The organism is Streptomyces corallincola (assembly GCF_019104725.1).
Lineage (GTDB): Bacteria > Actinomycetota > Actinomycetes > Streptomycetales > Streptomycetaceae > Streptomyces > Streptomyces corallincola.
Map to the genome: position 1 here is coordinate 284,394 of NZ_JAHRXF010000002.1, position 44,244 is coordinate 328,637.

The following is a 44,244-nucleotide window of genomic DNA, read 5'->3' on the forward strand; positions in this document are numbered from 1 at the left end:
CCGCTCGCGGACGACCCCTGGTACCTGAGCGCCAGTTCGCTGACGCTGAAGGGCGCCGACTACAAGGGGATCGTGGAGGTGCGCACCGCCAACGGCACCGTGAAGAAGGTGCTGAAGTACGTCATCTCCGACGGCACCGACATCGGTGACCTGCACCAGACGGTCATCGACAAGCAGGCCGGCAAGACGTACCACGTCCAGGCAGGCAAGGGCACGACCTCCACCATCACCGGCGGTCAGACGGTGATGTACACGGAGAAGATCTCCGGCAACCTGCTCGGCCTGCTGCCCGTGACGTTCAGTCCGGACAGCCCGCCGCCGCTCAACCTGCCGTTGATCTACTTCACCAACGCCAAGGTGACGCAGGCCGCGCAGTTCGGCGGCAACCTGCACATCCCCGGCATGCGGCAGTACATCACCGACTGACCCGCGCCGACGGGCCGCAAGGCCCCACCCCGAAGCCACTTCGGAGCCGCGAAACACCGAGGGCGCCCCCTTCTGGAAGGGGGCGCCCTCGGCGCCGTTCAGGCCGCGGTGCCGCTCAGACGTCGCCGCCGAGCTGGTGCACCCGGACCATGTTGGTGGTGCCGGGGACACCGGGGGGCGAACCGGCGGTGATCACCAGGGTGTCGCCGGGGGTGAAGCGGCCGAGCTTGGCCACCTCGGCGTCCACCATGTCCACCATCTCGTCGGTGGTGTTGACGAACGGCACCACGTGCGACTCCACGCCCCAGCTCAGGCTGAGCTGGTTGCGGGTGCCCTCGTCCGTGGTGAACGCGATGACCGGCTGGGCCGCGCGGTAGCGGGACAGCCGACGGGCGGTGTCACCGGACTTGGTGAAGGCGACCAGGCCGCGCCCGCCGAGGAAGTCGGCGATCTCGCAGGCCGCGCGGGCGACCGAACCGCCCTGGGTGCGCGGCTTCTTGCCCGGCACCAGCGGCTGGAGGCCCTTGGAGAGCAGCTCCTCCTCGGCCGCCACGACGATCTTCGACATCGTCTTGACCGTCTCGACCGGGTAGGCGCCGACCGAGGACTCCGCCGACAGCATGACCGCGTCGGCGCCGTCCAGGATGGCGTTGGCGACGTCGGACGCCTCGGCGCGGGTCGGGCGGGAGTTGGTGATCATCGACTCCATCATCTGGGTCGCCACGATCACCGGCTTGGCGTTGCGGCGGCACAGCTCGATGAGGCGCTTCTGCACCATCGGGACGCGCTCCAGCGGGTACTCGACGGCGAGGTCGCCGCGGGCGACCATCACACCGTCGAACGCCATGACGACGTCCTCCATGTTCTCGACGGCCTGCGGCTTCTCCACCTTGGCGATGACGGGGACCCGGCGGCCCTCCTCGTCCATCACCTTGTGCACGTCGTGGATGTCCCGGGCGTCCCGGACGAAGGACAGCGCGACCATGTCGCAGCCCATGCGGAGCGCGAAGCGCAGGTCCTCGACGTCCTTGTCGGACAGCGCGGGCACGTTCACCGCGGCGCCGGGCAGGTTGATGCCCTTGTGGTCGGAGACCACACCGCCCTCGATGACGATGGTCTTCACGCGCGGACCTTCGACGTCCACGACCTTCAGCTCGACGTTGCCGTCGTTGATCAGGATCTGGTCGCCGCGCGACACGTCCGCGGGCAGGCCCTTGTACGTGGTGCCGCAGATCTGCTTGTCACCGGCCACGTCCTCGGCGGTGATGACGAACTCGTCGCCGCGCTCCAGCTCCACCGGGCCCTCGGCGAAGGTCTCCAGGCGGATCTTGGGGCCCTGGAGGTCGGCCAGGACGCCGACGGCGCGGCCGGTCTCCTTGGCGGCGGCCCGGACGCGGTCGTACCGCCCCTGGTGCTCGGCGTGCGAGCCGTGGCTGAAGTTGAAACGGGCCACGTTCATGCCGGCCTCGATCATCGAGACGAGCTTTTCGTGGGTATCGACCGCGGGGCCGAGCGTGCAGACGATTTTTGAACGGCGCATGGGGCGATCCTATCGGTTTGTTTCGCTGCGGAATATTCCGGCTGGTGGAAGATACAAATGGGCGGACAGCCGCTCAGTCGTGTTACTCGCGTGTATTGCCGCGGAGTTCGCCGGAGCCCGCCGGAGTCGGCCGGAGCCCCTTCTCACTTTCCCGCCAGCGCGTACGTCTGGGTGGCGATCTCCAGCTCCTCGTCGGTCGGCACCACGGCCACCGCGACGCGGGCGGAGTCCGGGGAGATCAGCCGGCCGCCGTCACCGGGCGCCGCGTTGCGCACCGGGTCCACCGCGAGGCCCAGGGTCTCCAGGTCCGCGAGCGCCGCCTCCCGCACCACCGCCGCGTTCTCCCCGACACCGGCCGTGAACACCACCGCGTCCACCCGGCCGAGCACGGCGCAATAAGCGCCGATGTACTTCCTCAGCCGGTGAATGTAAATGTCGAACGCGAGGGCCGCCTCGGCGTCGCCCGCGTCGATACGACGACGGATCTCCCGCATGTCATTGTCCCCGCACAGCCCGAACAGACCGCTCCTCTTGTTGAGGAGAGTGTCGATCTCGTCGGTGGACATTCCGCCGACGCGCCGCAAATGAAAGATGACGGCCGGGTCCAGGTCCCCGGACCGGGTGCCCATCACCAGCCCCTCCAGCGGCGTCAGTCCCATCGAGGTGTCCACGCACCGCCCGCCCCGCACCGCCGACGCAGAGGCCCCGTTCCCCAGGTGCAGCACGATGACGTTCACGTCCGCCGGGTCCCGGCCCAGCAGCCGCGCCGTCTCCCGCGCCACGTAGGCGTGCGAGGTGCCGTGGAAGCCGTAGCGGCGGATGCGGTACCGGTCGGCGATCCTCGGGTCGATCGCGTACCGTGCCGCCGCCTCCGGCATCGTCGTGTGGAACGCGGTGTCGAACACCGCGACCTGCGGCAGGTCCGGGCGCAGCGCGCGGGCGGTGCGGATGCCGGTCAGGTTGGCCGGGTTGTGCAGCGGGGCGACCGGGATCAGCCGCTCGATCTCGGTGAGCACCTCGTCGTCGATGACGGTCGGCTCGGTGAAGAACATCCCGCCGTGCACCACCCGGTGCCCGATGGCGGCCAGTTCGGGGGAGTCCAGGCCGAGACCGTCGCGGGCCAGCTCCTCCGCGACCGCCTTCAGCGCGGCCCCGTGGTCCGCGATCGGCCCGCCGCGCTCCCGGCTCGCGCCGGTCGCGGGCACGGTGTGCTTCAGCCGCGAGGTCCGCTCGCCGATCCGCTCCACCAGGCCGGACGCCAGCCGGGTCCGCTCCCGCATGTCCAGGAGCTGGTACTTCACCGACGAGGAGCCGGAGTTGAGGACGAGGACACGGGTCGGGGAGGTCACTGCTGGGACGCCTTCTCACTGGAGTGCTCGGACGGGACGGGGGCCGGACCGGGGGACGGGTCCTGGGCCTGGATGGCGGTGATCGCCACGGTGTTCACGATGTCCTGCACCAGCGCGCCCCGCGACAGGTCGTTCACCGGCTTGCGCAGCCCCTGGAGCACCGGCCCGACCGCGATCGCCCCCGCCGACCGCTGCACCGCCTTGTACGTGTTGTTGCCGGTGTTCAGGTCGGGGAAGACCAGCACGCTCGCCTGGCCCGCGACCTCCGAGCCGGGCAGCTTGGTCGCCGCCACCGACGGCTCCACCGCCGCGTCGTACTGGATCGGCCCCTCGATCTTCAGGTCCGGGCGGCGCGAGCGCGCCAGTTCCGTCGCCGCCCGCACCTTGTCCACGTCCGCGCCCGACCCGGAGGTCCCGGTGGAGTACGACAGCATGGCGATCCGGGGTTCCACCCCGAACCGGGCCGCCGTGCCCGCCGCCTGCACGGCGATGTCCGCCAGCGCCTCCGCGTCCGGGTCCGGGTTGACCGCGCAGTCGCCGTAGACCAGCACCTTGTCGGCCAGGCACATGAAGAACACCGAGGAGACGATCGAGGTGTCCGGGCGGGTCTTGATGATCTCGAAGGCCGGGCGGATCGTCGCGGCCGTGGAGTGCACCGAGCCCGACACCATGCCGTCCGCCAGGCCCTCCTGGACCATCAGCGTGCCGAAGTAGTTCACGTCGGCGACCACGTCGTGCGCCAGCTCCACCGTCACGCCCCGGTGCGCGCGCAGCTCCGCGTACTTCTGCGCGAACAGGTCCCGCAACTCGCTGGTGGCCGGGTCGATCAGCTGGCTGTCGCCGAGGTCGATGCCCAGGTCGGCGGCCTTCTTGCGGATCTGCTCCACCGGGCCCAGCAGCGTCAGGTCGCACACCCCGCGCCGCAGCAGCACCTCCGCCGCGTGCAGCACCCGCTCCTCGGTGCCCTCGGGCAGCACCACCCGGCGCCGCTCCGCGCGGGCCTGCTCCAGCAGCTTGTGCTCGAACATCATCGGCGTGATCCGGCCGCTGCTCGGCGCCGAGACCCGCTCGGCCAGCTCCGCGGTGTCCACGTGCCGCTCGAACAGGCCGAGCGCGGTCTCCGCCTTGCGCGGGGTGGCCGCGCTCAGCTTGCCCTCCAGCGAGAACAGCTGCTCGGCCGTGGGGAAACTCGTCCCCGACACCGACAGCACCGGGGTGCCGGGTGCCAGCCGGGTCGCCAGTGCCATCACCTCGTGGCTCGGCACCTCGTCCAGGGTGAGCAGTATCCCCGCGATCGGCGGGGTACCGGCGCTGTGCGCGGCCAGCGCGCCCACCACCAGGTCCGCGCGGTCGCCGGGGGTCACCACCAGGCAGCCGGGGGTCAGCGCGGTCAGGAAGTTCGGCAGCATCGCCCCGCCGAACACGAAGCCGAGCGCGTCCCGCGCCAGCCCCGAGTCGTCCCCGAGCAGCACCCGGCCGCCGAGCGCCTGCGCGATCTGCGCGACGGTCGGCGCGGACAGCGCGGGCTCGTCCGGCACCACGTACACCGGTACCGGCAGCCGCCCGGCCGCCCGCTCCGCGATCCCGTCCCGGTCCTCGCGGGCCACCCGGTTGGCGACCATCGCCAGGACGTCGCAGCCGCGCCCGGCGTACGCCCGGTGCGCGTTGCGGGTCTCGTCCAGCACCGATTCCGCGCTCTGCCCCCGGCCGCCGACCACCGGGATCACCGAGGCGCCGAACTCGTTGGCGAGCCGGGCGTTCAGCGACAGCTCGTCCGGGAGCTGGGTCGCGGCGAAGTCGGTGCCGAGGACCAGGACCACGTCGAAGGCGCGGGCCACCTGGTGGAAGCGGTCCACCAGCACCGACACCAGCTCGTCGGTGCCCTGCTCGGCCTGGAGCGCGGACGCCTCCGCGTAGTCCATGCCGTAGACGGTCGCGGAGTCCTGGGAGAGCCGGTAGCGGGCCCGCAGCAGCTCGAACAGCCGGTCCGGGCCGTCGTGCACCAGCGGGCGGAACACCCCGACCCGATCGACCTGCCGGGTCAGGAGTTCCATGACCCCCAGCTCCACGACCTGACGGCCGTCGCCGCGGTCGATCCCGGTCACGTACACGCTGCGCGTCACAGGGGCGCTCCGTCTCCGCGGGGCGCGGGGCCCCTCAGTCCTGGTTCCTCGGTGTTCTCCGTGCGGTCACCCCGTGGCCGGAAAAAAGCCCCCCGAGGCGAGCACAACCCCCTTGACAATACCCCTGTCGAAGGATAGGGATTCCCGCCGCTTTTGGGGGTGCGGACGGCCGGGACCCGGCCGCTCGTCGGCTCCCCGGCGGGCGTGAAAGAATCGTGGCGGCTCACCGGCACCCACAGCGAGCAGGAGACACAGCAGGATGCGCATCGGAGTTCTCACCGCAGGCGGCGACTGCCCCGGCCTGAACGCCGTGATCCGGTCGGTCGTGCACCGCGCCGTGGCCCACCACGGCGACGAGGTCATCGGTTTCCAGGACGGCTACCGAGGGCTGCTCGACGGCCAGTACCGCACGCTCGACCTGGACGCCGTCGGCGGCATCCTCGCCTCGGGCGGCACCATCCTCGGCTCCTCCCGGCTGGAGCGCGACCGGCTCCGCTCCGCCTGCGAGCGGGCCGGTGACATGGTCGGCGAGTTCGGCATCGACGCGCTGATCCCGATCGGCGGCGAGGGCACGCTCACAGCGGCCCGGATGCTCTCCGACGCGGGCCTTCCGGTCGTCGGCGTCCCGAAGACCATCGACAACGACATCTCCTCCACCGACCGCACCTTCGGCTTCGACACCGCCGTCGGCGTGGCCACCGAGGCGATGGACCGCCTGAAGACCACCGCCGAGTCCCACCAGCGGGTCATGGTCGTCGAGGTCATGGGGCGGCACGCGGGCTGGATCGCCCTGGAGTCCGGCATGGCCGCCGGTGCCCACGGCATCTGCCTGCCCGAGCGCCCCTTCGACCCGGCCGACCTCGTCACGATGGTCGAGGAGCGGTTCGCGCGCGGCAAGAAGTTCGCCGTGATCTGCGTCGCCGAGGGCGCCCACCCGCTCGACGGCACCATGAACTACGGCAAGGGCGACATCGACCAGTACGGCCACGAGCGCTTCCAGGGCATCGGCACCGCGCTCGCCTACGAGCTGGAGCGCCGCCTCGGCAAGGAGGCCAAGCCGGTCATCCTCGGCCACGTCCAGCGCGGCGGCGTCCCCACCGCGTACGACCGCGTCCTCGCCACCCGGTTCGGCTGGCACGCGGTGGAGGCCGCCCACCGGGGCGACTTCGGCCGGATGACCGCCCTGCGCGGCACCGACATCGTGATGGTCCCGCTCGCGGAGGCCGTCACCGAGCTGAAGCGGGTCCCGGTGGACCGGATGGACGAGGCGGAGTCGGTCTTCTGAGTCCCGTTCCGGGCTGAGGAGCGCGGAGGGTTCCGCGAAGGGGCCGTGCCGGTGGGCGCGGCCCCCTTCGTCGTACGGCGCCTGTGGCCGTGGGGCGGTACGGCGCTCAGCCCTTCACCGCGCCCCCCAGCGCGAACCCCCCGCCCAGGCGCCGGGAGACCAGGACGTACAGCAGGATCACCGGCGTCGAGTACAGCACGGAGAACGCGGCGAGCTGTCCGTAGGCGACGGCGCCCCGGTTGCCGAAGAAGTCGTTGATGCTGACCGAGGCGGGCATGCGGTCGGGGCTGAGCAGCAGCATGAAGGGGACGAAGAAGTTGCCCCACATCATCACGAACGAGAACACCGTGACGACCGCGACACCGGGCCCCATCAGCGGCAGCACGATCCGCATCAGCGACTGCGCCGCCGACGCCCCGTCGGTCCAGGCCGCCTCCTCCAGCTCCCTCGGCACCCCGTCCATGAAGTTCTTCATCAGCCAGATGGCGAAGGGGAGTTGAGAGGCGGCGAAGAACAGGATCGTGCCCTCGAAGGTGTCGATCAGATTGACCCGGACGAACAGCGCGTACACCGGGACCATGATCGCGGTGATCGGCAGGCTGGTGGCGAAGAGGATCGCCAGCAGGAACGGCCGGTTGAACCGGGACCGGAACCTGGACAGCGGATACGCGGCGAGCGCGGCGCACACCACGGTCAGCGCGGTCGCCCCGCCGCACAGGATCAGGCTGTTGAGCAGCGGGGTGTAGGTGATGTCCGGGGTGAGCACGGCCCGGAAGTTGGCCGTGGTCAGCCCGTCCGGCACCCGCACCCGCAGCCCGGCACGCGGGTCCACGGAGGACAGCAGCACCCAGGCGAGGGGGAGGACGAAGGCGAGGGCCACGACGAGCAGACCGGCGTCGGCGGCGAGTCGGCGGGCGGGACGGCTGCGGGCCATGACGCTCACACCTCCGTGCGCAGCAGGCGCAGATAGACGACGGAGAACAGCGACCCCACCACCAGCAGGAGCAGCGCCACGGCCGTGCCGTAGCCGATCATGCTGTTCTGGAACGCCTGTTCGTACATGAACAGCGGGAGCGTCTGGCTCCGGCCGCCCGGACCGCCACGGGTCATCACCCAGATCAGCCCGAACACCGAGAGCGTCTGAAGGGTGTTGAGCATCAGGTTCGTCCCGATGGACCGCCGGATCATCGGCAGCGTCACATGCCACATACGGCGCCAGCCGCCCGCGCCGTCCACCTCGGCGGCCTCGGTGATCTCGCCGGGTATCCCGTCCAGCGCGGCCGAGTAGACCAGCATCGAGAACGCGGTGCCGCGCCACACGTTGGCGAACGACACGGCCAGGATCGGCAGCGTGAACAGCCAGTTCTCACGCGGGAGATGGAGCCAGTCGAGGATCGCGTTCAGGGTGCCCTCGCGCCGGAAGAACGCGTACAGCAGGAAACCGGCGACCACTTCGGGCAGCACCCACGCGGTCACCACGATCCCGCCGGTTACCGTGCGCACCGGCTTCGACGCCCGTTTCATCAGCGCGGCCAGCGCCAGCCCCAGCGTGTTCTGCCCGACCAGCGAGGACAGCACCGTGAACACCAGGGTCAGCCATACGGCGTTGAGGAACGCGTCGTCCCGGAACGCCCTGGTGAAGTTGGCGAACCCGACGAACGAGGAGTGCGCCTGACCGGTCAACTGGAGGTCGGTGAAGGCGATGAACACGCAGTAGGCGATCGGCCCGGCGAGGAAGAGGAGCAGCAGGACGACGGCCGGGGAGAGGGGCAGCACCCGGATCAGGGGCAGGGACCGGGCCCTCGTACGGCGCGCCGCGCGCTCCGCGCCGGGTGGGCCGCCGGGGGCCGGGACCGCCGTCTCCGGCCCCGACTCCCGCTGCCACAGGGTCACTTGGAGGTCACCTTGCCGTCGGTGACGTCCTTCAGCGTCGCGTCGTACCCGCTCGCCGCCTTCTCCACCGACGCGTCACCCGTGGTCACGCCCTCCATCGCCTCCTGGATCGCCGTGGACACCTTCGGGTACGCCGGGTAGGCGGGCCGGTAGTGCGTGCTGGAGACCAGGCCGGTGAAGAACTCGATGCCGGGCTGCGCGGTCGCGTACGCGGGGTCCTTCGCCACGTCCTTCCTTACGGAGATACCGGAGTTGGCGATGTACCACTTGCGGGCGTTGGCCTCGGTCTGCATCACCTTGATGAAGTCGAACGCCAGGTCCGGGTGGGCCGCCTTCGACGGCACCGACCAGGCCCAGCCGCCCGACATGCTGACCTTGCCCGGCGCCTGCCCGGTCCGCGTCGGCATGTACGCGAGCCCCAACTGCTCGGACTAGTCCGGCCAGGCGTGCCCGGTGCCCGGCAGCCACACCTGGGGCAGCCAGGAGCCGTCCAGGTTGATGCCCAGCTTGCCCTCGGGCATCAGCTCGCCATTGACGTTGGTGGCGTAGTTCGGGTCGAGGGCGTCGGACACGTCGGGCCCGAGCCTGTCGCGGTAGACGGTCTCCACGAAGGACAGCGCGTCCTTGAACCCCTGCCCGGCAGTGATCCACTTCTTCGACGCGCTGTCGTACAACGGGTCCGCGCCGCCGTCACCCGTGCCGTACAGCAGCATCTCGAAGCCCTGCATGGTGGCGCGTTCACCGGCCGGTTTGCCGGTGTAGACGTTCAGCGGGGTGACTCCGGGGACCTTCTCCTTGATGGTGCGGGCGGCTCGGAGCACCTCGTCCCAGGTCTTCGGCTGCCAGTCCTGCGGCAGGCCCGCCTTCCTGAACACCCGCCGGTCGAACCAGAGTCCACGGGTGTCGGTGCCGTCCGGCACGCCGTACGTCTTCCCGTCCTCGCCCTTGGTGGACGACTTCGAGGTGTCGATGAACTGCTCCCAGTCCGGCCACTTGGCGAGGTAGGCGTCCAGCGGCTTCAAGTACCCGCTGGTGATGTCGGAGTTGATGAGGAAGGTGTCCTCGTAGACCAGGTCGGGCGCGGTGCGCGGGGAGCGCAGCATCTGCTGGACCTTGGTGTAGTACTCCGAGTCCGGCGCCTTGACGGGCACGAACTCCACCTTCTTGCCGGGGTACTTCTTCTCGAACTCCTTCTTGATGTCCGCGAGGTAGGTGTCCATCACCTTCACGGAGTTGTCCGTGGACTGCTTGTAGGACACCTTCAGGGTGTTGGGGTCACTGCCCGCTCCGGCGCCGCACGCGGTGAGCGCGGAAGCGGCGAGGACTGCGGCGAACAGGGGCGTGAGGGCGGCGGTGGGACGCACGGGCATGACCTCCTGCGGGCACACGTCGTCGTGGCTGTGCGGGGAGATGGCTGCCCGGTGAACGTAGGAGGAGTTGTCATGTCAGGTCAATGTGTCGGGCGGGAATTGGGACAGGGGGTGGGGGAGAGGGGGCCGGGGTGAGGAGTCGTACGGGCGCGCGGTGAGGGCCCGCACGCGGGCTCAGCGCCCCGCGTCCCCCGGCACCCAGCGGTACACCAGCTCCGGCCGCCCGACCTGCCCGTACAGCGGGCTGCGGACGGCGCGGCCCGCCTCCACGAGGTGTTCCAGATAGCGCCGGGCGGTGATGCGCGAGATGCCGACCGTCTCGCCGACCCCGGCCGCCGTCAGCCCCTCCGCCGCCCCGCGCAGCGCGGTCGTCACCCGCTCCAGCGTCGGCCCGCTCAGTCCCTTGGGCAGCGCCGCCGGTGCCGGGGCGCGCAGCGCGGCGAGCGCCCGGTCCACCTCGTCCTGCCCGCTCGCCTCGCCCGCCGCCGCGTGGAACTCGGCGTACCGCACCAGCCGGTCCCGCAGCGTGGCGAACGTGAACGGCTTCAGCACGTACTGCACGACGCCCAGCGAGACGCCCTCGCGCACCACGGCCAGGTCCCGTGCCGACGTCACCGCTATCACGTCCGCCTGGTGCCCGGCCGCCCGCAGCGAGCGCGCCAGCTGGAGTCCGTGCACGTCCGGCAGGTGCAGGTCCAGCAGCAACAGGTCCACCGGGGTGCGGTCCAGGACGCGGCGGGCCTCGGCCCCGGTGTGCGCCTTCCCGGCCGCGACGAAGCCGGGGACCCGGCCGACGTACAGCACATGCGCGTCGGCGGCCACGGGGTCGTCCTCGACGACCAGGACGCGGATGGGGCGGGGCGCGGGGTCGGTCATGGGGTGCTTCCACCAGGGGGATCGGCGGGGGCGCCGGGGGAGAGGGGCAGGGCGGGCCTCCGTACCGCACGGGGCCGGGTGCCGGGGTCCGTGGCGGGCGCCGGGCCGTCGGCGCGGTCCCGCAGGGGCAGGCGGACCTCGAAGACGGCGCCGCCGTCCGCGCCCTCCGTGACGGTGAGGGCGCCGTCGAGCCGGTGGACGGTCTGCCGGACCAGGGCGAGACCGAGGCCGCGCCCGCCCGGCCCGGACGGCTTGGTGGAGTAGCCGCGCCGGAAGACGAGGTCGGCGTGGGCCGGATCGACGCCCGGCCCGGTGTCCGCGACCCGCAGCACCAGCTCGTCCGGGGAGGCGTACGCCGTGACCGTCACCCGGCACCCGGCGCTGCCCTGCGCCGCGTCCACCGCGTTGTCGATGAGGTTGCCCAGCACGGTGACGAGGTCCCGGGCGGGGAGTCCCGGAGGCAGCAGCCCGTCGTCCAGGCGGCTGTCCGGCGAGACCACGAGTTCCACGCCCCGCTCGTTGGCCTGGGCGGTCTTGCCGAGCAGCAGCGCGGCCAGCACGGGCTCGCCCACCGCCGCCACCACCTGATCGGTGAGGGTCTGGGCCAGCTCCAGTTCGGCGGTGGCGAAGCCGACCGCCTCCTCCGCGCGGCCCAGCTCGATCAGCGACACCACGGTGTGCAGCCGGTTCGCCGCCTCGTGCGCCTGCGAGCGCAGCGCCTGCGTGAACCCGCGCTCGGAGTCCAGCTCGCCGGTCAGCGACTGCAACTCGGTGACATCGCGGAGCGTGACCACCGTGCCGCGCCGCTCCCCGCCGGACACCGGCGAGGTGTTGACCACCAGCACCCGCGCGGCGGTGAGGTGCACCTCGTCCACCCGGGGCTCGTCGGAGAGCAGCGCACCGGTCAGCGGCGGGGGAAGGCCCAGGTCGGCGACCGTACGGCCGAGGACGTCCGCGTCGGCGGCCACGCCGAGCAGTTCCCGGCCGCCGTCGTTGATCAGCGCCACCCGGTGCCGCCCGTCCAGCATCAGCAGCCCCTCGCGCACCGCGTGCAGCGCCGCCTGGTGGTAGTCGTGCATCCGGCTCAGCTCGGCGGCGTTCATCCCGTGCGTGTGCCGTCGCAGCCGCGCGTTGACCACGTACGTACCGACCGCGCCGAGCAGCAGCGCGCCGCCCGCGACGGCGAGCAGCCCGAACACCTGGTCGCGGACCCGCGCGCTGATCGCCTCCACCCGGATACCGGCGCTGACCAGCCCGATCACCCGGCCGCCGTCCTGCACGGGCGTCACCGCGCGCACGGAGGGACCGAGCGTGCCGGTGTACGTCTCGGTGAAGGTGTGCCCCTGCCGGGCGGGCCCGGTCCGGCCCAGGAAGTGCCCGCCGATCTGCCGGGGGTCGGGGTGGGTCCAGCGGATGCCGGACGGGCTCATGATCGTCACGAAGTCCACATCGGTGTCCCGCATGACCTGGAGCGCGTACGGCTGGAGCGCGGCGGTCGGGTCCGGCGTACGGATGCCGGAGCGCACGGACGGGGAGTCCGCGACGGAGCGGGCGACGGCGGTGGCGTGCCGGGCCGCGGACTCCTCGGCCTGCCGGGTGTCGGAGAGGTACGTGAACAGGGCGTACCCGGCGACGACCACCGCTATCAGCACCGCCTGCATGGCGAAAAGCTGACCCGCGAGGCTGCGGGGGCGGGGGAGCACGGGCACACGCATGGCAGCAGTGTGCCTCTCCGGCCCCGCCCGCACTAATCGCTGCGCCGCCCCGCACCACGTGCGGGAAGCCCTCCTGAACCAATCGATCAGGGACCACGTGAACTAAATGAACGGAAGAGTGACGCCCGTCACTCGCCGGGAGATAGTCAGCTCATCCCCAGCACTTTCCGGACGTGAGCCGCACGCCGGTGATGCCGACGACGACGTCAAGGAGGGCAGCCGTGGCCAGCACATCCCCGACGGCACCTGCCGCACCCGCGCGCAAGCGGGACCGTACGCACTACCTGTACATCGCCGTGATCGTGGCGGTCGGGCTCGGCATCGCCGTGGGGCTGATCTGGCCCGACGCGGCGGTGGAGCTGAAGCCGCTGGGCACCGGCTTCGTGAACCTGATCAAGATGATGATCTCGCCCATCATCTTCTGCACGATCGTGCTGGGCATCGGCTCGGTCCGCAAGGCCGCCAAGGTCGGCGCGGTCGGCGGTATCGCGCTCGGCTACTTCCTGGTGATGTCCCTGGTCGCCCTGGCCATCGGCCTGGTCGTCGGCAACATCCTGCACCCCGGTGACGGCCTGCACATCACCAACGCCCTCCGCCAGACCGGTCACGCCCAGGTCTCCGCCGACGCGCTGCCCCCGGTGGACTTCGTCCTGTCGATCATCCCGACGACGTTCCTGTCCGCCTTCACCGAGGGCCAGGTCCTCCAGACGCTGCTGGTCGCGCTGCTGACCGGCTTCGCGCTCCAGGCGATGGGCCCGGTCGGACAGCCCGTGCTGCGCGGTGTCGAGCACCTCCAGCGGCTGGTCTTCCGCATCCTGGCGATGGTCATGTGGGTCGCGCCCATCGGCGCCTTCGGCGCGATCGCGGCGGTCGTGGGCTCCTCCGGTGTGGAGGCGCTCAAGAGCCTCGCGGTCCTGATGTTCGGCTTCTACGTCACCTGCGTGCTGTTCGTCGTCGTCGTCCTCGGCACGATCCTGCGCCTGGTGGCCGGGGTGAACGTCTTCGCCCTGCTGAAGTACCTGGCCCGCGAGTTCCTGCTGATCCTCTCCACGTCGTCCTCCGAGTCGGCGCTGCCCCGCCTCATCGCCAAGATGGAGCACCTCGGCGTCAGCAAGCCGGTCGTCGGCATCACCGTGCCGACCGGCTACTCGTTCAACCTCGACGGCACGATGATCTACATGACGATGGCGTCCCTCTTCGTCGCGGACGCCCTCGGCACTCCGATGTCCGTCGGCGAGCAGATCCCGCTCCTGCTCTTCCTGCTCCTCGCCTCCAAGGGCGCGGCGGGCGTCAGCGGCGCGGGTCTCGCCACCCTCGCGGGCGGCCTCCAGTCCCACAAGCCCGCCCTCGTGGACGGCGTCGGCCTCATCGTCGGCATCGACCGCTTCATGAGCGAGGCCCGCGCCCTCACCAACTTCGCGGGCAACGCCATCGCCACCGTCCTCATCGGCACCTGGACCAAGGAGATCGACCAGGACCGGGTGCGGAGGGTCCTCGCGGGAGAGATCCCGTTCGACGAGACGACCCTGCTGGACGAGGACGAGGCGGGCACGGCGGACGTGCCGCCGCCCGGACAGGGGGACGGGGAGAAGGAGTTGGCGAAGGCGTAGGGCTCCCGCCCCGGCGGGGAGCGCGAACTCCGCTTTCGTGCGGGGGACTTCGCTCCCGCCCTCGGTGCGGGCCCTCCCCCCTCCGGCCCCGCACAACCCCAGGCCCCGTACCACCCGGCCCCGCATCACCAGGGCCCCGCAACGCCCGGCCCCGGACCACTGGTCCGGGGCCGTTCGCGTGCGCGCGGTGAAGAGCCCGTTTGCGGAGCCGTGGACCGTCGCGCGCGGTGGAGAGCCCGTTTGCGGAGCCGTGGACCGTGGGTAGCCTGACCGCCTTCCGGCCGTCCGGCCCGCCAACCCTCCGGGCCCTCCAGCCCTCCGGACTCCCGGCTCAACTCCCCGCGACGGAGGACTCGTTGTGGCCAGCCGCCTACCGTTCTCCGTACTTGTCCTCGAAACTGACGGACAAGTGGCGAAAGAGGCGACGTGATCTTCTTCGTGACGGCGGGGGTGAGTGCCATCCTGCTGAGCGCGCTGGGCTTCGATCCCGACCGCGCGGCCTACTGGCGTCGATGGCTGGGTGTCCCCGGATATCTGCTGCGGCGCTCCCTGCTGGCGCTGCCCCCGCTGGCGATGGCGCTCGTGCTGTGCCATTTCCTCCAGGCGCCGCCGGACCGCATGGCCGAGGCGCTGCACGGCGGGGGGATCGGACTGTTCGTCGCCGCGCTGCTGAAGGCCGACCCCGGATTCCGCAGCATCCCGAAGCTGCGCGCCAACGTCGGCAACGCCGCGAACGCCGCCGACCCCCGGCAGGCGGCGTCCGCCCTGACCTGGATCCACGGTGTCGCCTGCCACCGGTTCGACGTGGCGGCCCAGCGCAAGATCACCGCCCACCTCGGCCGGCTCAAGGAGCTCGGCCCAGGATCGGCGGAACTGGTCTCCACCGCCGAGGAGATCGCCGCCCTGCTGACCCGCGAGGCCGCCGACGCCACCCCCAGGTCCCGCCCCGCGCTCCAGGAACGCCTGGAGCGGATACACCGGCAGATCAGCGTGCTGGAAGACTCGATGGCCAGCGGCCCGCAGCTCCGCCGTACCGCGTACGAGCTGGCGGAGAGCCTCAACCAGGAGATGATCACGCGCCGTTGGAGCAGGGAGTCCGCCCAGCCGCGCCAGGAAGGGAAAGAACAGCCGCGCCCGGAGGGGAAACAGTGACCGAGACCAGCACCGGGCCCACCCGGTTCACCACCGACTGCGTCACCATCGCCCGCATCCTGCGCGAGGGGGACAGCGAACCCCTCGACGCCACCGCCGAGACCGCCCTCGCGGACGCGCTGCGCAACGTCACCCGCGACCTGCCCCGGCTGCTCAGCCGCAGATCCGCGCTCGACGGCGACGACGCCCCCGACCTCGTCCAGGAGGTGCTGGCCCGGTTCGTGGCCGCCGCCACCAAGGGGCTCGTCGATCCGGACCGGTCACCGGCCGGGTATCTGCTGCGCATCGCGATGAATCTGGTCGCCGACAGCGCGCGGTCCGCACCGCGTCCAGTGCCCTTGGCGGACCTCGGGACGGCGCTCGACTCGGGCATCGTCGCCCCGGCCGCCGCCGGACCGGGGCCGGACGCCGTCACCCGGCTCATCGACTCCCTCGGCTCGCGGGACGCCGTACGCGACGCGCTGGCCCGCGCCTCCCGGACCGGGGACCACCTGGTGGTGGAGGTGGTCTCCGCCTGGCTGGACCTCGCGGCGGAGACCGGCACCGAACCGGCCAGCCGGGCGGTCGCCGAACGGGCGGGCGTCAGCAAGTCCAGCGTGGCCAACGTACTGAGGCGATTCGCCGAACAGGTGCGGCAGCCGTGACGCGTGGGGCGCGTCCCGGCGGAATTCAGGTGGCCACCCGAGCCGTCCCGTACGTACTTGTCAGCGACGCCCGTCATGAGGGCGCCGACCTGAATCATGGAGCAAGAGGGGTACCAATGGAACGGTACGAGAACCGGCACGTGGAGGAAGGTGAGACCGTCGAGGCAGGGGGGGACATGGGAGGACTGGCCCGTGCCGTGCCCCGGCGGCTGCTCGGGTTCCTCGCCGGGCTGGCGGCCTTGACGCCGGAGGGCCAGGAGATCGCGCTGGGCACGCTGGGTCCCGGCTCCCGGCTGGTGCTGGAGGCGCTGCGGCTGGTGGAGCCCGGCGAGCGGGGCGGACTGACCGGTCCGGGCCGTGAGCTGTCGGAGTCGCTCGCGCGCGGCATCGGGTCCGGGGGGGACCCGGCGCCGGTCGTGCCGCTGGCACCGAGGCTGCGCCGGATCGCCCGCGTCACGGCGGTCTCCGACTTCGGCACGGCCGCCGCCTCGACGGCGGAACGCCACCGGACGGTCGTGGCGGACGTGGAGCACGGTGAGCGCGAGCCGCGCCGCCGCGCCGTCTACGCGCTCTCCCCGCAGTGGGACCTGCCCTTCCCGCCGGAAGCGGTGACGGTCGAGGTCGTCCGCACACCGGAAGGGTTCAGAGTGTCGCAGCGCTCCGGAGCCGAGACCGTCGTGGTGGCCGAGACGATGGAGCCGCTGCCGTACGGCCACGCCCGTCCGCTGCTGCTCGCCAACCCGCAGGACCGGCCGCCGTCGGACCTGCTGCCCGACCTGCTGCGGCTCAGTGACGAGTCCGATGGCTGACGCCCCGCCGCCCGGGGGGCGCGGCTCGCGGCGCTGGTATCTGGTGCTCGCCGTCCAGGCCGAACTGCTGGCGCTGACCGACCTGTTGCACGAGCTGACCCGTACGGCGCCGGAGAAGGAGGCGGACGGGGACGAAGCCAGGGCGGAACAGCACCGGAAGTGGGACCAGGAACTCGAACCGCTGGTGAGCGCCATGAAGGGGGTCGAGGACGCGGTGGCCCGCCTCGCCGAGTCCGGCGGCCGGACCGGGCCGGGCTGGCTGGACGGGGTCCCGGACTGGCTCGGCACCGGGCCGGGGCGCGCCGCGCACGGCCCGCGCGCGGGACTCCGGCTGCTGGAGGACCAGTTGGCCTCCGGTGCTCCGAAGTGGCTTTACTGGCAAGGCGCGTTGGAGTGGCGGGTGGACGATCTCCGCGCCTTGTGGGAGTCGTCCGAGTCGGCTGCGGCGGCCTCGGCTGCGGCTGCGGTTGCGACGGGGGCAGGGCCGGAGGCAGGTCCGGGTCCGGCTTCGGGGTCTGATCCGGGTTCCGCTTCCGCTTCGGTGGCGCTCCCGGTCGGCGCGACGGTCCCCGGCCCCCGGCCGCCCGCCGACGCCGCTCCCACCACTGACTCCGCCCTCGCCACTGCGCCTGCCACCGCCCCCGTCCAGGGGGCGCCCGGTGCCGACGTGGTCTTCCCAGTGGTCGATGCCGTGACGGGCAGCGGATTTCTGGTCGAACTGCGGCTGCGCCCGGAGGGACAGGCCGACGCCTCCGAGGAGGGGGCCGAGGAACAGCGGCTCAACCCGACGTTCCGGAAGGGACTGCGGGCCGGGCGCGACGCGGCCCTGGAACTGGCGCGCAAGGTGGGGGTGGACGCCTCGGTGCTGGAGGAGTGGCGGCACGTCACCCCGCGCGTGCGCGGTGTCCCGGAGCGCTACAAGCTGGAGGACCTGTCGGCGGGGGTCGGCACGGCCGTCGCCGTACTCGGCCACCTGCTGGCGCTGCCGGTGCCGGAGTGTCTGGTGTCCGGCGCGATCAAGAGCAGCGGCATCGTCACCGACCTGCCGTCGCCGGAGCAGTACGCCGTCAAGGAGACCGCGGCCCGCGACCACGGGCTGAGCCTGCTGCCGCTGTCGTCCGGGGAGGAACTGGAGGACGTCTGCCGTCGGCTGTGGCCGCGCGAGTGGGGCCAGGTGCTGGCGGCGACCGCACGGGCGGCGCTGGCCGTGCTGGGCCATGAGGCACGCGTCATCGACCGGGTCGAGACCGACGTCACCGCCGACGGGCGCCGGTTCGCCCTCATCCCGAGCACCACCGTGGACGACATCCGCCAGCGGCTGGACGCGGGAGCGTCCGCCATCGTGGTCGGCGGGCCGCGCTCGTCCACCCGTACGACGTCGGTACGGCGCGCGGCGCTGAAGTGGCAGGCGGATCACGGCACGCCGGTGGTCGAGCTGCGGCCGGACGCAGGACGGTTGCCCGACGAAGCGGAGCTGCGCCACGCCATCACCCTGGCCCGCAACGCCACCGGCGTCCCGTCCGGGGAACCCGCGCTCGTCGTCCTGGAGGACCTGCTCGCCCACCAGGACGCCACCGACCTGGAGACGGTCCTGCCGAGCGCGGCGGCGGCTACCTCCTCCACGGTCATCGCGGTCTGTCTCTACAGCGGCGGTTCCATCTGGCGCTCCAACGCGATGGCGACCGTCCCGGTGTCCGTCAAGCACGAGACGGTACGGGCGTTCTGCAAGGACTTCGTCGAGCTGAACGGACTGGCCGGACCGGACGACGTCAGGGTCGAGGTGATCCGCCGGGCCGCGGCCCAGGACTTCTGGCTCCTGGTCAACGATCTGATGGGCCTCCGCCCGGCGGGCGCCGGGGACACCGCGGGATCCGGGCTCGCCCTGGCCGCCACGGCCACCCTGCCCCGCCCGGTCACCGCCGTACCCGAGGCGGCGGCGAATCCGGCGGTCACGGCGGCTGCCCGGAAGGCGCGGGAACGGGACGAGGCGCGGGAGGCGCGGGAGCGGGACGAGGCGCGGGAGCAGGAGGCGGCGCGGCAGGCCGAGACGGTCCGGCGGGCGTTCGTGCGCCGAGTCCGGGCCGGGGTCACGGGGAAGGAACTCGCCCTGGTCAAGGCGGTCGCCGCCGCCAGCCTGCTGCGGATCGGCGTGCCCGAGGAGGTGCTCACCGGTATCCAGCCCGCCGTCCTGCGGCGGGTGGGCGCGTCGCGCGACTCGGCCAAGCGCTGGTACATCAAGGCGACCTCGGTCTGTCTGGCGCTGCTCGCGACGGAGGAACCCGTCACCGACGACCCCCGCCTGGAGGCGCGCAGGGCGGCCGACGCGCAGTACGAGGCGCTGGCACCGCTGCTGCGGGACGCGGCGGACGGTCCGTCACCGAAGACGGTGTCGTTCGCGACGGCGCTGGTGTCGGCGGCCGACAGTGTGGGCCACGACCTGCGCAACCGGCTGCTCCTCCTGGTCACCCCGATGCTGACCGCCCTCGGTGCCGAGGCACCGCCCGGACTGCTCGCGCACGCGGTGCTGGCCGACATGGAGCACGACGAGCAGATCGGGCTGTTGAAGAAGCTGCTCCGCGCGATCGGGGCGGGCGGCTGGGGCGTCATGTCGGGGCGTCAGGCCACCACGTGCCTGTCGGCGATCCGCAAGCGCCGGGAGCTGGCCGTCCAGCGCTTCCCCACGCTCTACAGCGACGTACTCGAACGGATCGGCCGCGACATGGGGCCGGTGCTGGCCCGCACCGACCCGGCGCAGGGGGTGCTGCTGGTCCACGTCCTGGGCTCGTACTGGGAAGGCGTCACCGCGGCGCAGGTCGCCCCGCTCGCGCTGAAGGCCACCTCCCGGTGCGATCCGTCGGTGATCGAGCACTACCACGCGACGAACGATCTGGTGGACGCGCTGCTCAAGTACGGCGGCGGCCGGCGGGCGGACCTGCTGAAGGACTTCGCCCGCGCGCCCGGCGTCCGGCGTCTGCTGGAGGCCGACCACCGGGAGGCCGGCCTGATCCTCGCGCAGGCCGCGCTCACGCTGGTGCTGGACCCGTGGCGCGAGCACCCGGCGGAGCCGTACGAGCGGACGGCCGCCCGGTTCTCCGCCGCCCTGCCGCACTCGTCGCTGTACAGCGTGACCCGAGGGCTGGCGCTGCTGGGCCGGGTCGGGGTGTGGGACGGCCGGCAGATCGTCCGCGCCTCGACGATCGTCGCGTGGCTCAAGAACGCGGTGCTGCGGATCGACGCGCCGCGGGTCACCCCGTGGCAGACCGCGCAGCTCGTCCAGGAGCTGGGCCGGATCGACTCGCCGACGTGTATCCGGGCGCTCTACGGCCCGGACGGCGTGACGCCCGACCCGGCGGTGCTGGAGATGCTCGTGGACCGCATCCTGGCGATGGGCGATCTCAAGGGCGTCGGTCACGTGGTCACCGCGCTCACCCCCATCGACCGGTTCTGGGGGCCGGGCGACCGGGGGATCTGCGCGGAACTCTGCACCCGGCTGGGGGTGTTCATCGACGAGGCGCTGGAGAAGGAGGACCGCGGCAGCGTCGTGCTCAGGCTGATGTCGGCGCTGGTGGGCGCGGACGTCCCCGCCCCCGCGCTGACGCCCCTGCTGGAACGCTGCGTGGAGCGGGTCGCGGTGGACGCGGAGGCCAACGAAAAGGACCACGCGCCGCGCCTCGCCCTGCTGCTGGGCAGGCATCCGGTGGTGGGCCAGGAGTTCATGGAGCGGCTCGCGCCCCTGATCGACGACTACCTCCTGCTGCGGCGGGCCACCCGAGCCGGTTCGGCGGAGACCAGGTCGCTCTATCTGGACCTGACCCGGCTGCTGGGCCGCAACCTGGACAGCGAATTCCTCGGGGAACTCTCCGGGGACGACGGCTTCGCCACGGCCCTCAGGGAACTCGACCGCCAGGACGTGACCTCCGCCCTGAAGGTCGTCCGTTCCTTCGGGCTGGCGCTCCAGGACGCCGGTGCCTCCGTGGACTACGGCGAGATGCTGCGGTACGTCGAACGGGATCCGGTGGTGTGGGCGCTGCGGCTGAAGTGGACGACCAACCCGGACAAGCTGGTGGAGACCCTGCACCTGCTGCGGAACCTGGACGTGACCTTCGCCCGCGCCTGTCTGCGTGAACTGGACCGGCTCAAGCGGCCCGAGGCCACGATCGGCGCCCGGCTGCCGTCCCCGGCGCGGATACCCTCGGCGGCGCCGTCGCCGCCGTCCGCCGCGCCGGAGCTGCCGATCCCGGCGGCGCCGTCGCCGGGCCGGGTCGCCGAGCTGGCCCAGCGGTCCAGGGCGCGGCAGGCGGAGAGGGACCGTCGGCTGCCCGGCATCCTGTGGCTGGCCGAGCGCCGGTTCACCGACGCCGACCAGGCCGTCCGGATCGTGCACGCCGTACGGGCCATCGACGAGGACGGCGCCGGGGCGCTGGCCGTCTCCCTGTCGTCCGGTGCTCGCTGGAGCAACCGGGTGCGGAACATCCTGGACACCGAATCGCCCGTCGAACTGGGCAACCTGCTGCGCATGATGGCCGGTGCCGGTGTCGAGCTGCCGGACCGGGTGCTCAAGGAACTGTTCGGGCAGTGGCTGCCCCGCGCGCACGAGTTCCGCTCTCCCGCCGTGGTGCAGAGCATGGTCCGGGGCCTGGCCGCCTGCCAGCCCGAGAACCCGGAGATGGCCCGCCGGTGGGCGTCCCGCCTCGCGCTGTCCGGCATCGGTCACCGGCTGGGCCGGGGCCTGCCGACGGACATGGGCATGTCCGGCCTGCTCCTGGAGACGCTGGACGTGTGGGGCCCGGCCGGTTCGGCCACCGAGCTGGCGTCGGCCCTGCCGCCGGGCGCGGCGGCGGACACGCTGGCGGGCTCGGTCCGGCTGCTCGGCGCGCTGCAACGCATCGCGCCGGACGCGGCCCGCGAGCACGCCGGAACGGTCGGCGCGCTCGTCGCGGCACACGCGGAGGTGCGGTACGTACGCGATCCGGAGACGCACTGGCGGGACATCGGCTGGCTCGTGCGCCACGCCAGGGCACTGGCCGGACCGGACGCCGTCCCGGCGGACGAGATCCTCCGGCTGGTGCGGAACGGCTGCCGCCGCGCCGAGGCGGTCGCCTGGGTCACCGGCTGCCTCGGCCTGCCGGTCGAGGACACCGACTGGTCCCCGGCGGGCGAACCACCGACCGGCTGGGCCCGCGCCGCCCGGCTGCTGATCCGCTCCGACCTCGGCCTGATCGGCCCCGGCGAGGAGACGGAGGTTCGCGAGGTCCTGGGGTCGGCCTCCCCGGGCTGGCTGGCCGCCCTGGTACGCAGCGCCCGCCTCGGCCCGCCCTGGAGCCGGCCCCTGACCGACGCCGACCTGCGGTTCCTCCAGGACCTCGGCCAATGGCACGTCGATGGCGGACAGCCGCGGGGGGCCGAGCTGATGCACGAGGTGAGCCGGTTCCGGCCGGAGCTGAAGTGAGCCTGTTGGAGCCGGACGTGCGGTGAACCGGTCCCGGCCCGGCCGACGGCGGACCAGCCCGCCTGGGGCTGCGGCGAGCCGATCCCGGCCGGTGCTGCGGTGAACCCGCCCCGGCCGGAGTCGCGATGGGGGCTGCGGTGAACCGGTCCCGGCCGGGCCTGCGGTGAAGTCGAAGGCGAGGAGAGCGAGAGAGCTCGGATCATAGAGTGATGGAGAAGGAAGCCCTTTCATGGCCTCGCCGTCGGCAACGCTAGCAGTCAGGAAGGGATCAGGTCGCGGAGATTTCCGAGGGTGACGATCCGGGAGTCCGGGTGCAGCCCCTCCGGGCGCTCCAGACCGATGTACGTCACCGGCCCGTCCGGGACCGAGACGCCGTCCCACAGGTCAACACCCCCGGCGGGTCCGGTCATCAGGCCGACCAGATGGCGCACGGTCAGCGGCTCGCGCTCCAGGACGGCCCGGACCAGGGCGGACACCGGCGCCCGGTTCTCCTCGACCCGGTTCGCCTCCGCGCGGCCCCTCAGATACAGGTGCAGCCACTTCGCCGACCACCGCCCGCCGCCCTCACGCCGGAAGACCAGGGGCAGCGCCACCCGGCCCGTGCCGCGCAGCTCCGACTTCATCCGCACCGTACGCGGCTCGTACGGACGGCCCCGCTGCTCGCCGTCGCGCAGCATGAACCCGAAGAACGACTCCTCGACCTGCTCGAACCCCTCGCCCGCGAAGATGTTGACCTGCGGCACGACGAACGTCCCCCGCACCTGCTCCAGGGACAGGTCGATGAACTCCGAGGCGCCGTCGGGTGCTTCGGTCACATCGCCCGAGTGTCGGCCGCCGACGGTGCTGAGCGAGGTGTACGACAGCCAGCCCGCGGTGCTGTAGTCGTCGCGCAGCAGCAGCGCCGACAGGTCGAAGTCCGTCGGGCGCTCGGTCTGCTTCCAGTACACGAAGAAGCGCAGCCGTTCGCCGTCGATCACCGAGACCGAGCCGCGCGGCAGCACCCCGAACCCGGACGCGGTCGCCCGTCCGCTCAGCGGAAGCGCCACGTCCAGCACGTCGGGATCCACCAACAGCCGTCCGGTGGAGGGGAGTCGGCGGCGGATCTCGGCATCCAGGGCGACGGCCAGCCGGTCCCGGTCGGCGGCGGGCAGCGGCGGGCGGGCATCGGGCGTCACCCAGGCACGGGCCCGGTGGTTCACGAAGACACGCGGACGGCCGCTCTCCCGCTCCCGGTTGTGCAGGTGCTCGCGCACCGAGAGGACGACCCGGCCGGACACCTCGGGAGCGACCTCTACGGCGGCGGCCACTACCGCGTCCCGCTCCTCCTGACCGGAGGCGGTACGCAGCAGCAGGTCCAGGGCGCGGAACAGCTTCCCCGGCGCCGACCTCAACAGCGTTACGGCGCCGATGACATCGCCCGCTCTCAGCAGCCGGTCCACCCGCGCGTCGAACGACAGCGCCTCCTTCTCGCCCCGCGCCACGGCGAACACCTCGGCGGCGTGCGGCAGGCGCGGGTACTCGTGCGGATGCAGCCGCTCCCCGAGCCGCTTGAACGGCTCCCGGTGCGCGTGCACGTCCGCCAGCTTGGCCGGGTTCGCCGCGACCACCTCGTCCAGCGCCGCGAGGAGCGCCCGGCGCACCGGCCGGGGCAGCGTCCGGAACCGGGTCGGCTCCCGCAGCGTCACGTCCCCGCCCGCCAGCGCGCAGGCCAGCCGGAGCACATCGGTGACGGTGTCCACCAGCGGATCGGCCCCGGCCATGAGTCGCGCCTCGTTCACCACCGCCCGGTTCTCCCGCACCGGGATCGACTCCGGCTGCGGCCCGAGCGCGCAGTGCCCGGCGAGCACCTTGAGATCGGCCAGGTGATCCCCGTCGAGCGGCGTGGTACTCCCGGCCAACGCACCGTAAAGATCGCTGAGTTCACTGTCCATGTCCCGCCCGAGGTGCAGCACGGTCACCCGGTCGCCCGCCGACGCGATCAACTCGTCCTGAGCGGCGAGCATCTCCTCGTACGTGTGCGGGTACCGCCCGTACGCGGGCAGGCTCAGCAGATCCACCGTCCCCCGCCCGAGCCCGGCGAGCACACCCGCCCGCGCCTCCTCGTCCCCGAGCGCCTTCACCAGGCACTCCGTCCAGAACTCCTCGGTGTCCGGCACATTCGCCGGGAAGTCGATGAAGTACGCGTTGTGCCGCACATGGTCCCCCACCATCCCGCGCACCACGTCCAGCGTCCGCCGCGCGGCCCGTACGACAGCCGCCTCCGACAACCCCGACAACCGCCCCAGCAGTTCCCCCGACAACTTGAACCCCACACCCATCAACGCGACATCGAACTGCCGCGCGGCAACCGCCCCTTGACCGGGCGACCCGGCGGGTGAGGGAAGTCGATGAGTGTGCCGGACGATCAACGATTCGAGATTCCGCGGCATGCGGGGATGATCGCAGAGGCCCGCGAGGGGATGCACCGAGGTTTTCGGCGGCCAGGACTCATCCGGCCGACCATGCCGCCGCCAATGGAGTTGGCGCGTTCCAAAGGTCCGCTCCACCCCAGTGATCCGCGTAGTGCCGTGTGCCGGAGGGTGGGAGGCCTTGCCCCGAGACGGTGCCGATCAGGTGCGCGTTCGCCTCGACCGTTTCGGCGTAAGGCAGTTGGCGAAGCCTCCTTCGACACCGGGAAGCGCGGTGACCTTGACCATCGGCATCTTCGACCTCTTCACCTACGCGGTCCCCGGAGCCGTCCGCCTGTCGCTGATCCTCTATGTCCTCGACCGCCTGGGCGTAACCGATCCGGGGAGTCTCGCCACCGTCCCGTCGGCACTGCTGATCATCGGCGGAGCCGTCGCGAGCCATCTGCTGGGCCACCTCACCTACCCGCTGTGCGCCGTCCTGGACAAGCTTGCCCCTCGCTGGAACCGGAGCGTGGACGACGCCCGCACCGAGTTCACCGCCCGCGTTCCCGAGGCCCGCGACCGCCCCTTCGTACACGCCGACTTCTCCTTGCTCCTAGCCGCCGTCGAACTGCACGACAAGAGCGCCACCGGTGAGATCACCCGGCTGCGCGGCCTCGCCCTGATGCTCCGCAATTCCACCCTCGCCCTCGCCCCCGGCTTCGCACTCATCGTCGCCCTGGTCGAGACCGGCGCGGGCCCCCAACACGCCCTGGCCGGCTGCTGCGCGGCCCTGCTCCTCGCCGCCCTCGTCGCCGCCCTCCCCGAAGGACGCCGGGTGCGGCACCTGGACCGTCTGAAGACCCTGGAACTCGCCTTCTGGACACCGGACATCGACGAGAACCCGCGCCCCGGCCAGAGTTCCTGACCCGGCCGCCCTTCCTGCTGCCTCAGCCTCCGACACCCAGCACGCACCCCGGCCACGCATCCGCCACCACGAAGGACACCACCGTCCCCCCGAAGTGACTGGGCCCGGTCCGCCAGGAGTCCGCGATGGCGTCCACCAGCAGGAGCCCGCGCCCGTTGGCGTCGTCCGCATCGGGACACCGGAGCCGCACCTCGCCGGGGACACCGGGGTTGTGGACCTCGACACGCAGCGCGGTCCTGTCCCGGAACCACTCCACCCGGACACGCGCGGTGTCGTCCCGCTCCCCGTAACGGACCGCGTTCGTCACCAGCTCCGAGATCAGCAGGACGCAGTCGTCGATGGAGCAGCCGGGGTCGTACGGCGCGATGAACTTCCGAAACCAGCGCCGGGCGCGGGGCACGGAGTCGGGGGTGGGATAGAGGATCATCGCGCCCAGCCGGGGGGACTCCTCGGTGGGGTAGCGGTCGATCACGTAGTGCATGCGCACACTCCTCCGTCGCGTTGCGGGGCGTCCACCGGAAGGCGGCCCGTAATCAGGCAACTCCATTGCGTGGCAAGGCGATTAGGGTCTTGGGGCTGCTCAGTGACGACCACGCCTAGGGTGTTTTGGTGATCGCTTTACCTGGCGGGCGGAGAGCGCGCGGGCTACGGTGCGCGCATGAACACCATCCGCAACACGGTGCTTGAGGCGTGGATGGCCGAGCACGGGTACAGCTCCAACAGCTTTGCCGAGGCGGTGAATACGGCGATCGGACAGCTCACCGGACGCGTCGGCGGACTGGACGGCTCCTCGGTGCGCGCGTGGAAGGCGGGCCGGGTCACCTGGCCCAAGTCGGCCACGCGCAAGGCGCTTGAGAATCTGACCGGGTTATCGGCGGTCGCCCTGGGATTCATTCCGCGCACCAGACCGCCGTCCCGGAAGGGCACCGACGTGAACCGTCGTACGCTCGTCGGCGGCCTCGCGGCGGCTGCTGCCGCAGCGGCGGCCCCCGGCACTGCTTCGCCGCGCCGCATCGGCATGAGCGATGTGGCCAGGCTCAACCAGCGCTTCGCCGAGATCATCGCCAGCGACCACCGCCACGGCGGCCAACCCGGCATCGAACAGCGGGCATCCGCCCTCGCCGAAGAAGCGCTGAACCTCCAGAACTCGGGCAGCGCCACCCAGCGAGTACGCGGCAGTCTCTACGCCTCCGCAGCGGCTTTCCGTTCCTCCGCGATGTGGGCCGCCATCGACGGTCGGCGCTACGACATCGCCAAGGCGCACATGCGCGAGGCGCAGGCCCTCGCGGAGATGTCCGGCGACCAGGCGATCAAGTTCCGCATCTGGAGCCACGCGGGCACGATGTACCGCCACATGGGGCGCCCGGCGGACGCGCTGGCCGCGAACGACGTGGCCCGCAATCTGCATCTGACGCGGCGGGACCCGTTGTTCGCGTGCCTGGGCCACGCGCGCCACGCGGCGACGCTCGGGCTCACGGGTGATCGCAGCGCCGTACGGCAGGCCCTCGGCAGCGCACGGGACGCCTTCGAACGCGCCGACCCGGACCTGGACCGTCCGATGTGGATGACCGCCGTACGCAATGGCGCGGAACTCGAAACGCTGTCCCTGTCCGCGCACTTCCGCCTCGGTGACTACGAGCGGGCCGAGGCGCACGCCCACCGAAGCCTCGTCCTCCTCCATCCCCAGATGCGCCGCGACCGAGCCATCAACACCGCCCGGCTGGCCCACGCGCAACTGCATCAGGTCGCCCCCGACGCCGCCACAGCCACCGCGATGCGCATCCCGCCCGAGACAGCCACGCAGCACGCTCGGGTCATGCGCTCACTGCGGCAATTCGGCACCACCCTGCACACGTTCGCCCCTGGCAGCACTGCTTTGCGAGCCTGGAGTGAACACACCGCCGGATGGGGGACCGTTTCATGACCGGGGCGTCCGCCGCGAAGGGGTGGGTGCAGATCTCCCGCGCGCGCCGACGCACCTGGCCCCTGATCGCCTTCGGCGAGCGTCTGGACAGGCGTGACACGGAAGGACAGTCGGTCGGCCACGTGTACGCCAACACCATTGCCCACGGCGACCGTTACTGGCAGCGCACCACCCCGGCCCCGGCCGCGAAATACACCGACCACCCTGCCGTAGCCCTGAAGGAAATCGGCGTCCGCCCGTCATGGCGCAAAACCGGCACCGCCCGCCGCATCCACGACACCCTCCTGGCCAACCGTGAGGACCAGCCGTACGTGACGCTGATGGTCAACCCGGCGGCGGGGGACGGCAAGGTCCACGCGCTGTACCAGTCCTGGGGCTACGAAGACCTGGGGCGCAGCCAGCCCTCAGCAGCTTCGCCGGTGCTGACCGTGATGATCCGAACGGTGCGTCTCGGACCGCAGGACATGTGACGAGCTGACCAGATCCTCCGACACAACCGGGCCGGATTCCCGGGGAACTCCCTGTCCGTGACGTTCGGGTCGATCTCGAAGCCCCCGTCCGCTCGACCACACAGATGCGCCCCACCCCCTACCCTCCGCTACAGTCGGCCCCCACGACGACGAGACCGTCTACGGGGGTAGCGGGGATGGTTGCCAAGTACCGGGTCTCCCCCAGGGGTGGGTGGAGGGCGCATGCCCGGATTTCGGTGGCGCTCGCTCAGATTGAGGAGCGCAGGCGCCCTGCCGTTGTCGAGATCGAGCCCGGCCGGTACGACGAGGCGCTCAGGGTGCGCGGCGAGGTGCGCCTCGTCGCTCTCGGAGAGCCCGGCTCCGTGCGGGTCGGCACGCTCGACGCCGATGGGGACGTGCGGGTCGAGGGGCTGGCGTTCGTGGGGCGGGAGACGGATGTCGTCGCGTGCCGGGCGGGGCGGCTGACGCTGGGCCGGGTCGAGATCCGGGCGCACAGCGGGGTGGCGGTGCACGCGTGGCCGGGGACGGTCGTGAACGTCCAGGACAGCACCGTGCTGCACGGGAGGATGCTGTACGACGGGGCGTACGGGATCGTGGAGCGGTGCCGGTTCGGGGAGGCGGCCGACAATGCCGTGGCAGCGATCCGGGGTGCCGAACTCGCTCTGCGGGACAGCCGAATCGAGGGGAGCCGGATTCACGGGGTGCGGGTCAGCGGGGCTCGGGCGTCGGTCCAGGGGTGCGTGGTCACGGGGACCGGTGGAGCCGCCGTCGTCGCGGACACGCAGGGTGAACTCACCCTGGCTGACTGCCGGATCGACGCCGTCCAGGCCGAAGGGGTCATGTTCATCGAGCAGTCGCGGGGGACCGTGGACCGGGTGCGGGTGACCGACGCGCGGCACGGGATCGCGGTGATGACCGGGGCGCGGCCCGTCGTGCGGGGTTCCGAGTTCGTGGACTGCCGGGACACCGGGATCAACGTCCAGAGCGCCGGGCGCGGGATGTTCGACGGGTGTGAGGTGCGGGGCGCCGGGAACGTCGCGGTGTTCGCCCATGAGGGCGGCGCGCCCGAGCTGTCCGACTGCCGGGTCGTGGGCGGCAACGTCGGCATCGCCGTGATCGGCGCCGCCCGTGGACGGTTCACCCGGACCGGGATCGAGGACCTGACCGGCGTAGCGCTGCGTGTCCACGACGAGGGAGGTGCCGTGTTCGACCACGTCCGCGTCGAGCGCTGCCAGTCGGGCCTGGAGACGCGGGGCAACGCGGGCACCACCGCCGAGGTCACCGGCGCGGAGTTCCGGGACATCGACAACGCGGCGGTGGAGGTGGCCGGTCAGTCCCGCGTCACCGTCAGGGGCGCCACCGTCGAACGGGCCCAACTCGGCTACTGCGTGGGCGAGGACGGCCAGTTGTTCGCCTACGACTGCTCGGCCCGCGCCATCACGCACGCCGGGGCCGTCGCGTTGGGCAAGGGCCGGCTCGTCGCCCGCGATCTCACCGTCCACGGCTCCGGCGCCTTCGGTCTCTACGGCACCGACAACTCCCAACTGGACGTCAGCAAGGCCGTCTTCGCGGACTGCGACAAGGCGGGTGCCTGCTACGACGGTACGAGTCGGGGTCGGCTGACGGACTGCGCCGTGACCGGGACGCGCGGCATCGGCGTCCAGCACAACGGCCTCGTCTCCCTGGTCTCCCTCGACACCTCGCTGCCTGTCGTCCACAAGGACATCCCGCCCACCCCGTCGCCCACCACGGTCCACCACCACTACGAGGGGCCCTACTTCGCGGAGGGCGCCCACGGCATCCAGCTCGCCTGGAACAACGGCCACGTCACCCAGCACCAGACCAACCAGAACCAGAACCAGACCAACCAGGACGGGAGCTCCACATGAACGGGACGAACGATCCGCGCAGTCGGCGTCATGACGACGGCCCGGTCATCAACGGGCCAGTATCCCATGCCCAGTTCGCCTGGGGCAACCAGTCCGTCACCCAGAACCAGCAGAACAACACCGCCGCCGCGCCCGGTTACGAGGCACTCGCCGCCCTCGTCGCCGACCTCCTCCGCCAACTCCCGCAGGCCGGGCTCCCCGACGCCGACCGCGCGGACGCGGAGGCCGCCGCACGCGACGTGCTCGACACCGTCAACGGCTCCGGCACCCCCGAACCCGGCCGCGTCCGCCGCGCGCTCACGATGCTCCGGGGCGTCCTCGCCCCCGTCGCCACGGGTGCCGTCGCCGGTACGGCCGCCGGAGCGCAGGACTGGGCCCGACAGGCCATCGAGGGCCTGAGTCACGCCCTCTGACGCCGACGCCTTCCATCAACTTGCTTCAGGGAAAGGTGAGTTGACACCGCACGGGGTGTATACCCGACCGACCCCGCCCGGCCGACCCCGCCCGGGTCAACCTCGCCCCGGTCAACCCCGCCCCGGTCAACCCCGCCCGGGTCAACCCTCCCGCTCGACCCGCCCCTCTCAACCCCGCCCGCTCAACCTCCCCACCAACTCCGCCGCCCGCCCCGCCGACACCCCCGCCGACATCAGCACCGTCACCGTCGCCGCCGGTCCCGCCTCCGCCGCGTCCGCCAGGCCGTCGTTCACCGCCTCCAGCACCGCGAACAGCATCTGCTCGTGCACGTACGCCAGCGCGGGCGCGGGCAGCGGTGAGGTGAACACCCCTTCGTCCAGGCCGCGTTGGAGCAGCCGGACCTTGTGGGCGCGGAGCGGGGCGAGGCGGTCGCGGATGCCCTGGACGGTGACCGTGCGCTGGGCGAGGGCGACCAGGAGGCGGTAGCGGTCGGCGACCTCCCACACCGCGAGCACCGAACGGGCGAACGCCTCGGCCGGGTCGCTCCCCGCCGGGTCGCCCTCCTCTGTGCCGGACCACACCCCGTCCGCCTCCGACAGCGCCTCCACCGCACCGTCCACCAGCGTGCTGATCAGCGCCTCCCGGCTCGGGAAGTGGCCGTACACCGTCCGCCGTACGACCCCCGCCGCGCGCGCGATCTGGTCCATCGAGGCGTCGGGGTCGCGCAGCAGCTCGGACAGGGCGGTGTCGAGGATGTGGCGGCGGTTGGCGTCGGCACGGCTGGAACTGCTCGGGGTCATGGCTGACATTGTGCCCGGCCGACGTTGCCCGGCCGACGCGTCCCGGCCCGCCGCCCTCCCGTAGTTGCACAGGGGTGTGCAACAGTCGTACATTGCACATGGCTGTGCAATTGCACGCCGGTGTGCAATCCGCGGCGTGGTCAGCGAAGCCCCGTCGCACCCGTCGCTCCGAGGAAGGCGAACCCTGCCATGCGACTCGTCGTGAACCAGCCGGTCGAGCGGGAGGGGGAGCCGTATGCCCGCCGCTGGTGGGCGCTGCTCGTGCTCTGCCTCAGCCTGCTGATCATCGTGATGGCGAATACGGCGCTGACCGTCGCGGCGCCCGACATGACCCGTGACCTGGGTCTGACCAGCGCCGATCTGCAATGGGTGATCGACGGCTACACCGTGCCGTACGCCGCGCTGATGCTGCTGCTCGGGGCGATCGGGGACAAGTACAGCCGCCGCGGGGCGCTGGTGCTCGGGCTGCTGGTGTTCGCGGGCGGCGCGGTCGGGGGCTCGCTGGCCGACAGCGCGGCCGGGGTCGTCGCGGCCCGCGCGGTGATGGGACTCGGCGCCGCGCTGATCATGCCCGCCACGCTCTCCCTGCTCGCGGCGACCTTCCCGCGTGCCGAACGCACCCGCGCGATCACCCTGTGGACGGCCACCGCCGGACTCGCCATCGCCGCCGGACCCGTCGTCGCGGGCGCGCTGCTGCGCGGCCACGGCTGGGCGTCCACCTTCCTGATCAACGTGCCGGTCGCCGCCGTGGCGCTCATCGGCGCGCTCGTGCTCGTACCGCCGTCGAAGGCCGGGCACCACGACCGGATCGACTACGTCGGCGGGCTGCTCTCCGTCGTCTGGACCGGCTCGCTCGTGTACATGATCATCGAGGGTCCGCACTTCGGCTGGGGCGCCAGGGCGGTCGGTGCCGCCGTGGCCGCCGGGCTCGGCCTGATCGCCTTCGTCGCCTGGGAGCTGCGCCACCCGCGCCCGATCCTGGACGTACGCCGCTTCACCGACCGCCGGTTCGCGGGGTCCAACCTCGCCGTCGCCCTGTTCTTCCTCGCCGTGTTCGGCGCCTTCTACTTCCTCACCCAGCACCTCCAGTTCGTCCTGGGCTACGACGCGCTGGCGACCGGCGTACGCATGCTGCCGCTCGCCGGGGCCGTGTTCGCGGGCTCCGCGCTCACCGGCTGGCTCACCCCGCGCGTCGGCATGAGGGTCACCGTCACGGCGGGCATGGCCGGGGGCACGGTCGCGCTCGCGCTGCTCACCCGGATCGACGCGGCCTCCACCTACGGGGACTTCGTCGCGCCCCTGATCATCCTGGGGCTGGCCATCGGGCTCGCGCTCTCGCCCTGCACCGACGCCATCATGGGGGCCTTCCCCGAGTCCGAACTCGGGGTCGGCGGCGCCGTCAACGACACCTCGCTGGAACTCGGCGGCTCCCTCGGCATCGCCATCCTCGGCTCCCTCCTCGCCACCTCCTACGGCGACCGGCTCACCGGCGCCACCAGGGGCAGCGGACTCCCGGCGAGCGCCCTGGACACCGCGCGGGACTCGGTCGGCGCCGGGTACGCCGTCGCACAGGGCATCGGGGACAAGGCCCGACAGCTCGCCGCCCAGGCAGCCCGCGCCACCGACCCGCAGCAGGCGGCCGGACTCAAGCAGCAGGCCGCCCAGCTCGCCTCCGGCGCCCGCCGCATGGCCGACGCCGTCACCTCCTCCTTCGCCGGTTCCGTCGCCCACACCAGCCTCATCGGCGCGGTGATCCTCGGCACCGGCACCGTCCTGGTCGCCGCCCTGCTGCCCCGCAGGGGCGGCCCCGCCCAGCAACCGACCGGAGCCGAACGAGCCGCCGGGTCGCAGCGCGCCGGGACGACCGTCCCCTCCGAGCGCGCGGACCTTCCCGCAGGGGACGACCCGGAGCCGCTCCCCGAGACCACGGTGGCCACCGACCCCCAGACCGCCGGGGGTCGTGGGGGCCGCTGACCCCGAGACCCCCGAGACCCCCACCGGGGCCCCTGGGACCCGCACCGGGACCGCGGCCCGAGCCGCCTCCTGACCGCGCCCAGACCCCACAGCCCCGGCTCCCTGTCCCAGCCCCGTCCCGGCCCCGACTTCCAGCCCCGCTTCCCAGCCCCTCGTCACCCACCCCACACCTCAGCACCCGCCATCACCCCGGATACTTGGACCCGACGGACGTCCGCCACGCCCCGCCACCGACGGCAGGCCGGGCGACGGACCGGAACGACAGGCCACACCACGGCGGAAGGCGGGTGCCGGATTGCCGCCCCACCAGAGCCCCCACACGCAGAGCCCCCACACGCACAGCCCCGACGCGCAGATCTCCGACGCGGAGCTGACCCGCCTGGCCCAGGCAGGCGACACGGCCGCGCTGGGCGTACTGCTGGCCCGGCACCAGGCGGGCATGCGGGCGGTGGCACTCGGCGTCCTGGGATTCGGGCCCGACGCCGAGGACGCCGTGCAGGACGCCGCGCTGACCGCGCTGCGGAGCATCGGCGGCCTCCGTGACCCCCGTGCGGCGGGCCCCTGGCTGCGGATGATCGTGCGCAACGCCTGCCGGATGCGGCTGCGGGCGTCCGCCACCACCGTGCCGCTGGCCCGCCCCCTTCTGGAGGCGGACGGCGTACCGCTGCTCCGGGGTACGCCCACGCCGGAAGAGGTGCTGGACCGGCACGCCCTGCGGGACTGGATCTGGCACGCGGTGTCCGAGCTTCCCGAACCGCTCCAGCTCACCCTCATGCTGCGGCACTTCACCGGCGTCACGTCGTACGAGCACATCGCGTCGGTCACCGGGGTGCCGGTGGGGACGGTCCGCAGTCGGCTCAGCCAGGCGCGGGCGCGGGTGGCGAGCGCCCTGCTGGCGACAGGCGACGCCGCGCACGCCGACGCCTCCGCGCTGACCGAGGCCCGGCACCGCGAGGGCGTCGAGACTCTGGCGGCGGCGGAAAGGGGCATGTTCGCCGAGGTGGTCGCGGACCGCTGGGACGACGGCGTGGAACTGCTTGGCGGCCGGGGCGAGCGCGGCGGACGCGATCTGCTGCTGCGCGCGATGGACCGCGACCTGACGGCCGGTGTCCGGCAGCGGGTGCTCCGTACGGTGGCCGGTTCCTCGCTCACCATCTGGGAGAACGAGCTGATCAGCCCGCCGGACGATCCCGACCACTGCCCGCCCGCCGTCGTCTGGGTGCTGTCCGAGCGGGACGGCCGTATCCAGCGGCTGCGGCTGTTCCACCCCACCCCGTACCCGCGCCACCCGGTGGACGAGCGTCCGCCTTCGGCGCTGTGACCGGTGTCACGTCCTCCCGCGCGAACTTCCGCTCCGCCCCCGCATCTTGTCCGTGTTCCCAGCGCCCGGCGCACCCGGCGCTCCCGGCGCACCCACAGAAAGCAGCGGCACCATGAGCACGGACCACACCCCGGCCCACGGGGCGGACACCACCTCCGGCCCCCTCGCCCCCGGCACGCATGACATCGAGATCGACGGCGGCCCCCTGCGCTATCACGTCGCGGGTTCCGGGCCGGTGTGCCTGGTGCACCCCGGCGGCCCCGGCTTCACCTGGGACTACCTGCGGATGCCGGCGGTCGAGGAGCACCTCACCCTCGTCTACGTCGAGCCGCTCGGCACCGGCGCCTCCGGACGGTCGGCCGCCCACCCGCACGGCTACACGCGTGACGTGTACGTCCGTGCCCTGGACGCGCTGACCGGGCATCTCGGCGCCGGGCGCGTCCACCTTCTCGGCCACTCCCACGGGGCCTTCGTCGCCCAGTACCACGCGCTGAAGCACGCCGACCGGCTGGCCGGGGTCGTTCTCTACGAGAGCGCGCCCGCTGTGGGCCCCGAACACTTCGCGGAGGCCGCCCGCAACCTGGAGGAGTTCGCCCGCGCGCACGCCGGTCACCCCGGACTCGCGGACGTGCTCGCCGCCTGGCGCTCCGTGCCGGAGATCGCCGACGACGAGGCGTTCACCACGGCCGCCCGCCGTCTCTTCCCCGCCTACCTCGCCGACTACTGGGGCCGCGAGCGCGAGTTCGCCCCCGTCCGGGACGCGGTGAGCGGCACGTACATCTCCGGGCTGGACGCGGATCTGGCCCCCGCTCCGATCGACGACCGGGACGCCCTCGCCTCGCTCGACCTGCCCACGCTGGTGATCGTGGGCCGCCACGACTTCATCTGCGGTCCCCGCTGGGCGCGTGAGATCCACGAGCGTGTTCCCGGCTCCCGCCTCGTCGTCCTGGAGGACAGCGGCCACTTCGGCCACCTGGAACAGCCCGCCGAGTTCGCGGAGGCGGTCGTCGGCTTCGTCACGGCCACGACGCGCCCCTGACAGAGGCCCGCAGGGGACCGACGGGCCTCCGGCAGTGGACGGCCCGCCGCCCCCCCCGGCGCCTCGGGGTCCCTCCCCGGAGGACCCCGGGCGCCCGTCTGCATTACCCTGCCCTGCCGGGCCACACTGGTCCGGCGGGGCAGGGCAGGGCACGGACGCGGGGCGTACGGAGGCAGTGGGGGAATGAAGATCGACTGGGACCGGCGCACGTGCGCCCGCAAGGGACACACCACCTACGCGCCCGACGACCCGCGCCTGCGCACGAAGCTGCACGCCCGCACCGCGCTCGGTGACGTGTGGCGCTGTCTGCGCTGCGGCGACTTCGTGCTGGGGGAGCCGCATGGCTCCGGCCCGTCTGCCGAGGCCCCGCTGGTCCCGCGCGGCAAGGTGCTGCGCGACCTGTTCATCCTGCGCTTCCTCGCCGTCGAGCGGGCGCTGCGCGGGGTGTTCATCGTGCTCGTCGCCGTCGCGGTGTGGAAGTTCAGCAACAGCCAGGACGCGGTGCGCCGCCTCTTCAACGAGTACCTGGACGTCCTGCGCCCGGTGTTCCGGCACTTCCACTACGACCTCGACCACTCACCCGTCGTCGGCTCCATCCAGAGGGCGTTCGGCTACCGGCACTCCACCCTCCTCCTCGTCGCCGGACTGCTCATCGCCTACGCGCTGATCGAGATCGTCGAGGCCTTCGGCCTCTGGTACGGCAAGCGCTGGGCGGAGTACCTGACCGTCGTCGCCACCGCCGCGTTCCTCCCGCTGGAGATCTGGGAACTCACCGAGCGCGTCAGCGGCCTGAAGATCGCCACCCTCGTCCTCAACATCCTCGCCGTCCTCTACATCGCCCTCGCCAAGCGGCTGTTCGGCCTGCGCGGCGGACGCCGGAAGTTCGACGAGGAACGCCGCGGCGCCTCCCTCCTCGAAGTGGAGACCTCCGCCGGAGCCGCGGCCTCCGCCTGAATCCGCCCCGCCGCCCCTTGCCCTGACGCCCGCGTCAAGGCATACCGTCACCGGCATGCGCATCGGAGAACTGGCCGCGCGGGCCGGGACGACCACCCGTGCCCTGCGGTACTACGAGGCACGGGGGCTGCTCCCCGCCCGGCGCGACGGCAATGGCCACCGCACCTACGACGAGGACGACGTACGCCTGCTGCGACAGATCCGGACGCTGCGCGAGGCCGGGTTCGAGCTGGAGGAGACCCGGCCCTTCGTGGAGTGCCTGCGCGCGGGGCACCCCCAGGGCGACTCCTGCCCGGCCTCGCTCGCCGTCTACCGGCACAAGCTCGCCGAACTCGACGCGCTCATCGAGCGGTTGACCGGTGCCCGCGCGACCGTGGCGGCCCAGCTGAAGCACGCCGAGCGGGCGCGGGACGCGCTGGCCGCCGACGCGCTGGTTCCGGGCGGCCCGGAACCCGTCTGTGAACTGGGAGGACGGACATGACCACCGGCACGACCATGACGACCACGCACACCACCAGTACGTCGGAAGTACCCGGAGCACCCGAGGTGATCCAGGTGACCGACGACGACTTCGCCCCCGAAGTCCTCGCCTCTCCCCTCCCCGTCCTGGTGGAATTCACCGCCGAATGGTGCGGCCCCTGCCGCCTGATGATCCCGGTACTGCGCGATCTCGCCGCCGAGGAACACGCCCGGCTGAAGGTCGTACGCCTCGACGTGGACACCAGCCCGCGCACCGCGCTCGCCCACAAGGTGCTCTCCGCGCCGACGTTCCTGCTGTTCCGGGACGGTGAGCCGGTCTGGTCGGCGGTGGGGGCGCGCTCGAAGCGGCGGCTGGCGCAGGAGCTGGCCCCGCTGCTCTGAACGCGGACCCCGCGGACACGGCCCGCACCGCCCCGTACAACGAAGAAATCCCCCGGACAATTGCGTCCGGGGGATTTCCGCGCGTATATTGGGGGATTCGTGATTTCCGTACGGGGACGTCACGAAGCAGCTCAATAACCAGAGTATATCGGGCCGGGAGTGGAATTGTCAAACAGGGAATTTCCAGACGATGAATTGCGGCAGGAGCAGGAATTCATCGACGGACTGTACGCACGCGCCGACGTGCTGCGCGGGGAGACCGAGACCTCGGTCGCGGACGCGCTCGCCCAGGGCGCCAACCCGATGCAGGCGCGGCTGGAGCGGGACATCCTGGTCGCGGAGCGGTCCGGGATGCTGGCCGCGCTGAACGCGGTGGACGGCTCGCTCTGCTTCGGGCGGCTCGACCTCGCGGACGGCACCGTGCACCACATCGGCCGGATCGGGCTGCGCGAGGACGACGCGGAGCGCACCCCGCTGCTGATCGACTGGCGCGCCGACGTGGCCCGCCCCTTCTACCTGGCCACCGGGCACACCCCGATGGGGCTGCGCCGCAGGCGGCACATCGCCACCGAGGACCGCACGGTCACCGCGCTGCACGACGAGATCCTCGACCTGCACGACGCCACCCGCACCGGGCACGAGGACCCCAGCGGGGACGCGGTGCTGCTCGCCGCCCTGGACGCGGCCCGCACCGGGCGGATGGGCGACATCGTGCGGACCATCCAGGCCGACCAGGACCGCATCATCCGCGCCCCGCACCGGGGCGTCCTGGTCGTGGAGGGCGGACCCGGCACCGGCAAGACCGCCGTCGCCCTGCACCGCGCCGCCTACCTCCTCTACGAACACCGGGAGGTGCTGGCCCGCCGCGCGGTGCTCGTCGTCGGCCCCAACCCCGCCTTCCTCGGCTACATCGGCGAGGTGCTGCCCGCGCTCGGCGAGACCGGCGTACTGCTCGCCACCGTCGGGGAGCTGTACCCCGGCGTGCGGGCCACCGCCACCGACACCCCCGAGGCGGCGGCCGTGAAGGGCGCCGCCGCGATGGCCGGGGTGCTCGCCGCTGCCGTACGCGACCGGCAGGCGCTGCCCGACCCGGTGATCGCCGTCCGGCACGACCGCGAGGTGCTGATGCTGGACGAGGGCCTCGTCGCCGTGGCCCGCGACCGCGTCCGCGCGCTGAACCTCCCGCACAACGCGGCCCGCGAGCACTTCGAGGGCCACATCCTCAACACGCTCACCGAGTTGTACGCCGAACGCGTCGGCACCGACCCCTACGACGGCACCAGCCTGCTGGACGCCTCCGACCTCACCCAGATCCGCGACGAACTCGCGGAGAACCCCGAAGTGTGGTCCGCCATCCACCAGTTGTGGCCGCGTATCACCCCGCGCCGACTCGTCGCGGACCTCCTCGCGGAACCCGAGGGGTACCTGTCGGCGGCCGACGCGGACGCGGTGCGCCGACCGGTGACCCGCGCCTGGACCGTCGCGGACGTGCCGCTGCTGGACGAGGCGGCCGAACTCCTCGGCGTGGACGACCGGCGGGCCCGCTCCCGTGCCGAACGCGAACGGGAGGAACAGGTCGCCTTCGCGCAGGGCGTGCTGGACGTGTCGTTCGCCTCGCGCACCTACGAGTTCGAGGACAAGGAGGAGGGCGACCCGGACGGCTCCGAGGTGCTGTCCGCGCACGACATCATCGACGCCGAACGGTTCGCGGAACGCCACGAGGAGGCCGACCACCGCAGCGCCGCCGAACGCGCCGCCGCCGACCGCACCTGGGCGTTCGGGCACATCATCGTGGACGAGGCGCAGGAACTCTCCCCGATGGCCTGGCGGTTGCTGATGCGGCGCAGTCCCACCCGCTCCATGACCCTGGTCGGGGACCCCGCGCAGACCGCCGAGGCGGCCGGGGTCGGCTCCTGGCGGGAGATCCTGGACCCCTACGTCGGGGACCGCTGGGAGCACACCCGGCTCGGCGTCAACTACCGCACCCCGTCCGAGATCATGGACCTCGCGGCGGCCGTGGTCCGCGCCGAGCACCCCGGCTTCGAGCCGCCCGGCTCGGTCCGCTCCACCGGCGTACGGCCCTGGGTGCGGGACGCGGGCGGCGACCTGCCCGGCGCGGTCGCGGCGGCGGTCGCGGAGCTGACGCCGGACGAGGGGCGGCTCGCCATCATCGCGCCGCGCGCCCTGCACCGGCGGCTCGCCGCCCGGCTCGACGGCGTCACGGCGGGCGCCGAACCCGATCTGACGCGGGCCGTCGTGCTGCTCGACCCGCGCCAGTCCAAGGGGCTGGAGTTCGACTCCGTCCTCGTCGTCGAACCCGGCGCGTACGGCACCAGCGATCTCTACGTGGCCCTCACCCGCGCCACCCAGCACCTCGGCGTCCTGCACACCGGGGAGCTGCCCGAGGCGCTCAGGCGGGCCGCAGCCACAGCGTAGCCAGCGGGGGCAGGGTGAGCCGGACGCTCGCGGGGCGGCCGTGCGCGCCCTGCGGCTCCGGCTTCACCGGGTCCGGATGGACGACGTCACCGCCGCCGTACCGGGCCGCGTCGGTGTTCAGCACCTCCGTCCAGGCCGGTACGTCCTCCGGCACCCCGATCCGGTAGTCGTGCCGGACCACCGGCGCCAGATGGGACACCGCCAGCAGCGGGGTGCCGTCCGCGCCGTACCGCAGGAACGCGAGGACGTTGTCGTCGGCCGCGTCCCCCGAGACCCACGCGAAGCCCGCCGGGTCGGTGTCCCGCTGCCACAGCGCGGGCGCCGACCGGTAGTTCGCGTTCAGCTCGCGGACCAGTTCCCGTACGCCCCGGTGGTCGGCCTGGGCGCCGTAGGCCGGGTCGAGCAGCCACCAGTCCGGGCCGTGCGCCTCCGACCACTCCGCTCCCTGCGCGAACTCCTGTCCCATGAAGAGGAGTTGCTTGCCGGGGTGGGCCCACATCCAGGCCAGGTAGGCGCGCAGGTTCGCCCGCTGCTGCCACCAGTCGCCGGGCATCTTGGAGACCAGCGAGCCCTTGCCGTGCACCACTTCGTCGTGGGAGATGGGCAGCACGTAGTTCTCGCTGTACGCATACACCATCGAGAACGTCATCTCGCCGTGGTGGTACTTGCGGTGCACCGGCTCGTGGCTCATGTACTGGAGCGAGTCGTGCATCCAGCCCATGTTCCACTTCAGACCGAAGCCGAGCCCGCCGAAGCCGCTCGGGCCGACCTGGTCGGTGGGCCGGGTCACGCCGTCCCAGGCGGTGGACTCCTCGGCGATGGTGACCACGCCGGGGCAGCGGCGGTAGACGGTGGCGTTCATCTCCTGGAGGAAGGCGACCGCGTCCAGGTTCTCCCGGCCGCCCCGCTCGTTCGGCGTCCACTGGCCCGCCTCGCGGGAGTAGTCCAGGTAGAGCATCGAGGCGACCGCGTCCACCCGGAGCCCGTCGATGTGGAACTCCTCGCACCAGTACACCGCGTTGGCGACCAGGAAGTTCCGCACCTCACGGCGCCCGAAGTCGAACTCCAGCGTGCCCCAGTCCGGATGCGCGGCCCGGCGCGGATCGTGGTGTTCGTACAGCGGGCGCCCGTCGAACTCCGCGAGCGCCCACGCGTCGCGCGGGAAGTGCGCCGGGACCCAGTCCATGATCACGCCGATCCCGGCCCGGTGCAGCGCGTCCACCAAGTACTTGAAGTCGTCGGGGGTGCCCAGGCGGGCGGTCGGGGCGTAGAACCCGGTGACCTGATAGCCCCACGAGCCGCCGAAGGGATGCTCGGCCACCGGCATCAGTTCGACATGGGTGAACCCCATCTCCCGCACGTAGGAGGGGAGTTGGTCGGCGAGTTGGCGGTAGCTCAACCCCGGTCGCCAGGACGGGAGATGGACCTCGTAGACGGAGAGAGGCGCCTCGTGCACGGGGGTGTCGGCGCGGTGCGCCATCCACTCGGTGTCGGTCCACTGGTGCCGGGAGACGTCCACCACGGACGAGGTCGCCGGGGGGACCTCGGTGCGGCGGGCCATCGGGTCGGCGCGCAGGGTGCGGGAGCCGTCCGGGCGGGTGATCTCGAACTTGTACAGCTCGCCCTCGCCGACGCCCGGCACGAACAGCTCCCAGATCCCGGAGGAGCCCAGCGAGCGCATCGGATGCCCGCCCGCGTCCCAGAAGTTGAAGCCGCCCGCGACCCGCACCCCCCGCGCGTTCGGCGCCCACACCGCGAACCGGGTGCCCGTCACCCCCTGGTGCTCGGTGACCCGCGCGCCCAGCGCCTCCCACAGCCGCTCGTGCCGCCCCTCCCCGATCAGATGCAGATCCAGGTCACCCAGGGTGGGCAGGAATCGGTATGGGTCCTCGGTCTCGTGCTCGGCGCCGTCGTACGTCACCAGCAGCCGGTGCGCGGGGACCTCCGCGAGCGGCAGCAGCCCGGAGAAGAACCCGTCGCCGTCGTCGTGCAGCGCGGCCCGCAGCTCCCCGGAGACCACGGTCACCGCCTGCGCGTACGGCCGGAACACGCGGAAGGCGACACCGCCGGGCACCGGGTGCGCGCCGAGCACGTCGTGCGGGGCGTGATGGGTGCCCTCCAGCAGCCGGTGCCGGTCGGCCGCGTCCACGGCGGGGGAGACGGTGATCTCCAACGGGGGCCGCGGGGACGGCTGTTCGGGTACCCGCACCACCGGCGCGCCGGCCCTGTCCGCGGCGGGCGCGGCCGGTGTCGCGGGCTCGGCGGACTTCGGCCGCTTCGGTGACCTGTCGGACTTCTTCGGCGACTTGGGGGACTTCTTGGACGTCACGGACGTGGCTCCCGGAGGGTCGGGTCGGACGGCGTGGCGAGTCGGCGGACGGCCGCGAGCGGCACGGCCAGCCAGTCGGGGCGGTGCCGGGCCTCGTAGACCACCTCGTAGACCGCCTTGTCGGTCTCGAAGGCACGCAGCAGCACCGGGTCGGTCCGCGGGTCGCGGCCGGACACCTCGGCGTACCCGGCGCAGTACGCGGCCCGGCAGCGCTCGGCCCAGCCGGGGGCCGGGGCGGGCGCGGAGTGGGCCGCGTAGTCGAAGGAGCGCAGCATCCCGGCGATGTCCCGCGCCACCGGCTGCGGCAGCCGCCGCTCGGCCAGCGGGCGGGCCGGTTCGCCCTCGAAGTCGATCAGCGACCAGGCGCCGTCCGGGGAGCGCAGGCACTGCCCGAGGTGCAGATCGCCGTGGACGCGCTGCGCGGTCCAGGTCCCGCTCTCGGCGGACAGGTCCGCCAGCGCGGTGTACGCGGAGCGCAGCCCGGTCTCGTACGGCAGCAGCGCGGGCACCGCGCGGACCGCCGCCTCCAGGCGCTCGGTCATGCCGTCCACCAGCGGCGTCAGCTGGGCGGGGCCGAGGGTGACGGTGGGCAGCGCGCGGGCCAGCGCGGTGTGCACCTCGGCGGTGGCCCGGCCCAGCGCGCGGGCCTCGGCGGTGAAGTCCTCGCCCTTGGCGAGTTCGCGCAGCGCCAGCTCCCACCCGTCGTCCGCGCCGCTCAGGAACGGCTGGAGCACGGCGAGGACGTACGACCCCTCGCCCAGCTCGGCGCGGAGCCAGGCGGCGGGCGCGGGCACCCGCGCGCAGTCCTCGGCGGCCAGGGCGAGCGGCAGTTCCAGATCGGGGTTGACGCCGGGCACCACCCGGCGCAGCAGCTTCAGGACGTACGTGTCGCCGTACACCACCGAGGAGTTGGACTGTTCGGCGGTCATCAGGCGGGGGACCAGGCCGGGCCGGATGTCGTGGCCGGGGTCCCGTTCGAAACGGAGCCCGCCGACGCGGACCCGTGAGCGCAGGGCCTCCAGGAGCACGTCGGCGGGCCGGGTGTCGTAGAGGGCGTCGTAGACCGTGCGGCCCGCGAGCGGCCCCTGGTCCGCGTGTCCGATGAGCGCGGGCGCCAGCCGGGGTGGCAGCGCCTCGCGCACGCCTATGAGGAGCTGGTAGCAGTCGCCGGGGTGCGCGGGGGCGCCCGGCGCGGGCGTCTGGTGGACCCGCAGCAGCAGATGGTAGAGACCCAACCGGCCTTCCACCGGCAGCAGTTCGGTGGCCGCCACCTGGGTGAAGCCGGTGACGGCGCGGCCCTTGCCCGCGAACCAGCGCTGCCGGGGCAGCCACTCGCGCAGCAGCGGTTCCAGCGAGGCGAGCAGCGGGACGGAGGGGCTGGAGGTGGTGCCAGGGGGTGTGACCGTGTCCGACATGGCGTCACGTCCTTTCCCCGGATCGTCGGGGTGTCACTGTTGCGTGCCCCGAGCGGGGCGGGAGAAACCTTCCGCCCCGCCCCGCTCGGTGGCATCGCGTCATGCCGCGTCGGTGCGCAGCCGGAACCAGTAGAAGCCGTGTCCCGCCAGCGTGAGCAGGTACGGCAGTTCACCGATGGCGGGGAAGCGGACCCCGCCGAACAGCTCGACCGGGTGCCGTCCCACGAAGGGCCGCAGGTCCATCTCGGTGGGCTGCGCGAAGCGCGAGAAGTTGTGCACGCACAGCACGAGGTCGTCCTCGTACTCCCGCAGGAACGCGAGCACCGCCGGGTTGGAGGACTGGAGTTCGCTGTAGGTGCCCAGTCCGAAGGCGGGGTTCTGCTTGCGGATCTCGATCATGCGCCGGGTCCAGTGCAGCAGCGACGACGGCGACGACATCGACGCTTCCACGTTGGTGACCTGGAAACCGTGGACCGGGTCCATGATCGTGGGCAGGAACAGGCGGCCGGGGTCGCTGGAGGAGAATCCGGCGTTGCGGTCGGGGGTCCACTGCATGGGGGTGCGTACCGCGTCGCGGTCGCCGAGCCAGATGTTGTCGCCCATGCCGATCTCGTCGCCGTAGTAGAGGATCGGCGAGCCGGGCAGGGAGAGCAGGAGTGCGGTGAACAGCTCGATCTGGTTGCGGTCGTTGTCGAGGAGGGGGGCGAGGCGGCGGCGGATGCCGATGTTGGCGCGCATCCGGGGGTCCTTGGCGTACTCGGCCCACATGTAGTCACGCTCTTCGTCGGTGACCATTTCGAGGGTGAGTTCGTCGTGGTTGCGCAGGAAGATGCCCCACTGGCAACTGGACGGGATCGCGGGG

32 protein-coding genes and 1 pseudogene (1 of these 33 cut by a window edge) are annotated in these 44,244 nt (G+C 72.4%); 19 read left to right on the top strand and 14 right to left on the bottom strand.

Annotation, left to right across the window (positions count from 1 at the left end; genetic code table 11):
• Positions 1-426, top strand: partial view of a hypothetical protein gene (locus KUM39_RS02845; RefSeq protein ID WP_217783728.1) — the 3' portion only. It extends 996 nt beyond the left edge of the window; the window shows 426 of its 1,422 coding nt (coding positions 997-1,422); its start codon lies off the left edge, out of view; its stop codon occupies positions 424-426.
• A 115-nt stretch (positions 427-541) separates the two neighbouring features.
• Here the strand turns inward: KUM39_RS02845 and pyk are convergent, their stop codons facing one another.
• The 3 genes from pyk to pta all read right to left on the bottom strand — a co-directional run bounded on the left by pyk (position 542) and on the right by pta (position 5,438).
• Positions 542-1,966, bottom strand: coding sequence for a pyruvate kinase (gene pyk / locus KUM39_RS02850; RefSeq protein WP_217783729.1), 1,425 nt, complete (start codon positions 1,964-1,966; stop codon positions 542-544).
• A gap of 143 nt (positions 1,967-2,109) precedes the next feature.
• A complete protein-coding gene (locus KUM39_RS02855; RefSeq protein ID WP_217783730.1) occupies positions 2,110-3,315 on the bottom strand; it encodes an acetate kinase in 1,206 nt (401 codons plus the stop codon).
• Positions 3,312-5,438, bottom strand: coding sequence for a phosphate acetyltransferase (gene pta / locus KUM39_RS02860; protein WP_217783731.1), 2,127 nt, complete (start codon positions 5,436-5,438; stop codon positions 3,312-3,314). Before pta ends, KUM39_RS02855 begins: the two co-directional genes overlap by 4 nt.
• 259 nt (positions 5,439-5,697) lie before the next feature.
• Between pta and KUM39_RS02865 the strand changes: the two genes are divergently transcribed.
• On the top strand, positions 5,698-6,723 hold the full coding sequence (locus KUM39_RS02865; RefSeq protein ID WP_217783732.1) for an ATP-dependent 6-phosphofructokinase: 1,026 nt from the start codon (positions 5,698-5,700) through the stop codon (positions 6,721-6,723).
• Between the two features lie 106 nt (positions 6,724-6,829).
• On the opposite strand, the gene KUM39_RS02870 is transcribed toward KUM39_RS02865, so the two are convergent.
• From KUM39_RS02870 to KUM39_RS02890, 5 genes and pseudogenes are all read right to left on the bottom strand, one after another.
• Positions 6,830-7,657, bottom strand: coding sequence for a carbohydrate ABC transporter permease (locus KUM39_RS02870; protein WP_217783733.1), 828 nt, complete (start codon positions 7,655-7,657; stop codon positions 6,830-6,832).
• Positions 7,658-7,662: 5 nt separating this feature from the next.
• Complete coding sequence (locus KUM39_RS02875) at positions 7,663-8,616, bottom strand: carbohydrate ABC transporter permease (RefSeq protein WP_372455702.1); 954 nt, start codon at positions 8,614-8,616, stop codon at positions 7,663-7,665.
• Positions 8,613-9,986: pseudogene (locus tag KUM39_RS02880) on the bottom strand (extracellular solute-binding protein). The gene KUM39_RS02875 and the pseudogene KUM39_RS02880 overlap by 4 nt, the downstream one beginning before the upstream one ends.
• 174 nt (positions 9,987-10,160) lie before the next feature.
• On the bottom strand, positions 10,161-10,862 hold the full coding sequence (locus KUM39_RS02885) for a response regulator (RefSeq protein WP_217783734.1): 702 nt from the start codon (positions 10,860-10,862) through the stop codon (positions 10,161-10,163).
• Positions 10,859-12,577, bottom strand: a complete 1,719-nt coding sequence (locus KUM39_RS02890) for a sensor histidine kinase (protein ID WP_217783735.1) — start codon at positions 12,575-12,577, stop codon at positions 10,859-10,861. Before KUM39_RS02890 ends, KUM39_RS02885 begins: the two co-directional genes overlap by 4 nt.
• A gap of 191 nt (positions 12,578-12,768) precedes the next feature.
• On the opposite strand from KUM39_RS02890, the gene KUM39_RS02895 reads away from it, so the two are divergent.
• From KUM39_RS02895 to KUM39_RS02915, 5 genes are all read left to right on the top strand, one after another.
• Positions 12,769-14,187, top strand: coding sequence for a cation:dicarboxylate symporter family transporter (locus KUM39_RS02895; RefSeq protein ID WP_246619501.1), 1,419 nt, complete (start codon positions 12,769-12,771; stop codon positions 14,185-14,187).
• A gap of 426 nt (positions 14,188-14,613) precedes the next feature.
• Positions 14,614-15,339 (top strand): hypothetical protein, encoded by a 726-nt coding sequence (locus KUM39_RS28650; protein ID WP_217783737.1) that lies wholly within the window; start codon positions 14,614-14,616, stop codon positions 15,337-15,339.
• Positions 15,336-15,983: a sigma factor gene (locus tag KUM39_RS28655; RefSeq protein ID WP_217783738.1), complete on the top strand. Its 648-nt coding sequence runs from the start codon at positions 15,336-15,338 to the stop codon at positions 15,981-15,983. Before KUM39_RS28650 ends, KUM39_RS28655 begins: the two co-directional genes overlap by 4 nt.
• Positions 15,984-16,099: 116 nt before the next feature.
• A complete protein-coding gene (locus KUM39_RS02910) occupies positions 16,100-16,792 on the top strand; it encodes a hypothetical protein (RefSeq protein WP_217783739.1) in 693 nt (230 codons plus the stop codon).
• Entirely contained in the window at positions 16,785-22,241 is a 5,457-nt protein-coding gene (locus KUM39_RS02915; RefSeq protein ID WP_217783740.1) for a hypothetical protein, read from the top strand. Before KUM39_RS02910 ends, KUM39_RS02915 begins: the two co-directional genes overlap by 8 nt.
• 257 nt (positions 22,242-22,498) lie before the next feature.
• Here the strand turns inward: KUM39_RS02915 and KUM39_RS02920 are convergent, their stop codons facing one another.
• The gene (locus KUM39_RS02920; protein WP_217783741.1) at positions 22,499-24,670 is read right to left on the bottom strand and encodes a TerD family protein; all 2,172 of its coding nucleotides are present in this window, start codon (positions 24,668-24,670) and stop codon (positions 22,499-22,501) included.
• Between the two features lie 253 nt (positions 24,671-24,923).
• Here KUM39_RS02920 and KUM39_RS02925 point away from each other — a divergent pair, with 253 nt between their 5' ends.
• A complete protein-coding gene (locus tag KUM39_RS02925; protein WP_217783742.1) occupies positions 24,924-25,556 on the top strand; it encodes a hypothetical protein in 633 nt (210 codons plus the stop codon).
• A gap of 22 nt (positions 25,557-25,578) precedes the next feature.
• Here KUM39_RS02925 and KUM39_RS02930 read toward each other — a convergent pair whose 3' ends face one another.
• Positions 25,579-26,037 carry an ATP-binding protein gene (locus KUM39_RS02930; protein WP_217783743.1) on the bottom strand — a complete coding sequence of 153 codons (459 nt, stop codon included), beginning with the start codon at positions 26,035-26,037 and terminating at the stop codon, positions 25,579-25,581.
• Positions 26,038-26,214: 177 nt separating this feature from the next.
• Here KUM39_RS02930 and KUM39_RS02935 point away from each other — a divergent pair, with 177 nt between their 5' ends.
• The 4 genes from KUM39_RS02935 to KUM39_RS02950 all read left to right on the top strand — a co-directional run bounded on the left by KUM39_RS02935 (position 26,215) and on the right by KUM39_RS02950 (position 30,252).
• Entirely contained in the window at positions 26,215-27,480 is a 1,266-nt protein-coding gene (locus KUM39_RS02935) for an NsdA family TPR-like regulatory protein (RefSeq protein ID WP_217783744.1), read from the top strand.
• Entirely contained in the window at positions 27,477-27,950 is a 474-nt protein-coding gene (locus KUM39_RS02940) for an N-acetyltransferase (protein WP_217783745.1), read from the top strand. The genes KUM39_RS02935 and KUM39_RS02940 overlap by 4 nt, the downstream gene beginning before the upstream one ends.
• Before the next feature lie 236 nt (positions 27,951-28,186).
• Positions 28,187-29,839 carry a right-handed parallel beta-helix repeat-containing protein gene (locus tag KUM39_RS02945; protein WP_308288020.1) on the top strand — a complete coding sequence of 551 codons (1,653 nt, stop codon included), beginning with the start codon at positions 28,187-28,189 and terminating at the stop codon, positions 29,837-29,839.
• Positions 29,836-30,252, top strand: a complete 417-nt coding sequence (locus KUM39_RS02950) for a hypothetical protein (protein WP_217783747.1) — start codon at positions 29,836-29,838, stop codon at positions 30,250-30,252. Before KUM39_RS02945 ends, KUM39_RS02950 begins: the two co-directional genes overlap by 4 nt.
• Before the next feature lie 168 nt (positions 30,253-30,420).
• Here the strand turns inward: KUM39_RS02950 and KUM39_RS02955 are convergent, their stop codons facing one another.
• Entirely contained in the window at positions 30,421-31,062 is a 642-nt protein-coding gene (locus KUM39_RS02955) for a TetR/AcrR family transcriptional regulator (protein ID WP_217783748.1), read from the bottom strand.
• A 180-nt stretch (positions 31,063-31,242) separates the two neighbouring features.
• Between KUM39_RS02955 and KUM39_RS02960 the strand changes: the two genes are divergently transcribed.
• The 7 genes from KUM39_RS02960 (at position 31,243) to KUM39_RS02990 (ending at position 39,638) form a co-directional block, all read left to right on the top strand.
• Entirely contained in the window at positions 31,243-33,027 is a 1,785-nt protein-coding gene (locus KUM39_RS02960) for an MFS transporter (protein WP_217783749.1), read from the top strand.
• A 295-nt stretch (positions 33,028-33,322) separates the two neighbouring features.
• Complete coding sequence (locus tag KUM39_RS02965; RefSeq protein WP_246619504.1) at positions 33,323-34,348, top strand: RNA polymerase sigma factor; 1,026 nt, start codon at positions 33,323-33,325, stop codon at positions 34,346-34,348.
• Positions 34,349-34,460: 112 nt separating this feature from the next.
• The gene (locus tag KUM39_RS02970) at positions 34,461-35,387 is read left to right on the top strand and encodes an alpha/beta fold hydrolase (protein WP_217783750.1); all 927 of its coding nucleotides are present in this window, start codon (positions 34,461-34,463) and stop codon (positions 35,385-35,387) included.
• Between the two features lie 183 nt (positions 35,388-35,570).
• A complete protein-coding gene (locus KUM39_RS02975; protein ID WP_217783751.1) occupies positions 35,571-36,341 on the top strand; it encodes a DUF2127 domain-containing protein in 771 nt (256 codons plus the stop codon).
• A gap of 55 nt (positions 36,342-36,396) precedes the next feature.
• Complete coding sequence (locus KUM39_RS02980) at positions 36,397-36,822, top strand: MerR family transcriptional regulator (RefSeq protein ID WP_217783752.1); 426 nt, start codon at positions 36,397-36,399, stop codon at positions 36,820-36,822.
• Positions 36,823-36,836: 14 nt separating this feature from the next.
• Entirely contained in the window at positions 36,837-37,202 is a 366-nt protein-coding gene (locus tag KUM39_RS02985) for a thioredoxin family protein (protein ID WP_246619505.1), read from the top strand.
• Between the two features lie 195 nt (positions 37,203-37,397).
• Entirely contained in the window at positions 37,398-39,638 is a 2,241-nt protein-coding gene (locus tag KUM39_RS02990) for a HelD family protein (protein WP_246619446.1), read from the top strand.
• Here the strand turns inward: KUM39_RS02990 and glgB are convergent.
• The 3 genes from glgB to KUM39_RS03005 all read right to left on the bottom strand — a co-directional run.
• Positions 39,613-41,847: a 1,4-alpha-glucan branching enzyme gene (glgB, locus tag KUM39_RS02995; protein ID WP_308288023.1), complete on the bottom strand. Its 2,235-nt coding sequence runs from the start codon at positions 41,845-41,847 to the stop codon at positions 39,613-39,615. The two genes, KUM39_RS02990 and glgB, sit on opposite strands and share 26 nt — an antisense overlap.
• Before the next feature lie 116 nt (positions 41,848-41,963).
• A complete protein-coding gene (locus KUM39_RS03000; RefSeq protein ID WP_217783755.1) occupies positions 41,964-43,382 on the bottom strand; it encodes a maltokinase N-terminal cap-like domain-containing protein in 1,419 nt (472 codons plus the stop codon).
• A gap of 99 nt (positions 43,383-43,481) precedes the next feature.
• The coding region (locus KUM39_RS03005; RefSeq protein WP_217783756.1) for an alpha-glucosidase C-terminal domain-containing protein at positions 43,482-44,244 on the bottom strand (763 nt) is incomplete at its 5' end.

Coding starts and splice junctions, on each gene's coding strand:
- KUM39_RS02870 (WP_217783733.1), bottom strand. CDS start 7,657: ATGGCCCGCAGCCGTCCCGCCCGCCGACTCGCCGCCGACGCCGGTCTG.
- KUM39_RS02935 (WP_217783744.1), top strand. CDS start 26,215: ATGAACACCATCCGCAACACGGTGCTTGAGGCGTGGATGGCCGAGCAC.
- KUM39_RS02955 (WP_217783748.1), bottom strand. CDS start 31,062: ATGTCAGCCATGACCCCGAGCAGTTCCAGCCGTGCCGACGCCAACCGC.
- pyk (WP_217783729.1), bottom strand. CDS start 1,966: ATGCGCCGTTCAAAAATCGTCTGCACGCTCGGCCCCGCGGTCGATACC.
- KUM39_RS02940 (WP_217783745.1), top strand. CDS start 27,477: ATGACCGGGGCGTCCGCCGCGAAGGGGTGGGTGCAGATCTCCCGCGCG.
- KUM39_RS02895 (WP_246619501.1), top strand. CDS start 12,769: ATGCCGACGACGACGTCAAGGAGGGCAGCCGTGGCCAGCACATCCCCG.
- KUM39_RS02865 (WP_217783732.1), top strand. CDS start 5,698: ATGCGCATCGGAGTTCTCACCGCAGGCGGCGACTGCCCCGGCCTGAAC.
- KUM39_RS02920 (WP_217783741.1), bottom strand. CDS start 24,670: ATGCCGCGGAATCTCGAATCGTTGATCGTCCGGCACACTCATCGACTT.
- KUM39_RS02975 (WP_217783751.1), top strand. CDS start 35,571: ATGAAGATCGACTGGGACCGGCGCACGTGCGCCCGCAAGGGACACACC.
- KUM39_RS02885 (WP_217783734.1), bottom strand. CDS start 10,862: ATGACCGACCCCGCGCCCCGCCCCATCCGCGTCCTGGTCGTCGAGGAC.
- KUM39_RS02915 (WP_217783740.1), top strand. CDS start 16,785: ATGGCTGACGCCCCGCCGCCCGGGGGGCGCGGCTCGCGGCGCTGGTAT.
- KUM39_RS02910 (WP_217783739.1), top strand. CDS start 16,100: ATGGAACGGTACGAGAACCGGCACGTGGAGGAAGGTGAGACCGTCGAG.
- KUM39_RS02950 (WP_217783747.1), top strand. CDS start 29,836: ATGAACGGGACGAACGATCCGCGCAGTCGGCGTCATGACGACGGCCCG.
- KUM39_RS03000 (WP_217783755.1), bottom strand. CDS start 43,382: ATGTCGGACACGGTCACACCCCCTGGCACCACCTCCAGCCCCTCCGTC.
- KUM39_RS02960 (WP_217783749.1), top strand. CDS start 31,243: ATGCGACTCGTCGTGAACCAGCCGGTCGAGCGGGAGGGGGAGCCGTAT.
- KUM39_RS02985 (WP_246619505.1), top strand. CDS start 36,837: ATGACGACCACGCACACCACCAGTACGTCGGAAGTACCCGGAGCACCC.
- KUM39_RS02930 (WP_217783743.1), bottom strand. CDS start 26,037: ATGCACTACGTGATCGACCGCTACCCCACCGAGGAGTCCCCCCGGCTG.
- KUM39_RS02980 (WP_217783752.1), top strand. CDS start 36,397: ATGCGCATCGGAGAACTGGCCGCGCGGGCCGGGACGACCACCCGTGCC.
- KUM39_RS02970 (WP_217783750.1), top strand. CDS start 34,461: ATGAGCACGGACCACACCCCGGCCCACGGGGCGGACACCACCTCCGGC.
- KUM39_RS02890 (WP_217783735.1), bottom strand. CDS start 12,577: ATGCGTGTGCCCGTGCTCCCCCGCCCCCGCAGCCTCGCGGGTCAGCTT.